Annotated in this window: 33 protein-coding genes, 2 tRNA genes and 2 pseudogenes; 8 read left to right on the top strand and 29 right to left on the bottom strand. The window is 74.0% G+C overall.

Features of this window, described 5'->3' with window-relative positions:
- Window positions 1-220: 220 nt before the first annotated feature.
- The 3 genes from ABT345_RS32925 to ABT345_RS32935 all read right to left on the bottom strand — a co-directional run bounded on the left by ABT345_RS32925 (window position 221) and on the right by ABT345_RS32935 (window position 3423).
- Window positions 221-850, bottom strand: a complete 630-nt coding sequence (locus tag ABT345_RS32925) for an MBL fold metallo-hydrolase (protein ID WP_345083972.1) — start codon at window positions 848-850, stop codon at window positions 221-223.
- Complete coding sequence (locus tag ABT345_RS32930; protein WP_345083974.1) at window positions 850-1935, bottom strand: S-(hydroxymethyl)mycothiol dehydrogenase; 1086 nt, start codon at window positions 1933-1935, stop codon at window positions 850-852. The genes ABT345_RS32925 and ABT345_RS32930 overlap by 1 nt, the downstream gene beginning before the upstream one ends.
- A gap of 159 nt (window positions 1936-2094) precedes the next feature.
- Window positions 2095-3423 (bottom strand): enolase C-terminal domain-like protein, encoded by a 1329-nt coding sequence (locus ABT345_RS32935; protein ID WP_345083976.1) that lies wholly within the window; start codon window positions 3421-3423, stop codon window positions 2095-2097.
- Between the two features lie 391 nt (window positions 3424-3814).
- Between ABT345_RS32935 and ABT345_RS32940 the strand changes: the two genes are divergently transcribed.
- Complete coding sequence (locus tag ABT345_RS32940; protein WP_345083978.1) at window positions 3815-4648, top strand: HAD family acid phosphatase; 834 nt, start codon at window positions 3815-3817, stop codon at window positions 4646-4648.
- Between the two features lie 25 nt (window positions 4649-4673).
- On the opposite strand, the gene ABT345_RS32945 is transcribed toward ABT345_RS32940, so the two are convergent.
- The 4 genes from ABT345_RS32945 to ABT345_RS32960 form a co-directional block, all read right to left on the bottom strand.
- On the bottom strand, window positions 4674-5831 hold the full coding sequence (locus ABT345_RS32945; protein WP_345083980.1) for an FHA domain-containing protein: 1158 nt from the start codon (window positions 5829-5831) through the stop codon (window positions 4674-4676).
- 4 nt (window positions 5832-5835) lie between these two features.
- Entirely contained in the window at window positions 5836-7698 is a 1863-nt protein-coding gene (locus ABT345_RS32950) for a serine/threonine-protein kinase (RefSeq protein WP_345083982.1), read from the bottom strand.
- A 120-nt stretch (window positions 7699-7818) separates the two neighbouring features.
- Window positions 7819-8724 carry a ribonuclease Z gene (locus tag ABT345_RS32955; RefSeq protein ID WP_345083984.1) on the bottom strand — a complete coding sequence of 302 codons (906 nt, stop codon included), beginning with the start codon at window positions 8722-8724 and terminating at the stop codon, window positions 7819-7821.
- A gap of 6 nt (window positions 8725-8730) precedes the next feature.
- The gene (locus ABT345_RS32960; RefSeq protein WP_345083986.1) at window positions 8731-9090 is read right to left on the bottom strand and encodes a histidine triad nucleotide-binding protein; all 360 of its coding nucleotides are present in this window, start codon (window positions 9088-9090) and stop codon (window positions 8731-8733) included.
- Between the two features lie 266 nt (window positions 9091-9356).
- Here ABT345_RS32960 and ABT345_RS32965 point away from each other — a divergent pair, with 266 nt between their 5' ends.
- Window positions 9357-9785 (top strand): OsmC family protein, encoded by a 429-nt coding sequence (locus tag ABT345_RS32965; protein ID WP_345083988.1) that lies wholly within the window; start codon window positions 9357-9359, stop codon window positions 9783-9785.
- Window positions 9786-9845: 60 nt separating this feature from the next.
- Here the strand turns inward: ABT345_RS32965 and ABT345_RS32970 are convergent, their stop codons facing one another.
- From ABT345_RS32970 to hrcA, 4 genes are all read right to left on the bottom strand, one after another.
- The gene (locus ABT345_RS32970) at window positions 9846-10589 is read right to left on the bottom strand and encodes a 16S rRNA (uracil(1498)-N(3))-methyltransferase (protein WP_345083990.1); all 744 of its coding nucleotides are present in this window, start codon (window positions 10587-10589) and stop codon (window positions 9846-9848) included.
- Entirely contained in the window at window positions 10586-11680 is a 1095-nt protein-coding gene (locus tag ABT345_RS32975) for a nitronate monooxygenase (RefSeq protein ID WP_345083992.1), read from the bottom strand. Before ABT345_RS32975 ends, ABT345_RS32970 begins: the two co-directional genes overlap by 4 nt.
- A 209-nt stretch (window positions 11681-11889) precedes the next feature.
- Complete coding sequence (gene dnaJ / locus ABT345_RS32980) at window positions 11890-13026, bottom strand: molecular chaperone DnaJ (RefSeq protein WP_345083994.1); 1137 nt, start codon at window positions 13024-13026, stop codon at window positions 11890-11892.
- Entirely contained in the window at window positions 13027-14043 is a 1017-nt protein-coding gene (gene hrcA, locus ABT345_RS32985; protein ID WP_030283805.1) for a heat-inducible transcriptional repressor HrcA, read from the bottom strand.
- A gap of 183 nt (window positions 14044-14226) precedes the next feature.
- Here hrcA and ABT345_RS32990 point away from each other — a divergent pair, with 183 nt between their 5' ends.
- Window positions 14227-14949 carry an MBL fold metallo-hydrolase gene (locus tag ABT345_RS32990; protein WP_345083997.1) on the top strand — a complete coding sequence of 241 codons (723 nt, stop codon included), beginning with the start codon at window positions 14227-14229 and terminating at the stop codon, window positions 14947-14949.
- A 51-nt stretch (window positions 14950-15000) separates the two neighbouring features.
- Window positions 15001-15834, top strand: coding sequence for a DUF3097 domain-containing protein (locus tag ABT345_RS32995; protein ID WP_345083999.1), 834 nt, complete (start codon window positions 15001-15003; stop codon window positions 15832-15834).
- On the opposite strand, the pseudogene ABT345_RS33000 reads toward ABT345_RS32995, so the two are convergent.
- From ABT345_RS33000 to lepA, 5 genes and pseudogenes are all read right to left on the bottom strand, one after another.
- Window positions 15812-16241: pseudogene (locus ABT345_RS33000) on the bottom strand (Uma2 family endonuclease). The gene ABT345_RS32995 and the pseudogene ABT345_RS33000 sit on opposite strands and share 23 nt — an antisense overlap.
- 127 nt (window positions 16242-16368) lie before the next feature.
- A complete protein-coding gene (gene hemW, locus ABT345_RS33005; RefSeq protein WP_345084001.1) occupies window positions 16369-17601 on the bottom strand; it encodes a radical SAM family heme chaperone HemW in 1233 nt (410 codons plus the stop codon).
- Between the two features lie 184 nt (window positions 17602-17785).
- Window positions 17786-19930, bottom strand: coding sequence for a SpoIIE family protein phosphatase (locus ABT345_RS33010; RefSeq protein ID WP_345084003.1), 2145 nt, complete (start codon window positions 19928-19930; stop codon window positions 17786-17788).
- 212 nt (window positions 19931-20142) lie between these two features.
- Window positions 20143-22032 (bottom strand): AMP-dependent synthetase/ligase, encoded by a 1890-nt coding sequence (locus ABT345_RS33015; RefSeq protein ID WP_345084005.1) that lies wholly within the window; start codon window positions 22030-22032, stop codon window positions 20143-20145.
- A 291-nt stretch (window positions 22033-22323) separates the two neighbouring features.
- A complete protein-coding gene (lepA, locus tag ABT345_RS33020) occupies window positions 22324-24192 on the bottom strand; it encodes a translation elongation factor 4 (RefSeq protein WP_345084007.1) in 1869 nt (622 codons plus the stop codon).
- 294 nt (window positions 24193-24486) lie between these two features.
- Between lepA and rpsT the strand changes: the two genes are divergently transcribed.
- Window positions 24487-24753, top strand: coding sequence for a 30S ribosomal protein S20 (gene rpsT / locus ABT345_RS33025; RefSeq protein WP_030283819.1), 267 nt, complete (start codon window positions 24487-24489; stop codon window positions 24751-24753).
- A 335-nt stretch (window positions 24754-25088) separates the two neighbouring features.
- The gene (locus ABT345_RS33030) at window positions 25089-25913 is read left to right on the top strand and encodes a hypothetical protein (protein WP_345084010.1); all 825 of its coding nucleotides are present in this window, start codon (window positions 25089-25091) and stop codon (window positions 25911-25913) included.
- 551 nt (window positions 25914-26464) lie between these two features.
- On the opposite strand, the gene holA is transcribed toward ABT345_RS33030, so the two are convergent.
- Window positions 26465-27448 carry a DNA polymerase III subunit delta gene (holA, locus tag ABT345_RS33035; protein ID WP_345085097.1) on the bottom strand — a complete coding sequence of 328 codons (984 nt, stop codon included), beginning with the start codon at window positions 27446-27448 and terminating at the stop codon, window positions 26465-26467.
- Window positions 27449-27537: 89 nt separating this feature from the next.
- On the opposite strand from holA, the gene ABT345_RS33040 reads away from it, so the two are divergent.
- Window positions 27538-27783, top strand: a complete 246-nt coding sequence (locus ABT345_RS33040) for a hypothetical protein (RefSeq protein ID WP_030283826.1) — start codon at window positions 27538-27540, stop codon at window positions 27781-27783.
- A 202-nt stretch (window positions 27784-27985) separates the two neighbouring features.
- On the opposite strand, the pseudogene ABT345_RS33045 reads toward ABT345_RS33040, so the two are convergent.
- The 7 genes and pseudogenes from ABT345_RS33045 to ABT345_RS33075 form a co-directional block, all read right to left on the bottom strand.
- A pseudogene (locus ABT345_RS33045) lies at window positions 27986-30697 on the bottom strand (ComEC/Rec2 family competence protein); the annotation flags it as partial.
- Complete coding sequence (locus ABT345_RS33050) at window positions 30694-31386, bottom strand: ComEA family DNA-binding protein (RefSeq protein WP_351324215.1); 693 nt, start codon at window positions 31384-31386, stop codon at window positions 30694-30696. The pseudogene ABT345_RS33045 and the gene ABT345_RS33050, both read right to left, overlap by 4 nt.
- 1157 nt (window positions 31387-32543) lie before the next feature.
- Window positions 32544-33389, bottom strand: coding sequence for a DegV family protein (locus ABT345_RS33055; RefSeq protein WP_345084014.1), 846 nt, complete (start codon window positions 33387-33389; stop codon window positions 32544-32546).
- Window positions 33390-33512: 123 nt separating this feature from the next.
- Window positions 33513-34268 (bottom strand): hypothetical protein, encoded by a 756-nt coding sequence (locus ABT345_RS33060; protein ID WP_345084016.1) that lies wholly within the window; start codon window positions 34266-34268, stop codon window positions 33513-33515.
- Window positions 34269-34420: 152 nt separating this feature from the next.
- Window positions 34421-37312 carry a leucine--tRNA ligase gene (gene leuS / locus ABT345_RS33065; RefSeq protein ID WP_345084018.1) on the bottom strand — a complete coding sequence of 964 codons (2892 nt, stop codon included), beginning with the start codon at window positions 37310-37312 and terminating at the stop codon, window positions 34421-34423.
- 286 nt (window positions 37313-37598) lie between these two features.
- Window positions 37599-39557 (bottom strand): S53 family peptidase, encoded by a 1959-nt coding sequence (locus ABT345_RS33070; RefSeq protein WP_345084021.1) that lies wholly within the window; start codon window positions 39555-39557, stop codon window positions 37599-37601.
- A gap of 595 nt (window positions 39558-40152) precedes the next feature.
- Window positions 40153-40225 (bottom strand) — tRNA-Ala (locus tag ABT345_RS33075).
- Between the two features lie 151 nt (window positions 40226-40376).
- On the opposite strand from ABT345_RS33075, the gene ABT345_RS33080 reads away from it, so the two are divergent.
- On the top strand, window positions 40377-41714 hold the full coding sequence (locus ABT345_RS33080) for a glycosyltransferase 87 family protein (RefSeq protein WP_345084023.1): 1338 nt from the start codon (window positions 40377-40379) through the stop codon (window positions 41712-41714).
- A 105-nt stretch (window positions 41715-41819) separates the two neighbouring features.
- Here ABT345_RS33080 and ABT345_RS33085 read toward each other — a convergent pair whose 3' ends face one another.
- The 5 genes from ABT345_RS33085 to rsfS form a co-directional block, all read right to left on the bottom strand.
- Window positions 41820-42053 (bottom strand): hypothetical protein, encoded by a 234-nt coding sequence (locus ABT345_RS33085; RefSeq protein ID WP_345084025.1) that lies wholly within the window; start codon window positions 42051-42053, stop codon window positions 41820-41822.
- Between the two features lie 3 nt (window positions 42054-42056).
- Window positions 42057-42266: a hypothetical protein gene (locus ABT345_RS33090; protein WP_345084027.1), complete on the bottom strand. Its 210-nt coding sequence runs from the start codon at window positions 42264-42266 to the stop codon at window positions 42057-42059.
- 234 nt (window positions 42267-42500) lie between these two features.
- Window positions 42501-42573, bottom strand: a tRNA-Ala gene (locus tag ABT345_RS33095).
- A gap of 114 nt (window positions 42574-42687) precedes the next feature.
- Complete coding sequence (locus ABT345_RS33100) at window positions 42688-43341, bottom strand: histidine phosphatase family protein (protein WP_345085102.1); 654 nt, start codon at window positions 43339-43341, stop codon at window positions 42688-42690.
- Window positions 43338-43772 (bottom strand): ribosome silencing factor, encoded by a 435-nt coding sequence (gene rsfS / locus ABT345_RS33105; RefSeq protein WP_345084029.1) that lies wholly within the window; start codon window positions 43770-43772, stop codon window positions 43338-43340. Before rsfS ends, ABT345_RS33100 begins: the two co-directional genes overlap by 4 nt.
- Window positions 43773-44049 lie beyond the last annotated feature (277 nt).

Genomic DNA, 44049 nt, shown 5'->3' on the forward strand with positions numbered 1-44049 from the left:
CGAAGACCGCGGGCAGGGCGGCGGCCAGCCACGGCAGCGCGTTCGGCGTCGGGGCCGTGGGCTCGGCGGGCAGGCGGAACTCGGTGCGTTTGTGTTACGGACTGCTCCGCTTTACGTCCGTAACACCACCCCCGACCCCACCACCTTCTCGCCGTGTATGGGCTTCGGGTGGTTGTGGCGGGCGTCGGGGCCGATCGGCCGGCGCCCGCCACTGCCGGGCTCAGTGGCCCCGCTTCACCCATTCGTCCAGGTGCGGGGACTCTTCGCCGATCGTGGTGGTGTTGCCGTGGCCGGTGTGGACCACGGTTGGCGCCGGGAGGGGGAGCAGTCGGTCGCGGATCGAGTTGATGATGGTCGGGAAGTCGGAGAACGAGCGGCCGGTGGCGCCCGGGCCGCCCTGGAAGAGGGTGTCGCCGGTGAAGACGGCGCCCAGGCCCGGTGCGTACAGGCTGACGGCGCCCGGTGCGTGGCCCGGTGTGTGCAGCACCGTCAGATCCGTACCGGCGATGGTCAGGACCTGGCCGTCGGACAGCTCGCGGTCGGGCGGGGTGCCGGGGTGGGTCTGCTGCCACAGCGGCAGGTCGGCGGGGTGGAGGTGGATCAGCGCGCCGGTGCGGGCCGCGAGGGCGGGGGCCGCGTCGATGTGGTCGTTGTGCGCGTGGGTGCAGACGATGGCGCGCAGGGTGCGGCCGCCGAGTGCGGTGAAGATCGCGTCGGCGTCGTGGGCGGCGTCGATGACGATCGCCTCCTCGTCGTCCCCGACGATCCAGACGTTGTTGTCGACGTCCCAGGTGCCGCCGTCGAGGGAGAAGGTGCCAGAGGTGACGAGATGGTCGATGCGGGCGGCCATCAGAGCGTCACCACCGAACGCAGCACATCGCCCGCGTGCATCCGCTCGAAGGCCTGCTCGACGCCGTCGATGCCGATGGTCTCGGTGACGAAGGCGCTCAGGTCGATGCGGCCCTGCTGGTGCAGGTCGATCAGCATCGGGAAGTCGCGGGACGGCAGGCAGTCGCCGTACCAGGACGACTTGAGGGAGCCGCCGCGGCCGAAGACGTCCAGGAGCGGCAGTTCCAGCTTCATCTCGGGGGTCGGGACGCCGACGAGGACGACCGTGCCGGCCAGATCGCGGGCGTAGAACGCCTGCCGGTAGGTCTCCGGGCGGCCGACCGCCTCGATGACGACGTCCGCGCCGAATCCGCCGGTCAGCTCGCGGATCGCCTCGATGGGGTCGGTGGTGCGGGAGTTGACGGCGTGGGTGGCGCCCATGGTGCGGGCGGTGTCCAGCTTCCGGTCGTCGACGTCCACCGCGATGATCTTCGCGGCGCCGGCCAGCCGGGCGCCGACCACCGCCGCGTCGCCGACGCCGCCGCAGCCGATGACCGCGACGGTGTCGCCGCGGCCGACGTTGCCGGTGTTGATGGCCGCGCCGATGCCGGCCATCACACCGCAGCCCAGCAGTCCGGCGACGGCGGGCGAGACGGCCGGGTCGACCTTGGTGCACTGGCCGGAGGCGACCAGCGTCTTGTCCGCGAAGGCGCCGATGCCCAGCGCGGGCGTCAGCTCCGTGCCGTCGGTCAGGGTCATCTTCTGCTTCGCGTTGTGGGTGTCGAAGCAGTACTGCGGACGGCCGCGCAGACAGGCCCGGCACTGGCCGCACACCGCGCGCCAGTTCAGGACGACGAAGTCGCCGGGGGCGACGTCGGTGACGCCCTCGCCGACGGACTCCACGATCCCGGCGGCCTCGTGGCCGAGCAGGAACGGGAAGTCGTCGTTGATGCCGCCCTGCTTGTAGTGCAGGTCGGTGTGGCACACCCCGCACGCCTGGATCTGCACCACGGCCTCGCCGGGTCCGGGATCCGGCACCAGGATGGTCTCCAGCCGGACCGGTTCGTTCTTCCCCGGCGCGATGACGCCGCGCACTTCCTGTGCCATGGGACAGCCCCTCTCAAAGATCACGTACGGGACCACTGTGGCGTACCGCCACCGAGCCGTGCCACACCGTACGCGGGGCGGGCGGCCGTCCGCAGGACCGGGGCACGATCGATGACCCGGCGTACGCGAACGGGCGCGGGCCTCCGGGGCCCGCGGCCGTCACCAGCGGGGCACGGCCGGGACGCGCCAGGTGGGGTCGGCGCGGCGCATGGCGGCGGCGTCGTCGCGGGAGCGCAGGGCGCCGTCGTCGCCCTGCCAGCGGCGGTGCAGCGCGGCGAGCCGGTCGCGGTCGAGGGTGACGCCGAGGCCCGGCGCGTCGCCGACCGTCAGCGCGCCGTCGCGGAAGACGAGCCGTTCGGTCAGGACGTCCTCGGTCTGCCAGGGGTAGTGGGTGTCGCAGGCATGATCGAGGCGGGGGACGACGGCGGCGGCGTGGGTCATCGCGGCGAGGGAGATGCCCAGGTGGGTGTTGGAGTGCATGGACAGGCCGACCCCGAACGTGGTGCAGAGCGCGGCGAGTTCGCAGGTGGCGCGCAGTCCGCCCCAGTAGTGGTGGTCGCAGAGGACGACCTGCACGGCTTCCCGGGTGAACGCCTCGGGGATCTCCTCGAAGGTCGTCACGCACATGTTGGTGGCGAGCGGCAGCGGCGCCGCGCTCCCGGCGCGCAGCGCGGCGGCGATCTCGGCCATCGGGCCGGTCCCGGACGCGGGGTCCTCCAGGTACTCCAGGGTGTCGCCGAGCGCGGCGGCGACGCGCAGCGAGGTGGCGACGGACCAGGCGCCGTTGGGGTCGAGCCGCAGCGGCTTGCCGGGGAAGGCGGCGGCGAGGGCGCGGACCGCGGCGATCTCCTCGTCCGGCGGGAAGACGCCGCCCTTGAGCTTGAAGGAGCCGAAGCCGTACGTGTCCGCGAGGCGGCGGGCCTGGGCGACGACGCCGTCCGGGCCGAGGGCCGCGCCCCAGTCGTCGGCCTCGCCGGCGCCCTGGGGGTGCGCGGCCCAGCGGTAGAAGAGGTAGGCGCTGTAGTCGACGCGGTCGCGGACCTTGCCGCCGAGCAGCGCGTGGACGGGCAGCCCCGCCGTCTTCCCCCAGGCGTCCAGGCAGGCCACCTCGACGGCGGAGACGACGGAGCGGCGCAGCTTGTCGGCGGTGCGGACGCCCCGGAGGCCGGCGGCGTCGACGGCGCCGGGCCCGGTGGCGTCCGGGGAGTCGCCGCAGACGCGGGCGGCGAGCAGGGGCAGCGCGTTCAGATCGGTGACCCGGTGGCCGGGCAGGGCGTCGGCGAGCGGCCGGGCCAGATCGAGATAGGCGGTGTCGCCGTAGGTCTCGCCGACGCCGGTGACGCCGCCGCCGGTGACCACCTCGACGATCAGCCGCGGCGTGTACGGCTGGTGGACTCCCTGGGTGTTCAGCAGCGGCGGATCGGCGACCAGGATCGGGGTGAGCCGGACCTCGGTGACGGTGAGGTCGTGAGCGGGGGTGGCGGCCAAGGGACGCACTCCTGTCTCCAGAGGGACGGCGCCAGGCGACGGCGCCGCGCATGTCCGTGGACATACCCGTGGACATACCCGTGGACATGTCCGTGTATGTGGATGGTGTCCACGGATGGGAAGGGAGGGTAGGAGGGCGGCTCGGGGGCGTCAACGGGGCCCAACGGGACCTTGGGGGCGCGGAGTCGGACGGTGCACGCCCCACGTCTGTCCCGGCACGCCCCGATGCCCGCCGCCCGGCCGGGCCGCAACTCGCCCCTCTTTGCCAATCGTTGAATCTCCGCGCGTAGATCCCACGGCGCGCCTCTGTTACATCTACCTGGGCCGGGCGTGACCTGCCCGGAGCCGCGCGGCCCCGCGCGGAACCCCCCACTCCCCGAAGGAGCCGCGCATGCCCCGCTCTTCCCTGTCCCGCCGCGTTCCGGCCGCCCTCCGCTCCCGCCGGGTCCGGGCCGGCGCCGCGACCGCCGCCGCGCTCGTCGCCGGCACCGCGGTCTTCGGCGCCGGCCAGGCCACCGCGGAGCACTCGGTGCCGCGCAGCGACAAGGAGATCCCCAACCTCACCCTCGTCCAGGACCGGATCAAGGCCTACTACGGCGACACCGTCACCGCCGACGGCGAGCACTACGCCTCCCCGAAGAGCAACTACGCCCGCCAGGTCCGCTCCATCGAGGCGAAGGCGCGCACCTACCTCACCCGTGCGCTCGCCCGGCAGGACGCCCCCGCCGACAAGGGCCGCGCCAAGCCCGCCATCGTCCTCGACATGGACGACACCACGCTGCTGACGTACAACTACGAGCTGCGCGAGGGCTTCCGCTTCACCGAGAAGAGCCAGGACGAGTACCTCGCCTCGACCGACATGGACCCGGTCTTCGGCATGGACCGGCTGGTCAACTGGGCGCACTCCAAGGGCGCCGAGGTCTTCTTCCTCACCGGGCGCAAGGAGGCCCAGCGGGAGTGGAGCGTGCGCAACCTCAAGAACGTCGGCTACGACGTCCCGCTCGACCGCGGCCACGTCTATCTGAAGGACAAGGAAAACCCTCCGGCGTACCTGCCGTGCGGCGCCGGCTGCACCACGGTCGAGTACAAGTCGGGCACCCGCAAGCACATCGAGTCGCTGGGCTACCGCATCGTCGCCAACTTCGGCGACCAGTACAGCGATCTGCGCGGCGGCTTCGGTGAGCGGACGTTCAAGCTGCCGAACCCGATGTACTACCTGCCGTGACGGACGCGGGAGTGACCGGCGCCGGTCACTCCCACCGCGTCTCGGCGCGGGCGGACGCCTCCGGCACCTTCCGGGCCGCCCGCTGCCAGGCCGCGGCGATCTCGGCCGGATAGCGGCGGGCGCTGCGGGTGAGCCGGACACCGGGGATCAGCTCGACCACGTCGTTGACCCGCAGCAGCGCCGGCGTCCCGCCGCTCAGCTCCGTCCACTCCCGGGCGCCGTACGGCAGCAGCAGGCTGCCGTGGGCGCTGAGGTTGCGCAGCCGCAGGGCGCCCGCCGCGTCGACGGTGACCTCGACGTGGCGGCGGCTGACGCGCTCCAGCAGCCGCCGCGGCAGCACGTCGTGGAGCGCGATGCCCGCGGCGCCCGGCGCCCGGCCCAGCACCGCCGTGGTGCCGGCGTCGAGGGTCACCCGGTGCACGCACGCGTCGTCGGCCATCACCTTCAGCTGGGCGACTCCGGTGCGCGGCCCGTCGTCGGTGAGCGGTGTGTGGTGCAGTTCGCAGACCGGCACCCCGCGCCGCATCACCGGGAGGCGTACGGCGTGGCCGCGGCGGCTGTCGTAGAGCGTGCAGCCGCGCTCCGGGCAGCGCCAGGAGCGCTTGACGACGGCGGTGAGCGGACGGCGGTGGCGGCCCGCCAGCAGGCCGTGCGCCTTGAGGTCGGACTCCTCGATCTTCCGGGAGATCTGCGCGGGGGTGCGGACGCCCATGTCGCGCGCGTACAGCTCGACGGAGCGGTCCGGCCCCGGCCGCATGCCGAGGAATTGGGTGGTGTTGCCCTGGATCCAGGGGTGGACGAGCCGGAAGTCCTTGAAGTCGTCGCCGGAGACGACCGGCAGGCCCGTCACATCGGCGAGGTCCAGCAGCGGTTCGTCGGCGTCCGGCACCTCCGTGACCAGGCCCTGGCCGATCCAGTCGGCGAGCAGCCGCGGTTCGGCCCGGTCGGCGTACTCGTGCGGGGCGTGGCGCAGGCTGCGGTCGGCGAGGGCGTGGACCCGCACCTCGCGGTCGCTGGTGCGGTGCGCCAGCGCCTCGACGACCAGCCGCAGCCGGTCCAGGGAGCGCGGCCGGCGGTCGCCGAAGCGGTCGTCGCGGACGACGTTGGAGAGATCGATCAGTGCGTCGGCGTCCCGGGCGGTGGGGGCGAGGTGGCGGACGAGGTCATCGAGGCGGCGGGACATCCGGCTATCCCTTCTTCCAGACCGTCAGCCGGGTCTCGACGTCCGGCAGATCGCCGTCGTGCGTCGGCGTGACGGCGGTGACCTTGAGCATCGCGAGATTGTGCTGGTCGGTGACGGTGCACAGCAGCGTGCCGACCGGGATGGTCTTCGCGAACTCCTGCTCGTCCACCGAAGAGGGAAGGGCGTTGGACTGCGCGCCCTCCAGGCACTTCTCGGGCGTCTCGCCGGCGCCCTTGCCCATCGTGGTCCGGAACTCCCAGCGGTCCTTGAGGACGTCGCCGATCTCGATCTCGTCCGCGTCGTAGTCGACCTCCCCGCCGGTCACCCGGGGTACGTCGAGGTCGACACCCGTGGAGTTCGAGTCGCGCGGCGCCCGCAGCGCGAACGGGCGGTCCTTGACCAGCACCTTGTACGCGGGCTCCGGGGAGTGGGTCGGATCGCCGGTCGGCGTCGGGGTCGGCGTCGCCGTCGTCGGGTCGTTGGTCGGCGTCGGCCCCGGGTCCGGCTGCCCGTCCGGCAGCATCGCCTTGACCGTCACGACGCCCAGCACCACCAGGACGACCGCGGCCACCGCCATGAGCGCGTGCTTCCACGGTCCGCCGAGCGCACCGCCGGACGCGGGCGGCGCCGCGGGCCCCTGCCCGTACGCGGGACCGGCGTCCGGGCCGTACCCGCCGCCGTACCCCTGGGTCCCGCCGCCCTGGCCGTAGGCGGGCCCGGCCCCCGGCGGATACCCGGAGCCCGCCCGCGAGGTGTGCCCCGGGCCGGGCGGGGGCGGCGGGACGGTGGTGCGATCCGCCGTCTCGGCGTCGAACGGCGGCCGGGTGGCTCCGGCGGACGTCGCGGCGCCCGGCGGCCGGGTCTCCCGGTCGGCCTCGGCGGTCGCGCCACCGGCCGGACCGGGCTCGGGCTCCGGCGGATGGGTGGCGGCCCGCTCCCGCCGCTCGATCGCGGCGGTCAGCGGGGCGGGCAGCCAGCCGTCGGTGTCCCGCAGCGGGCGCCCGGCGCCGCGCTCGCACAGGGCGATCAGCTCGTCGGCGGTGATCCGCTCCGCCGGGTCCACGGCCAGCGCGCGGCGCAGCAGCGGCTGGAGGGTGTCCGGGTAGCCGGAGAGGTCCGGCGGCCGGACCGCGCTGTTGGCGATCTTCGCGGCGACCGTCATCCAGCCGCCGTCGCCGTACGGGTGCCGCCCGGTCGCCGCGACCGCCGCGATCAGCCCCAGCGCGAAGAAGTCGCCCGCGGGCCCCACCTCCTCCCCGAGCGCGTGCTCCGGAGACATGAAGTGCGGGGTGCCGATCCGGCCACCGACGCTGGTCAGCTGGGTGGCGTCGGCGGCGCGGGCGATACCGAAGTCGATGACGTACGGGCCGGACGCGGCGAGCATGATGTTGCTGGGCTTGAGGTCGCGGTGGACGACCTCGGCGGCGTGGATCGCCGCCAGCGCCCGCGCGGTGCACCCCACCAGCTGGAAGACGGCGGGCAGCGGCAGCGGGCCGTACTCCGCGAGCGCGGCGTCCAGCGGCACACCGGGCACGAACTCCGAGGCGATCCAAGGGAGTTGGCCCGTGGTGTCGTGGTCCACGACCGGCACGAGGTGGTAGCCCTGCACCCGGCGGGCGGCGCGCACCTCCTGCTCGAAACGGAGCCGGAACCCTGCGTCGCGGCGGTACTGCGGCAGGATCAGCTTGAGCGCCACCGGCTGCCCGCCGCGGGTCCGCGAGAGATAGACGGTGCCCATACCGCCCTCGCCGACCCGGCCGAGCAGCCGGTATCCGGCGATCTCGCGCGGGTCCTCGGGCAGCAGCGGTCCGATGGCGGCAGCGGCGTGCGTATCGATGACGGCCTCCCCCTGTGCCGCGACGGCCACGGCACAGGCCCCCGGCCGTGCCCGCGCCCCCGCGGCGGCTTTCGCTCCACTCGTCCGCCGTCCATCTCAGCACATCGAACGGGGAGATCCCAGCCGCCCGGGCGCCCAACCCCTGTGCGCTCAGCGCCGCTTGGGCACCGGCACCCGCATCAGATCGCGGGCCACGGTCAGCTCGCCGGTGAATCCGGCGTCCCGCGCCTGCCGTTCGAAGGCCGCCGGGTCGGAGTAGCGCTGCGAGAAGTGCGTCAGCACGAGGTGGCGCACCCCCGCGTCCGCCGCCACCTTCGCCGCCTGGCCCGCCGTCAGATGCCCGTGCTCGGTGGCGAGCCGTACGTCCTCGTCGAGGAAGGTCGACTCGATGACCAGCAGGTCCGCGCCGTCGGCCAGCGCGTACACACCGTCGCACAGCCGGGTGTCCATGACGAACGCGAACCGCTGCCCGCGCCGCACCTCGCTCACCTCGTCCAGCCGCACCCCGCCCAGCTCCCCGGCGCGCTGGAGACGGCCGACGTCGGGCCCGGCGATGCCGTGCGCGGCGAGCCGGTCCGGCAGCATCCGCCGGGCGTCCGGCTCGACCAGCCGGTAGCCGAACGACTCGACCGGATGCGACAGCAGCCGCGCCTGGAGCGTGTACGCCGCCGTCGTCGCCAGCACCCCGTCCGCCGCGACCGGCTGCTCCGTCAGCCGGACCGTCTCGCGGTACGCCGTGGAGTAGCGCAGCCGGTCGAAGAAGCGCTGGCCGCTCGCCGGGTAGTGGGCGGTGACGGGGTGCGGCACCCGGTCGAGGTTGATCCGCTGGATCACCCCGGCGAGGCCCAGCGAGTGGTCGCCGTGGAAATGGGTGACACAGAGCCGGTTGAGGTCGTGCGCGGCGACCCCGGCGCGCAGCATCTGCCGCTGGGTGCCCTCACCCGGGTCGAACAGCAGGCCCTCGCCATCCCAGCGCAGCAGATAGCCGTTGTGGTTGCGGTGTCGGGTCGGCACCTGGCTGGCGGTGCCGAGGACGACCAGTTCGCGTACGGACACGGCTGCTTATCCGGGGGGCCACTGGAGGCCGCGGCCGCCGAGGACGTGCAGATGGGCGTGGAAGACGGTCTGGCCCGCGCCGGCACCGGTGTTGAAGACGACCCGGTAGCCCGTCTCCTCGATGTCGTCCCCGGCGGCGACCGTCCGGGCCTCGCGCAGTATGTCGGCGATGACCTGCGGCTCGGCGGCGGCGAGGGTCGCGGCGTCCGGGTAGTGGACCTTGGGGATCACCAGGACGTGGGTCGGCGCCTGGGGGTTGATGTCGCGGAACGCGACGATGGTCTCGGTCTCGTGGACGATGGTCGCCGGCACCTCCCCCGCCACGATCTTGCAGAACAGGCAGTCGGCCTGCGGTTCTCCCGCCACCGGTGGCTCCTCCCGGGTCATCGGCCGCCCCGCCCGCCGGAGCGCGAGGGCCGCGCCGTGGCCGCCCTCGTCCCGTCCCGGCGTACGCGGCGGACGCCGTACGCACCCTGCGTACGCCCTCGGATGCTACCGGCCCGGCACCCCGTACGGCCGGGTGGGCCGACCACGCCGGGTCCGGGCCGCGCGGACCGTCCGCGCGGCGGCCCGGCCTCTAAGCTGACCCCGCACAGCCCCCTTTTCGCCCACGAACCGGGAGTGAACGCACCATGGCCACCACCCGCACCGCCACCACCCACTGGGAGGGCAGCCTCCTCCAGGGCAAGGGCAAGGTCTCCCTGGACTCCTCCAAGGTCGGGACCTACGACATCAACTGGCCGGCCCGCGCCGAGCAGCCGAACGGCGTCACCAGCCCGGAGGAGCTGATCGCCGCCGCCCACTCCGCCTGCTACTCCATGGCCTTCTCGCACGGCCTGGCGGGACAGGGCTACACCGTCGAGGACGTCGACACCCGGGCCGATGTGACCTTCCAGCCGGGCGAGGGCATCACCGCCATCGCGCTGACCGTCAAGGCGCGCGTCCCGGGCCTGTCGCAGGAGGACTTCCAGGCGGCGGCGCAGGACGCCAAGGCCAACTGCCCGGTCAGCCAGGCGCTGAAGGGCGTCAAGAACATCACCCTCACCGCCGAACTGGTCTGACCCATGCGGACGGGCCGGACCCGCGGCACCACCGCCCGCGCCGCCCGGCCCGTCCGCCCGTCAGCTCCAGCGGCCGGTGCGCCCCAGCAGCAGCGCCGTCGCGGCGGTACCCGCCGTGGAGGTGCGCAGCACCGTCGGGCCCAGGCGGTACGGAGCGGCGCCCGCCGCCGCGAACGCGGCCAGCTCGTCCGGCGCGACCCCGCCCTCGGGGCCGACGACCAGCACCACCGAACCGGACGCGGGCAGCTCGGCGGTGGCCAGCGGGGTGGCGCCCTCCTCGTGCAGCACGGCCGCGAAATCAGCCGCCGCCAGCAGCTCGGCCACCTGCTTGGTGGTGTGCGCCTCGCCCACCTCGGGGAAGGTCAGCCGCCGCGACTGCTTCCCGGCCTCCCGGGCCGTCGCCCGCCACTTGGCCAGCGACTTCGCGGCCCGCTCACCGCGCCACTGGGTGACACACCGCGACGCCGCCCAGGGGATGACGGCATCGACGCCGGTCTCGGTCATCGTCTCCACGGCCAGCTCGCCGCGGTCGCCCTTGGGCAGCGCCTGGACGACGGTGATCCGCACCGGCGGCGCGGGCTCCGTCCGCACCTCGGCCACCGCGACGGTCAGCCGGTCCTTGCCCTCGGCCGCCGCGACCGTGCCGTACGCGCCGGTCCCGGCGCCGTCGGTCAGCACCACGTCCTCACCGGCCCGCAGCCGCCGCACCGACACCGCGTGCCGGCCCTCGGGACCGTCCAGCACCAGCGTGCCGCCGGGCCGCGCGCCCGCCAGCGAATCCACCACGAAAACCGGCGCCGTCATCTCTCGTCCCTCATCTTGCGACCGTTCAACTTCTCGTATGCCGCGTCCAGTTCGGACGCCAGCAGCGCCACCAGCTCACCAGCGGGCAGCTCCCGCGCCAACCGGTGCCCCTGCCCGGCCCACAGCGCCATGCCCTGGGTGTCACCCGCCCGCGCGGCCGCCTTCCGCAGCCCGGCGGTCAGATGGTGCACGGCCGGATAGGCGGCCGGGGCGTACGGGCCGTGCTCCCGCAGGAAGCGGTTGGCCAGGCCCCGGGCCGGGCGTCCGGTGAAGGCGCGGGTCAGCTCGGTGCGGGTGAACAGCGGGTCGGTCAGCGCCTGCTTGTGCAGCGGGTGCGCACCGGATTCGGGGGTCGCCAGGAAGGCGGTGCCCAGCTGGGCCGCCTCGGCACCGGCGGCGAGCACCGCGGCGATCTGCGCGCCGCGCATCAGCCCGCCGGCGGCGATGACCGGCAGCCGCACCGCCTCGCGGACCTGCGCGATCAGCGTCAGCAGACCGAGCGGGGCGCCGGTGCCGTCGGCGTGCGGATCGTCCCGGTGGGTGCCCTGGTGGCCGCCCGCCTCGGCGCCCTGCGCACACACCGCGTCGGCACCCGCCGCCTGCGCCGCCCGCGCCTCGTCCGGCGTGGTGACCGTGACGACGGTGTACGTACCGACCGCGGCGAGCGAGGCGAGCACCGCGGGCGAGGGGCAGCCGAAGTGGAACGACACCACCGGCACCGGGTCCTCGCGCAGCACCGCCAGCTTCGCCTCGTAGCCGTCGTCCGAGCCGCCGTACGGATCGACCTCGCCGAGCCCGGTCTCGTACCACGCGGCCTCGCCGGCCAGCTGATCGCGGTAGACCTCGACGGCGGCCGTGTTGGCGAGTTCGGGCTGCGGGAGGAAGAGGTTGACGCCGAAGGGACGGCCGGTCAGTCCGCGCAGCCGCTTGATCTCCTGGTACATGCCGTCGGCGGTCTTGAGCCCGCCGGCGAGGAAGCCGAGCCCGCCGGCCTCACCGACGGCGGCGACCAGCTCCGGACCGGAACCGCCGCCGGCCATCGGCGCCTGCACGATCGGATGACGGCAAAGAGCGGTCAGCGCGGTGGACATGGCCACATCGTGTCATGCCCCGCGCACCGCACCGAAACGGGCGGAGCCGCCCGCCGCGACGGACGAGCGGGACCGGCCACCGGCCGCCAAACGCGTGTGGGGCCCGGGGAAAATCCCCGGGCCCCACACGCGTAGATCTATGGATCGCCTACCGCCCGTCGGCCGTGCCGCCCCGGGGGACACCCCCCGGACCCCCGGCCGATACGCGCCTACCGCCCGTTGAAGGCATCCTTCAGGCGGGAGAAGAGCCCCTGCTGCCCCGGCTGAAACTGGCCCGTGGGGCGTTCTTCACCACGGAGCTTGGCCAGCCGCCGCAGCAGCTCTTCCTGCTCGGGATCGAGCTTGGAGGGGGTCTGGACCTCGACGTGGACGATCAGGTCGCCGCGGCCGTTGCCCCGCAGATGGGTCACGCCGCGCTGGTGCAGCGGGATCGACTGACCGGACTGGGTGCCGGGCCGGACGTCGATCTCCTCCATGCCGTCCAGCGTCTCCAGCGGACACTTCGTGCCCAGCGCCGCCGCGGTCATCGGGATGGTGACCGTGCAGTGGAGATCGTCGCCGCGCCGCTGGAAAACGGGGTGCGGCTGCTCGTGGATCTCGACGTAGAGGTCGCCGGCGGGACCGCCGCCGGGGCCGACCTCGCCCTCGCCCGCCAGCTGGATGCGGGTGCCGTTGTCGACGCCCGCCGGGATCTTGACGGTCAGCGTGCGGCGCGAGCGGATGCGGCCGTCGCCGGCGCACTCCGGGCACGGCGTCGGCACGACCGTACCGAAGCCCTGACACTGCGGACACGGCCGCGACGTCATGACCTGGCCGAGGAAGGACCGCGTGACCTGCGAGACCTCACCGCGGCCGCGGCACATGTCGCAGGTCTGCGCGGAGGTGCCGGGGGCCGCGCCCTCACCGGTGCAGGTGGTGCACACGATGGCGGTGTCGACCTGGATCTCCTTGGTCGTCCCGAAGGCCGCCTCGTCCAGCTCGACATCGAGACGGATCATCGCGTCCTGGCCGCGCCGCGTCCGCGAGCGCGGACCGCGCTGCGAGGAGGCGCCGAAGAACGCGTCCATGATGTCGGAGAAGTTGCCGAAGCCGGCGCCGAAGCCACCGGCCCCGCCACCGCCGCCGGCCTGCGAGAGCGGGTCGCCACCGAGGTCGTAGACCTGCTTCTTCTGCGGGTCCGACAGCACCTCGTAAGCGGCGTTGATCTCCTTGAACCGCTCCTGGGTCTTCGGATCCGGGTTCACATCCGGGTGCAGCTCACGCGCCAGCCGCCGGAAAGCCTTCTTGATCTGGTCCTGCGAGGCGTCGCGGCCGACACCGAGGACCGTGTAATAGTCCGTGGCCACTTACGACTCCGCCAGGATCTGTCCGACGTAACGTGCCACTGCGCGTACCGCTCCCATCGTTCCGGGGTAGTCCATGCGGGTCGGTCCGACCACGCCGAGTTTGGCGACTGCCTCGTCGCCCGAACCGTAGCCGACCGCAACCACCGACGTGGACGCAAGTCCTTCATGGGCATTCTCATGCCCGATTCGTACGGTCATGCCCGAGTCCTTGGCCTCCCCGAGCAGTTTGAGCAGCACCACATGCTCCTCAAGGGCCTCCAGCACCGGCCGGATCGTCAGCGGGAAGTCGTGCCCGAAGCGGGTGAGATTGGCGGTACCGCCGATCACCAACCGCTCCTCGGTCTCCTCCACCAACGTCTCCAGCAGCACCGACAGCACCGTCGAGACCGTGCCGCGGTCCTCCTGCTCGAAGGAGTCCGGAAGATCCTGCACCAATTGCGGCACATCCGCGAACCGGCGCCCCACGACCCGGCTGTTGAGCCGGGCCCGCAGATCCGCCAGCGACGCCTCGCCGAACGGCCCCTGACAGTCGATCAGCCGCTGTTCGACGCGCCCGGTGTCGGTGATCAGGACGAGCATCAGCCGCGCCGGGGCCAGCGCCAGCAGCTCGACATGGCGGACGGTGGACCGCGTCAGCGACGGGTACTGCACCACCGCGACCTGCCGGGTCAGCTGCGCCAGCAGCCGGACCGTGCGGCCCACGACGTCGTCCAGATCGACCGCGCCGTCCAGGAAGTTCTGGATCGCGCGGCGCTCCGGGCTGGAGAGCGGCTTGACGCCGGCGAGCTTGTCGACGAAGAGGCGGTAGCCCTTGTCGGTGGGGATCCGGCCCGCGCTGGTGTGCGGCTGGGCGATGAATCCTTCTTCCTCCAGGACCGCCATGTCGTTACGGACCGTGGCCGGGGAGACGCCGAGCCGATGGCGCTCGGTCAGCGCCTTCGAGCCGACCGGCTCCTCCGTGCCGACATAGTCCTGGACGATGGCACGCAGCACCTCCAGCCTGCGTTCACTGAGCACCGTGCACACCTCCAGTCCCGCCGTCCTCCGGCTTCCTCGCCTGGCACTCCACCGGTCCGAGTGCCAGTACCGCTCCAGTGTACGGCCGGGTCGCACCGGCGGGGCAAGGGTCTCGCGTGCGACACCGGCCACTCCCCCGTCATCCACCGGGCGACGCCACCGCGCTACCGATAGCGTCTCGGCATGCGTACGACGTGGGAAGAGGCGGGCTGGGAACGGCTCGGCGACGGCATCGCCCGCCGCCGGATGCCGGGCTGGGACGAGACGGTGGGCGCCGTCGCGGGGTCGGACGGGGTGCTGCTCGTCGACACCGGCGCCACCCTGCGCGACGGCGCCGAACTGCGGCTCGCCGTCCGCCGGGTGCTGGGCCGTGACGTGACGCACATCGCGCTGACCCATCCGCACTTCGACCACGTCCTGGGCACCGCCGCCTTCGCCGGGGTGCAGGTCTTCGCCGCCGCCGGGGCGGCCGAGCTGATGGCCCGCGGGCGGGAGGCGCTGCGGGAGGACGCGGTGCGCCACGGCGTCGACCCGAACGCCGCCACCGACGCCGCCGACATCCTGGTGCTGCCGCACCACGGCGTGCACGGCGAGCTGACCGTCGACCTCGGCGACCGGCAGGTGCTGCTCGCCAACGTCGGCCCCGGCCACACCGCGCACGACCTCGCGGTCCTCGTCCCGGGCCGGGGCGCGGGGCCCGAGATCGTCTTCTGCGGCGATCTGGTCGAGGAGTCCGGCGAACCGTCCGCCGGGCCCGACGCCCTCGGCCGGCAGTGGCCCGCCGCCCTGGACCGGCTGCTGGCGCTGGGCGGCGAGGAGGCGCGGTACGTCCCCGGGCACGGCGCCGTGGTCGGCGCCGCCTTCGTCCGCGCCCAGCGCGACGCGCTCGCCGCCCGCTTCGCCTGAGCCGCCCGTATCCGTCACCCGACCCGTCACAGAACAGGCACAACCGACACCATGCAGAGCAAGCGCTACAGCCCCGACCTCACCCCGCCGTGGAAGAAGCAGCGGCCCGCGCCCGAGGTGGCGGCGGAGAAGGACCTGGTGGTCGAGGAGGTGACCACGGGGTTCTGCGGGGCGGTGATCCGCTGCGAGAAGTCGGCGCAGGGGCCGACGGTCACCCTGGAGGACCGGTTCGGCAAGCACCGCGTCTTCCCGATGGAGCCGCGCGGCTTCCTGCTGGAGGGCGAGGTCGTCACGCTCGTCCGGCCCCGGGGGCCGGCGGCGGCGAGCGGTCCGGCGCGGACGGCGTCGGGCTCGCTGGCGGTGCCCGGTGCGCGGGCGCGGGTCGCGCGGGCGGGCCGGATCTATGTGGAGGGGCGGCACGACGCGGAGCTGGTCGAGCGGGTGTGGGGCGACGACCTGCGCATCGAGGGCGTCGTCGTGGAGTACCTGGAGGGCATCGACGATCTGCCGGAGATCGTCGATGCCTTCTCCCCCGGACCCGACGCGCGCCTCGGCGTCCTCGTCGACCATCTGGTGCCCGGTTCGAAGGAGTCCCGGATCGCGGCGGAGGTGAGCGATCCGCATGTGTGCGTGGTGGGCCATCCGTACATCGACGTGTGGGAGGCGGTGAAGCCGTCGTCGGTGGGGATCGCGGCGTGGCCGGCCGTCCCGCGCGGCCAGGACTGGAAGACGGGCGTGTGCCGGGCGCTGGGCTGGCCGGAGAACACCGGCGCCGCCTGGCAGCGGATCCTGTCGGGCGTGCGCAGCTACAAGGACGTGGAGCCGGCGCTGCTGGGGCGGGTGGAGGAGCTGATCGACTTCGTCACGGTCGGCGGTGCCGCCTGAGCGGCGGGAGCGTGCCGAAATCCTTGGTTTCCAGCTCGATGCCAAGTGCCTCCAGCGGCACCGGCTCGCCGAACTTGCTGATCCGCTGGACCGCGTAGGTCCACGCTGGTCCTGGAGACGACCTCCACGAGCATCGTGACCGCCTCGGCCGGCAGGAGCCGTCCGGCCCGCGGTCCGGCGCCGCGTTCCAGCACCACGAGATCGGGCACGGGTTGGCTGTGTTCGCCCGGAATGCCGACGTCCTGGGTCTGGACGCGATGCCACCGCCGGCGCGGAATGCGGTCCATGGTGTCCTCGACAATCCCGTTGTGGACCAGATCCAGCCCCGCCGTCAGCAGGATCTCCCCCCGAAGAAGCTCGGCCCGCACCCCTTCGGGAGCCTCGAAGTTCTCGAAGAACTCCGCCATCCGGCGGTCATCCACAGTGGCCCTCCCCGGAACCCGCGCCGGCTGTCGCCGCGGGCACGGCGACAGCCGGGACGCAGCGTAGGACTCCGGTCCGGGTGGGAATCGCACGATTCACCCCGGAGAGTGATCAGTCCACCAGATCCCGCACCACCGCGTCAGCCAGCAGGCGTCCGCGGAGTGTCAGCACGGCGCGGCCGGCCTCGTACGGGGCCTGTTCCAGGAGGCCGTCGGCGAGCGCGCGGGCGGCGGCGCGGGCGCCCGCGGGGGCGAGGAGGTCCAGGGGGCAGCCATCGGCGAGGCGGAGTTCCAGGAGGATGCGCTCGACGCGGCGGTCCTCGTCGGCGAGGAGTTCGCGGCCGGCGCCCGGGGAGCGGCCCTCGGTCAGGGCCTGGGCGTAGGCGCCGGGGTGCTTGACGTTCCACCAGCGGACGCCGCCGACGTGGCTGTGGGCGCCGGGGCCCGCGCCCCACCAGTCGGCGCCGGTCCAGTACAGCTCGTTGTGGCGGCAGCGGGCGGCGTCGGTGGTGGCCCAGTTGGAGACCTCGTACCAGCGGAAACCGGCGGCGGCGAGGCGTTCGTCGGCGATGAGGTAGCGGTCGGCGTGCACGTCGTCGTCGGTCATCGGGACCTCGCCGCGGCGGATCCGGCGGGCCAGCTGGGTGCCCTCCTCGACGATCAGGGCGTACGCGGAGACGTGGTCGGGCCCGGCGCCGAGCGCGGCGTCCAGGCTGGCGCGCCAGTCGTCGTCGCTCTCGCCCGGGGTGCCGTAGATCAGGTCGAGGTTGACGTGCTCGAACCCGGCGGCGCGCGCCTCGGCGACGCAGGCTTCGGGGCGGCCGGGGGTGTGGGTGCGGTCGAGGATCTTCAGGACGTGCGGGCGGGCGCTCTGCATGCCGAAGGAGACGCGGTTGAAGCCGCCCTCCCGCAGCCCGTCGAGGTAGCGCGGGTCGACGGTCTCCGGGTTGGCCTCGGTGGTGATCTCGGCGTCCGGGGCGAGGCCGAACTCGTCGCGGATCGCGGCGAGCATCCGGCCGAGGTCGGCGGCGGGCAGCAGGGTCGGGGTGCCGCCGCCGACGAAGACCGTCTCGACCCGGCGCGGGTCGTCGCCGAGCACCTTGCGGGCGAGCCGGACCTCCGCGACGAGGTGGTCGGCGTAGGTCTCCCGGGAGGCGAGGGCGCCGCCGGGGCCGCGCAGCTCGCTCGCGGTGTAGGTGTTGAAGTCGCAGTAGCCGCAGCGGGTCGCGCAGTACGGGACGTGCAGGTAGAAACCGAGCGGGCGGCCGGCGGCGCCGGTCAGCGCGGCGGCGGGCAGCGCCCCGTCCCCGGGCATCGGCTCCCCATCGGGCAGTGCGGAAGGCATGGGGCCCATTGTCCGTCATCCGGGGGCGGACGCGGGTCGCGGTCCGATGGGGCGGGCGCCGGGGCGGCGGGGAGCCGGGCGGGGGCCGGACGGAGCGCGGGCGCCGGGAGGGCGGGGCCGGGGCCGGAAGGGAGCGCCGCCCGCTCCGGCCGGAGGCCCGCGGTCGGCGCCCCCGGCCTCCGGCCTACCCCGTCTCCCCCTCCGTCCGGCCCTCCGGTACGGCCTGGAGGACGAGGAGGGCCAGGTCGTCGTCGGGCGGGGTCGGGGAGAAGCCGTGGACGGCGCGGCGGATGTGTTCGGCGATGTCGGTCGCGGGCAGTCCGGCGCAGGCGGCGAGGGTGCGCGCCAGGCCGTCGTCGTCATCGAACTGGTTGCGGCCCGAGCGGCGTTCGGTGACCCCGTCGGTGACGCAGAGCAGCGTCTCGCCCGGGGCGAGGTCGAACGCCTCGCTCTCGTACGTGGCGTCGCCGACGACGCCCAGCAGCATCTGCGGCGCGGCGACCACCCGAACCGCGCCGTCGGTGCCGAGGACCAGCGGCAGCGGGTGTCCGGCGCTGGCCAGGGTGCAGCGGATGCCGCCGGAGCCGTCCGGGTGCGGGACGATCTCGCCGTAGAGCAGCGACAGGAAGCGGGCCTGTTCGCCCTCGTCGCGCAGGCCGACGGAGGACTGCACCCCGGCCTCGGCGGCGACGGCGGCGGCCACCGCGGCGACGGAGTCCGCCGCCTCGCGGGCCATGGTCTCGTTGAGCCGGTCCAGCACCGCGCCGACGCCGAAGCCGTCGCGGGCCAGCAGCCGCAGCACCGGGCGGGCGAGGCCGGTGACCGCCGCCGCCTCCGGGCCGCTGCCGCAGACGTCGCCGAGGGCGAAGCACCAGCGGCCGTCGCCCGCGTCGAAGAGGTCCCAGAAGTCGCCGCCCGCCCAGGCGCCCGCGCGCGGTTCGTAGACCACCGCGGAGGCGACGCCCGGGACCTGCGCCCGGCCGTGCGGCAGCAGCCGCCGCTGGAGGACCCGGCTGATCCGCTCCTGCCTGCTGTACGCCCGGGCGGTGGCGACGGCGCGGGCGACGCGGCGGCACAGGTCCTCGGAGAGGCCGACCGCCGCGTCGGGGAAGCGCGGCAGCCCGGAGCGGCCGAGCAGCACCGTGCCCAGCCGCAGGCCGCCGCTGATCAACGGGCAGGCGAGGGCGGCGCCGAGGGGGCTGCCCGGCGCCTCGGGCCCGTCCGCCGGCTCCGCGCCGTCCGCGCCCTCCGGCCACGCCCAGGGGACCGCCGAGCCGTCGGTGGCGCGGGACTGCGAAGGCGCCCCCGGCGGCGGGGCCTTCTCCAGGGCCAGCCGGAGCGGGTCGATGAGGGCCTCGCGGGAGTGCCAGACGTGGGCGAGGCGCGGCGGTTCGTCGCCGCCCGCCGTGCCCGGCACCGGTCCGCCGGCCTCGCCGTCGTAGAGCCACACCGCGCACCAGTCGGCGAGCCGCGGCACCGCGAGCTGGGCGGCGAGGGAGGCGATGCGGTCGGCGTCGAGCGGGCCGGAGAGCAGATCGGAGGCCTCGGCGAGAAAGGTCGGCGCGCCGTGCGTGATCCACTCGGCGGCCGCGCCCGAGGGGCCGCCCACGGGTGCGGCGTACCCGTAGGAGGTGTCGCTGTAGCTGCCCGCCCCGTAGGCGGCGTCGGCGTATCCGGCGGCGGGCGGTTCGGCCGCCGGGTCCGGGTACGCGCCACCGGTGTCCGCGGGTCCGTGGCCGGGCGCCGGGCGGTACGCGTCGTCCGCTTCCCCGGGGCGGTGCGCCGCCGGGGTGTCGTCCGGGGCGGTGCGGGCGGCCGGTACGTGGCCGGGCGTGCGGTCCGTGCCGGGCTCCGGGGCGGCGGTCGCGAGGCGGAACCAGACGCATTTGGCGGCGCGGTCGTAGGTGATGCCCCAGGAGGCGGCGACCGCGCCGACCAGTTGGAGGCCGTGGCCGGCGCCGCCGGGCAGTTCGCCGTGGTGCGGCCCGCACACCGGCCGGGTGGGGTGGCGGTCGGCCACCTCGACGACCAGTCCGCCGGGCCCGTCCGCGTCGAGGCGGCAGCGGACGTCGACGTCGGTGCCGGCGTGCACCACGGCGTTGGTCACCAACTCGCTGACCAGCAGCACCGCTTCGTCCGTCAGCCGGGCGTCCAGCCGCTCCGCGCCCGGTGGCCGCCGGGCCGCCCAGTCGGTGAGCGTGGCGCGGACGAAGCGGCGGGCGTCGGCCGCCGCCCGCGCCGTGCCCGGCAGCGCGATGGAGCGGGCCGCCCGGTCCGCGCCCGCCGGGCCCGCGGCTCCGGCCTCCGCCGGTAACGCAGTCGTCGTCATCCCCGCACCTCCCGCGCGGCACGGCCGTCCGCCGCGTGCCGCACGGACAGGGTGACAGACCGGGCGCGTGGCACGACACCGCGTCATCGCGGAACGGCGCGCGGACGGCGGGGAAGCGGCCGGGAAGCGCAGGCAGCGGGCCTGCGGGCGGTTCCGTCACCGGACGGGTGAGGGGGCGCGCGAGTCCCCGCCACCCGCCCGGACGGGCGCCCTCACGCCTCTCGCGCGCCTGCGTACATCTCGTCGATGAGGTCCTTGAAGGCCCGCTCGACGACCGGCCGCTTCACCTTGAGGCTGGGGGTGACCTCGCCGTGCTCAATGTCCAGGTCGCGCGGGAGCAGCCGGAACTTGCGGACCTGCTGCCAGCGCTGGAGGCCCTCGTTGACCCGCTCGACATAGCCGTCGATCAGATCGCGGGTCCGGCCGTCCGCGACGATCTCGGCGTACGGGCGGCCGGCCATGCCGTGTTCGGCGGCCCAGGTCAGCAGCGTCGGCTCGTCGAGCGCGATGAGGGCGGTGCAGAAGTTCCGGTTGGCGCCGTGCACCAGGACGTTGGAGATGAACGGGCAGATCGCCTTGAAGCGGCCCTCGACCTCCGCCGGGGCGATGTACTTGCCGCCCGACGTCTTGATCAGGTCCTTCTTGCGGTCGGTGAGCCGCAGATAGCCGTCGGCCGACAGCTCGCCGATGTCGCCGGTGTGGAACCAGCCGTCGGATTCCAGGACCTCGGCGGTCTGCGCCTCCAGCCCGTGGTAGCCCTGCATGATGCCGGGGCCGCGCAGCAGGATCTCGCCGTCCTCGGCGATCCGCACCTCGGTGCCGGGCAGCGGCTTGCCGACGGTGCCGGTGCGGTACGCCTCGCCGGGGTTGACGAAGCTGGCGGCGCTGGACTCCGTCAGGCCGTAGCCCTCCAGGATGTGGATGCCGGCGCCGGCGAAGAAGTAGCCGATCTCCGGGGCGAGGGCGGCGGAGCCGGAGACCGCGGCGCGCAGCCGGCCGCCGAACGCCGCGCGCAGCTTGGCGAAGACCAGCGCGTCGGCGGCCTTGTGCTTGGCGGCGAGCGCGAAGGGGACGGAGGCGTTGCCGGTGCGGCGGAAGGTGTCCTGGGAGACCTTGGCGTACTCGCGGGCGACACCCGCCGCCCACTGGAAGATCTTGTACTTGGCGGCGCCGCCCTCGCGCGCCTTGGCGGCGACGCCGTTGTAGACCTTCTCGAAGATGCGCGGGACGGCGGCCATGTAGGTCGGCCGGACCACCGGCAGATTCTCGATGATCTTGTCGACCCGGCCGTCGACGGCGATGACGTGGCCGACCGAGATCTGCCCGGCGGTGAGCACCTTGCCGAAGACGTGGGCGAGCGGCAGCCAGAGGTACTGCACGTCCTGGGCGGTGACCATGCCGGTGGCCTGGATGGCGCGCGCCATGTAGGACCAGCAGTCGTGCGCCAGCCGTACGCCCTTGGGGCGGCCGGTGGTGCCGGAGGTGTAGATGAGCGTGGCGAGCTGGTCGGCGCGGAGGGCGGCGACGCGTTCGGTGACGCACTCCGGGTGCTTCTCCAGATAGGCGGCGCCGCGCTTCTCCAGATCGGCGAGGGAGAGCACCCAGCCCTCCGGGTCGTCCTCGGCGGGCCGGGCGTCGGCCCCCTCGATGACGACGACATGCGCGAGGTCGGGCAGGTCGGCGCGGCGCTCGCGGACCTTGTCGAGCTGGGCCGCGTCCTCCGCGATCAGCACCCGGCTGCCGGAGTCGGACAGGATGTACGCGGTCTCCTCGGCGTTGGTGCTGGGGTAGACCGTGGTGGTGGCGGCGCCGGAACAGAGCACGCCGAGGTCGGCGAGGATCCACTCGACGCGGGTCGCGGCGGCGAGCGCCACCCGCTCCTCGGGGCGCACCCCGAGCGCGATCAGCCCGGCGGCCGTGGCGTACACCCGCTGCGCGGCGTCGTTCCAGGTCAGCGACTTCCAGTCGGCGGGGCCCGCGCCCGCGGCGGGCGGCACGGGGTAACGGAACGCCTCCGCGTCGGGCGTCGCGGCGACCCGGTCCAGAAAGAGGCTCGCCACCGAAGGCGGGCGGTTGTCGATCAGCGTGTGGGTGTCCGTCACGGCATCCTCCGGGGCCCGCTACGTTGCTGGTGACTCGCGAGTAACCTTTGAGCAGAGATCAGAGTAGGCCGCGTTCCGCCGCCATGTAAGGGTCTGCGGCCGACTGGTTCACGAAGTGATCCGTACGCTGTACGCGCAGATGCTCCCTCACCGCATCTCCGGCATATCCCCCGGAAGCCTGCCGTCCGGGACGTCTCACCGCGCGCGGACGCCGAAGGGCGCCGGCCTCATGCGAGGCCGGCGCCCTTCGGTGTACGCCCCGCTCTCCGTGCGGGAGGCGGGCGGCGGGTGCTACTTCTTCTTGTCGCCGTCGGAGTCCGAGGAGAGCACCGCGATGAAGGCCTCCTGCGGCACCTCCACGCTGCCGACCATCTTCATCCGCTTCTTGCCTTCCTTCTGCTTCTCCAGCAGCTTCCGCTTACGGGAGATGTCACCGCCGTAGCACTTGGCGAGGACGTCCTTGCGGATGGCGCGGACCGTCTCGCGGGCGATGACGCGGCTGCCGATCGCCGCCTGGATCGGCACCTCGAAGCCCTGCCGCGGGATCAGCTCGCGCAGCTTGCCGACGAGCCGGACGCCGTACGCGTACGCCTTGTCCTTGTGGCAGATCGCGGAGAACGCGTCGACCTTGTCGCCGTGCAGCAGGATGTCGACCTTGACGAGGTCGGCGACCTGCTCGCCGGTGGGCTCGTAGTCCAGCGAGGCATAGCCGCGGGTCTTGGACTTGAGCTGGTCGAAGAAGTCGAAGACGACCTCGGCGAGCGGGAGGGTGTAGCGGATCTCGACGCGGTCCTCGGAGAGGTAGTCCATGCCGAGCAGCGTGCCGCGGCGGGTCTGGCACAGCTCCATGATCGCGCCGATGAACTCGCTGGGCGCCAGGATCGTGGCCCGCACGACCGGCTCATGGACCTTGTCGATCTTGCCGGTGGGGAACTCGCTCGGGTTGGTGACCTCGTGGTGCGCGCCGTCCTCCATGTCGACCTGGTAGACGACGTTGGGGGCGGTCGCGATCAGCGCCAGGTTGAACTCGCGCTCCAGACGCTCCCGGATGACCTCCAGGTGCAGCAGGCCCAGGAAGCCGACGCGGAAGCCGAAGCCGAGCGCCGCGGAGGTCTCCGGCTCGTAGACCAGCGCCGCGTCGTTGAGCTGGAGCTTGTCCAGCGCCTCGCGCAGCTCGGGGTAGTCCGAGCCGTCCAGCGGGTACAGGCCCGAGAACACCATCGGCTTGGGGTCCTTGTAGCCGCCCAGCGCCTCGGTCGCACCGTTGTTGAGCTGGGTGATCGTGTCGCCGACCTTGGACTGGCGGACGTCCTTCACACCGGTGATCAGATAGCCCACCTCGCCCACGGAGAGGCCGTCGGCGGCCGTCATCTCGGGCGAGTTGGTGCCGATCTCCAGCAGCTCGTGGGCGGCGCCGGTGGACATCATCCGGATGCGCTCGCGCTTGGTGAGCGTGCCGTCGACGACCTTCACGTACGTCACGACGCCGCGGTAGGCGTCGTAGACCGAGTCGAAGATCATCGCGCGGGCGGGGGCGTCCTTGACGCCGACCGGCGCCGGGACGTCGCGGACCACCCGGTCCAGCAGCTCGGGCACGCCGACGCCGGTCTTGGCGGAGACCCGCAGCACGTCCTCCGGCTCGCAGCCGACGAGGTTCGCCAGCTCCGCGGCGAACTTCTCGGGCTGCGCGGCGGGCAGGTCGATCTTGTTGAGGACGGGGATGATCGTGAGGTCGTTCTCCATCGCCAGGTAGAGGTTGGCGAGGGTCTGCGCCTCGATCCCCTGCGCGGCGTCGACGAGGAGGATGCAGCCCTCGCACGCGGCGAGCGAGCGGGAGACCTCGTAGGTGAAGTCGACGTGACCGGGGGTGTCGATCATGTTGAGGATGTGGTGGGTGCCACTCCCCTCCTCACCCTCGGACGGCGACCACGGGAGCCGCACCGCCTGGGACTTGATCGTGATGCCGCGCTCGCGCTCGATGTCCATGCGGTCGAGGTACTGCGCGCGCATCTGCCGCTGGTCGACGACACCGGTGATCTGGAGCATCCGGTCGGCGAGCGTCGACTTGCCGTGGTCGATGTGCGCGATGATGCAGAAGTTACGGAGGAGGGCCGGATCGGTACGGCTCGGCTCCGGCACGTTCGTAGAGGTCGCGGGCACGCAGGGTCCATTCAAGGCGGGTAGGCGGAACAGGGTGCGTCCGGCGGACCCGCCATGATCCGCAAGACCACCCTCGGGTGTGACGTCCTCCCCATGGTCCCATGAGCGGCGCCCCCGGCCCGTTCCGGGCGCTCCCCGGCGGCTGCGGGTGCCTCCCGACGGCGGGCCCCTACGGGCGGAAACGGCCCGGATTGGGTGGCTGCGGAGGCGGCTGGTAACCTGGTCCACTGCGCTTCGTGCCCTCTCTGTACGGGGCGCAACTCGAAACTCCAACGAACCTGAAAAGGCTCTTTCGTGGCGAACATCAAGTCCCAGATGAAGCGGATCAAGACCAACGAGAAGGCTCGTCAGCGCAACAAGGCTGTCAAGTCCACTCTGAAGACCGCGATCCGTCGCACCCGTGAGGCCGTGGAGGCCGGTGACCTGCAGAAGGCCACCACCGCCCAGGCCGAGGCGGCCAAGAAGCTCGACAAGGCCGTCAGCAAGGGTGTCATCCACAAGAACGCCGCCGCCAACAAGAAGTCGGCGCTGGCGAAGAAGGTCGCCGGCCTCAAGGGCTGAACGACCTCCGCCGGACGGTCCGCCGTCCGACCTGCACCACCCCGCCGTCGGGGACCCAGCGGCCCCTCTCTCCGCTCCTCGCACGGTGCACCACCGCGCCGCACACGGCCTGCGTTCGCCACGCGGGTGCGGCGCACCCCGGCCACCCGGCCTTCCGCCGGGCACGCCGACACATGACACATACGGAAAGCCCCGCCTCACCCTTCCCCAGGGTGGCGGGGTTTTCTGTTGGGGGCGTCCGGGCCCTGTGGGGCCTCATGGGGTTGCCGTGGAGACCGTTTCGTGGGGTCCGCCGGGCCGGGGGCGTTGTCGGTGGGGTCCGTTACTCTGCGGGCATGTCGACCTCGGGGGATTCCGGCCGTCCCTACGGCCCGCCGCAGCCGAACCCTTACGGCGGTTCGGTCCCAGCACCGTCCAATCCGTACGCCCAGCCCTCGCCGCAGGCCGGCGGCTTCGGGCCGCCCGCGCCGACGCAGCCGCCGGCTCCGGGTTCCGGGGGCCGTGGCGCGTCCGGCTGGATATGGGCGATCGGCGGCGCCGTCGCGGCCGGCGCCCTCTGGGGATCGCTGCTCTTCGCCACCGGCGGGTTCAGCGGTGAGCCCTCCCCCGACCTCGCGGGCTACGCGTACACCTCCGACCTGTGCGCGAAGACCTCCCTGAAGCCCTTCGAGGACGCCCGGTACCGGACGTCGAAGAACCCCTCCACGTCCGGCTCCAACCCGGAGCACAGCGGCGCCCAGCAGCTCGCCCTCGACTCCATGTGGTGCAACATCACCCTCCAGCAGGACGGCGGAAGCGGCTCCGACTACTCCTCGGCGAGCGTCTACACCACCGCCACCCTGCACAAGAAGAGCGACCCCGCCCCGGAGTTCGCCGACACCTACCGGGCCTACGAGAAGCAGAGTTCCCCCACGAACCGCTACAAGGTCACGCCGGTGGAGGACCTCGGCGACGAGGCGTATCTGGTGACCCGCGAGGACCAGGGCAGCGACACCGGTCGGTACGCGATCCTCGCCGTCCGGCACGGCTGGACCACGTACCAGACGACATGGTCCAGCTACGCCTCCGGCCGGAAGGCCAACGACCAGCCGACGCCGGACGACGTGGGCGACATGCTCAAGACCAGCGCCCGGGAGACGCTGTCGAAGCTGCGGGAGTGAGAGGTCGCCCACCGGTCGGCGGGGGGCAGGGGGCAGGTGCTGGGGCGTGGGTTGGGGGGTTGGGGGGTTGCCGGGTGCCGGTGCCCGGGTGCCCGGTCGCGCCTGATTATGCCTGGTTGTGCCTGGTTGTGCCTGGTCAGGGGCTCGGGGCGGGCGGGGGCCGGGCCGGGTCGGTGTGGCTGTGTGGCGGCGTGGCGGTGTGGCGGTGTGGCGGTGTGGCGAAGTGTTCATTGGGCGTCGGCCCGCGCGGTGAGGTGGCGTCCGGTGGAGGGCTCCGCCGGTGAAGGCTCGGGGGGGGCCGGACCCCTGTGGCGGCATGCCGAGGCGTCGATGCGGCCGTCGGCCCCAGTGACGGCCCGCGGCTTCGCCGGATGAGGGCTTGGACCAGGGGCGGTGTGGCGGCCTGCCGAGGCGTTGGTGCCGGCCATCGGCCCGATTGGTGAGGTGGCGGCCCAACGGAGGGCTCCGCCGGGGGAGGGCACAGGGCCGGGCCGGTGTGGGTTGCCGGAGGGGGCGATACGGGCCGGGTCGTATCGGCCGGGCGGAAGCGGTCAGCGGGAGCGGGCTGCGCGGGCGACGGCCACCACGGCCTTCTCCAGGGCGTATTCGGGGTCGTCACCGCCGCCCTTGACGCCGGCGTCGGCGGCGGCCACCGCGCGCAGCGCCGTCGCCACGCCATCCGCCGACCAGCCGCGCATCTGCTGCCGTACGCGGTCGATCTTCCACGGCGGCATGCCCAGCTCGCGGGCGAGATCGCCGGGGCGGGCGCCGCGCGGGGCGGAGGCCAGCTTGCCGATGGCGCGGACGCCCTGGGCCAGCGCACTGGTGATCATGACGGGGGCGACGCCGGTCGCGATCGACCAGCGCAGCGCCTCCAGCGCCTCGGCCGCCCGGCCCTCCACCGCGCGGTCGGCGACGGTGAAGCTCGACGCCTCGGCCCGACCGGTGTAGTAGCGCGCGACGACCGCCTCGTCGATCGTGCCCTCGACGTCGGCGGCCAGCTGCGAACAGGCCGATGCCAGCTCCCGCAGATCGCTGCCGATCGCATCGACCAGCGCCTGGCACGCCTCGGGGGTGGCGGAGCGCCCCGCCGCCCGGAACTCGCCCCGCACGAACGACAGCCGATCGGCGGGCTTCGTCATCTTCGCGCACGCCACCTCGCGCGCGCCCGCCTTCCGGGCGGCGTCCAGCAGCCCCTTGCCCTTGGCCCCGCCCGCGTGCAGCAGTACGAGCGTGATCTCCTCGGCGGGCGAGGAGAGATACCCCTTCACGTCCTTGACCGAATCCGCCGACAGATCCTGGGAGTTGCGCACCACCACGACCTTGCGCTCCGCGAAGAGCGACGGGCTGGTCAGCTCGGCGAGCGTGCCGGGCTGGAGCTGATCGGAGGTGAGGTCCCGCACATCGGTGTCCGCGTCGGCGGCGCGGGCAGCCGCCACCACCTGCTGGACCGCGCGGTCCAGCAGCAGGTCCTCCTGGCCCACCGCGAGCGTCACGGGGGCGAGCGGATCGTCGTTTGCACTCTTCCTGGCCATCGCGTTCCAGCATCCCACGCCGCACCGACAACGCCGCCCCGCGCACCCGGCCCGCCCGGCGCACCGGCCCGCTGACCGACAATGGCCGGGTGAGCGATGCACGACACGTACTGGTACTGCCCGACCGCGACGCCGCCGAGGAGGTGGCCGAGGCCCTGACCGAACGCTTCGGCGTCCCCGAGGAACCCCAGCTCGTACGGGACGCCCTGGCCGGGGAGGACGACGCCGAGGACGCACAGTGGCTGGTGGTCGTCGAGGACCCGGACGGCCGCTACGACGCACACCGGCTGGACGCCCTCGCCGCCGAGCACGAGGGCTGGCGCGAGAGGGAGTAGCGGCGCGAGAGGGAGTAGCGGTCGGGCCGTGGGGCGGTGCGCCTGGTCGGGCCGCGCCGGACCCGCCCGGGGCAGGCGCTCGGGGCGAGACCGGGGCCGTACGGGGACGTCTGCGGCGACGGGATCCGCAGCCGGTGTCGTGCGGGCGGCGGCTGCGGTGGGCAGGGGGACGGCGGCGTTCCTGTGTCCTGCCGGGGCGGCGGTCTTCCGTGGTCACCGACAGATGGTGGTGGGTGCCGAGCACGGCCGACGCGCCCCCGGTGTCGGTGCGCAGCACCATGGCGCCCCCGCGCCGTAACGCCTCGACCGTGCGGGGTGCCGGATGGCCGTACGGGTTGTCCGCGCCCACCGAGATGAGCGCGAGCCGCGGTGCCAGGCGTCGGAGCAGTGCCGGGTCCTGATGGGCGGAGCCGTGATGGGCGACCTTGAGGACGTCCACGGCGGTCAGCTCCGGGTGTGCGGTCAACAGGGCCTGCTGGGCGGCGGGTTCGAGATCGCCGAGGAGCATCAGGGTCAGGTCGCCGCTGCGGACGAGCAGCGTCACGCTGGCGTCGTTCGGCCCTGCCGTCGCGCCCGCGCCGTCCGCCGGCGGCCACAGGACCTCCCAGCTCAGCTGCCCCAGGCGACGCCGCTCCCCCGGTACCGCCGGGACCACCGGAACGCCCGCCTCCGCCGCCGTACGGCGTACGAACTCCGCCTGTCCGGGCGGTTCCCGGAGCGTGGTCGTCTCGATCAGGCCGACCGACCGGCCGCGCAGCACCCCCGGCAGTCCGTCGACATGATCGGCGTGGAAGTGGCTCAGCACCACCACCGGCACCCGGCGTACTCCCAGGTCCGTCAGGCAGCGGTCCATCGCGCGCGGCTCCGGGCCCGCGTCCACCACCAGCGCCGTGCCGTCGCCCGCCGCCAGGACCAGGCCGTCGCCCTGTCCCACATCGCAGGCCACCGCCCGCCACCCGGGTGGCGGCCAGCCCGTCATCACCCGGGTCAGCGGTACCGGTCGCCACACCACCAGGGCCAGCGCCAGCGCGCACACGGCGCACAGCCACCGGCGGCGCAGCACCCGTCGTCCGAGCGGCACCAGGACGACCGTGACGGCGGCGAGCGCGAGGCCGCCCGCCCAGCCGCCGGGCCAGCCGAACTCCGCCCCCGGCAGCGCCGCTCCCGTACGCGCCACCCAGGCGATCCAGCTGACGGGCCAGCCCGCACACCACGCCAACGCCTGGGCGAGGGCCGGTGACACGGGCGCCACGGCGAGCGCCGCGTACCCGAGGACCGTGGCCGGGGCGACGGCCAGCTCCGCCAGGAGGTTGCAGGGCACCGCCAGCAGCCCGACCCGGGCGGCGAGGACCGCGATGACCGGAGCGCAGACCGCCTGGGCGGCGGCAGCGGCGGCGATCACCTCGGCGAGCCGTGGCGGCACCCGGCGCCGGCGGAGGGCCGCGCTCCAGCGGGGTGCGAGCACCAGGAGCGCACCGGTGGCCAGGACCGACAGCAGGAATCCGTAACTGCGGGCCAGCCACGGGTCGTAGAGCACCAGCAGCAGCGCCGCCGCGCCCAGGGCGGGCAGCAGGGAGCGGCGGCGCCCCGTACCGATCGCCACCAGGGTGATCAGGCCGCAGGCCGCGGCCCGCAGCACGCTGGGGTCCGGCCGGCACACGACGACGAAGGCGAGCGCGAGACCGCCGCCGACGAGGGCGGTGGCCCGGAGCGAGAGGCCCAGGCGCGGGGCCAGGCCGCGGCGTTCGGCGCGGGAGGCGAGATGTGGCGGGCCGATCAGCAGTGCCAGCACGATGGTGAGATTGCTGCCGGATACGGCGAGCAGATGTGTGAGGTCGGTCGTCCGGAACGCGTCGTCGAGGTCGGGCGGCACCCGCGAGGTGTCCCCGGCCACCAGGCCGGGCAGCAGTCCGCGGGCGTCGGGCGGCAGTCCGTCGGAGGCGTCGCGGAGCCCGGCCCGCAGAGCGCCGGCCAGCCGCTGGAGCCCGGAGGATGCGCCGGTGATCTGCGGCGGGCCGTCGGCGGAGACCCGGAGGACGGCGGCGATCCGGTCGTCGGGCGGCATCGGCGGAGCGGCACGCACCGGCACCCGGATGCGGGTGGTCGGCAGCAACGTCCGCCAGCGTTCCAGGACCTCACCGCCCGCTGCCCCGGCCCGATTCGGGGAGTCCGGGTGCGCGTCCCGGGGGCTCGCGGCTCCCTGGCCCGGGGGCGTGGCCTGGCCCGGGGCTGTGTGCTGCTCCGGGGCCGTGGCCTGGTCCGGGGCCGCGACCTGGCCCGTGGCCGTGGCCTGGGGGTTCGCGTCGGCCTTGGAACGGTCCGGATCGCCGTCGCGGCTCGCCACGAAGACGAGGGCGGGCGTGCGGAGCGCGGTGACCGCGCCGTCCGGGGTGGTCAGGCGCACCACGTCGGCGGTGAACACCAGGGACGGCGGCAGCCGGTGCGATCCGCGGACCTTCGGGCGGACCGTGCGCGGGTCGCCGGTCACCTCCATCTCGGCGGTGAGGTGGGCATGGCGCGCGGCCCAGGTGGGCAACGGTCCGCGTCGGGTGTCCGCCGCGTGCAGCGCCGCGCTCGCCGCTCCCGCCGCCCCGCAGAGCAGCACCGCCGCCAGGGCCACCAGCGCTCCCGCGGACCGCAGGTACGGGGTGCCCCGCCCGGTGCACGGACCGTCCGCCGTCCCCGTCCGGCGCCGTCGCACCGCCGCCCACAGGGCCGGTACGGCGAGGACGACCGCGAGGGCGCAGCCCGTCGCCACCACGCCCGCCGGGGCTCCCAGGGCGAGCGCGGCCGCACCCCACGCCGCCGTCGCCGGGGCCACCAGGCGCAGGTCGGCAGGGCCTTCCTGGTGTGGCTCCGCGGATCCGTGCGGGGCGGCCGCCGCCGTCTGCGCCGCCTGGCTTCCGGCGCTCATGGCTGCACCAGGGGCCGCAGGTCGGCGAACTTGCGGTCGCCGATGCCGGTCACCTCGCGCAGCTGGTTCACCGAGCTGAACCCGCCGTGCCGGGTGCGGAATTCGACGATGTGCTGGGCCAGTACGGGCCCGACGCCGGGCAGGGTGTCGAGCTGTTCCACGGTCGCGGAGTTGAGGCTGACCGGCTGGCCGGGCACGGCGGCGCCCGGCCCGCCGAGCCCTCCCGAGGCACCGGACGAGGCGGCACCGGGCGGCCCGTTCGCCCCACTGCCCGGGCCCGCTGCGCCTCCGGCCCCGCCGACGACGATCTGCTCACCGTCGACCAGCGGCCGGGCGCGGTTCAGCCCTTGGGTGTTCGCCCCGCGCAGCACCCCACCGGCCGCGGCGAGCGCATCCATCACCCGCGCCCCCGCCGGTAACCGGCGCACCCCGGGGTGCCTGACCTTCCCCGCCACGTCGACCACCAGCTGACGGCCCGCGGTCGCCCCGGGCGCAGGAGCGGCGCCCGGCGGCTCCGGCCGCGGCGATCCACCGGGCGCCGGCACCACCCGCTCCGCCGCCGGCGCCCGCACCGGCTCCGGCCCACCCGACCAGAAGTGCTGCACCGCGAGGACCAGCGCCACCACCAGCACCAACCCCAGCGCGGCCAACGTCTTCGGCTCGGTACCGCACCGCATCTGCACCCACACCGGCAGCCGCTCCCCCACCGCAAGCCGCGCCCGCGCCCAACGGGTGAGAACGGGGGAACTGGGTGAACCGGGCGAGCCGGGGTCGCCGTGCGGAGTGGGGATGCGGCGAGGGGTGGGCCCCTGGGGGCGGCGGCCGGCGGCCGAAGCGGGAGCAGCGCTGGAATCCGGAGGCATCTCGTGGGGCGGGGCCGCCTCGTGATCAGGGGCAGAGGCGGGGGAGGCCGAAGGGCGGTCGGGACCAGGCCCAGGACCAGGACCGGGGCCAGGACCGGGGCCTGGGCCGGCCCGGTGGCGCAGCCCGCGGGCCGGTCCCAGACCCGAGGGCGCTTCGCGCATCGGCTCCGCCGCCCCCTCAAGAGCGGGCCCCGGGCTCGCCCTGCGCTGCAATCCGGGACCCGGGCCGGCGCCGGGCGGCATCCTGCGCGACGCGCCCGTCCCACCACCGGAGGCGGGCTCGGAGCCCGCCGCCCGGATCACCCCAGAGCCCGCCTCCACAGGCACCTCGCGCGACGGCTCCACCTCACCGCCGTGCACGGGCGCGGGGATCTCCGTACGGCGCAGCCCGACGGCAGGCCCGGTCTCCCCCACCCGTCCCGATCCGGAGGCGGCCCCCGGCACCGGCGCCGGAACCGCGCCGCGTCCCCGCTCCCGCACCGCCGCCCCTTCCGTCACGCCGAAGAGAGCAGCCGCCCGCGCCCGTACCGCAGCCGCTGCCATGGCCCGGCGCCGGGCCCGCCGACCGGCACGGCCCCCGCTCCGCACCGCGTACGAGCCGCTGCCCGCCCCCGGGGCCTCCCGGGCATCGACGCCCTCGTCCCGGACCGCGCCTTCTCCAGCGGGCACCGGAGTGGAAGAAGCCCTCAGCACCCCCGGCGCCGCCCCGGCCCCGAGCCCGGAAACGATCCCCGGCGGACGCCCCGGCTCCGCATCCCCGGCGAGGACACCGACCGCCGTGCCGGAACGGGCCCGGGCACCCTCACTCGCCGCGCCACGGCGTGACACCTCACCAACCGAATGTGACTCTCTGCTCATGCCGACCGACGGTAGGTTGCCGACGCCGACCGCTCCGAGCGGCGTCAAATCCGGTGGATAACCGGCGACTTGTGGAAAACCGCGCCACTCGGAGGAGTGACGCCCCGCCGAGGAGGGCGGCAGCGCTACCGCGGCGCGACCACGACCCCCAGCAGTCCCGGCCCGGTGTGTGCGCCGATCACCGCGCCGACCTCGCTGACATGGAGTTCGTGCAGGCCCGGCACGCGGTCGCGCAGGCGGGCGGCGAGGGCGTCCGCGCGCTCCGCGGCGGCGAGGTGGTGGACGGCGATGTCGGCCTCGCCCTCCCCCGCCCGCTCCGCGGCGATCTCCTCCAGCCGGGCGATGGCCTTGGACGCCGTACGGACCTTTTCGAGGAGTTCGATGCGGCCGTCGGCCAGCTGGAGCAGGGGTTTGACGGCGAGCGCGGAGCCGAGCAGGGCCTGTGCGGCGCCGATGCGGCCGCCGCGGCGCAGGTAGTCGAGGGTGTCGACGTAGAAGTAGGCGGAGGTCGCGGCGGCGCGGCGCTCGGCTGCGGCGACCGCGGCGTCGGCGTCGCCCCCCGCCTCGGCGGTCTCGGCCGCCGCCAGCGCGCAGAAGCCGAGGGCCATCGCGACCATGCCGGTGTCCACGACCCTCACCGGCACCGGCGAGTGCCGGGCGGCCAGCACCGCGGCGTCGTAGGTGCCGGAGAACTCGGAGGAGAGGTGCAGCGAGACGATGTCGGTGGCGCCGGAGGCGGCGACCTTGCGGTAGGTGTCCGCGAAGGTGGTCGGGGCGGGGCGCGAGGTGGTCACCGGACGCCGCTTCTGCAGTGCCTGGGCGACGGATCTCGCGGAGATCTCGGTGCCCTCCTCCAGGGCCCGGTCCCCCAGGACGACGGTCAGCGGGACGGCCGTGATGCGGTGGCGCTGCAGTGCCACCGGCGGCAGGTAGGCCGTGGAATCGGTGACGATGGCGACATGGCGGGACATGAAGGGGAGGTTATCGGGGGAGGACCGGCAGCCGACAGTGCGGGGCCTTCCCGCACATGGTCACACGCCCACCGGTGAGAACCGCCCGCGCCGCACCGGCCCCGCCCCGTCGGCCGCCGCCGCTCAGCCGGCCCGCTCCGGCCCCGGTGACTTCTGCCAGGAGGGCGACTTCTGCCAGGAGTACGTGGTGCGGCCGCGCGGGTCCGGGGCCGGTATCGCCTGCGGCTGCTCCGCCCCCGGCTCCGGGGCCGAGGACGGCCGGGCGCCGGAGCCGGCCGGGCGGCCCGGGGCCTCGGGGGAACCGCTCCCCGCCGCGCCGTCCGGGTCGTCCGAGGCGCGGGTCCAGTGCCGCAGCGCGCCCGATTCGACGTCGATCTGATCGCTGAGCGCCGCCAGATCGTCCTCGGCGAACTTCCGCTGCCGATCGCGCGCCGCCCAGCGCAGCGACTCCGCGGAGCGGGTGATGCGCTCCAGGCGTTCGCGCAGCTCGGGCAGTCGGGCGGCCGTGGTGGCGAGGTCCGGATCGCGCTCCAGACGCCTGAGTTCGTCGTCCAGCGCGTGGCCGTGGGTGCTGAGGCGGTCGAAGAGGCCGAGCGCCTCGCTCAGCGACGCGTCCTCGGCCGCTCCCCCGCGCAGCGCCTCCTGGGTCGCCCGCATCGACGTGCGCAGGGACAGCCGCAGCTGCGCCAGCTCACCCGGCACACCGGGCTTGGCCAGCTGCCGCGCCCGCAGGCCGGTGTCCTCGACCGTCCGCCGGGCCTGGGCCACCGTGCGGTCCACGCCGCGCTTGGCGAGCCGGACCGCCTTGACGGTCACGAAGACCCCGGCGACGACGAACAGCAGGAAGAGCAGCCCCACGACGGCGATGGCGGCTTCCATGGGCTCTCCCGGAAATGTCTCGGCGCCGGCCGGTCACCCGCGCCCGTCCCTCCACCGTAAACGGATCGGGCAGGTTGCGGGCCCTCGCGGAACCCCCAACCTGCCCGTAGGGGAAACCCCCTAGAACCACGGCCGGAACCGGCCGCGCCGCATCAGGCCGGCACGATGTTGACCAGCTTCGGCGCGCGGACGATCACCTTGCGGATCCCGGCGCCGCCCAGCGCCGCGACCACCGCGGGCTCGGCCAGCGCCGCCGCCTCCAGGTCCGCGTCGGAGATCGTCGGAGCGACCTCCAGACGGGCCTTGACCTTGCCCTTCAGCTGAACGACGCAGGTCACCGTCTCATCGACGACATACGCCGGGTCGGCCACCGGGAAGTCGGCGTGCACCACCGAGTCGGTGTGGCCCAGCTTGCGCCACAGCTCCTCGGCGATGTGCGGCGCCAGCGGCGCGATCAGCAGCACCAGGCGCTCCGCGACGCTGCGCGCCACGGGGCCCGCCGCCTTGGTCAGGTGGTTGTTCAGCTCCGTGACCTTGGCGATCGCGGTGTTGAACCGCAGGTTCGCCATGTCCTGGGTGACGCCGTCGATCGCCTTGTGCAGGGCCCGCAGCGTCGCCTCGTCCGGCTCCGCGTCGACGACGGTGACCTCGCCGGTCGACTCGTCGACAACATTGCGCCACAGCCGCTGCAGCAGGCGGTACTGGCCGACGACGGCGCGGGTGTCCCAGGGGCGGGACACGTCCAGCGGGCCCATCGCCATCTCGTACAGGCGCAGCGTGTCGGCGCCGTACTCGGCGCAGATCTCGTCCGGCGTGACGGCGTTCTTCAGGGACTTGCCCATCTTGCCCAGGACGCGGCTGACCTTCTCGCCCTGGTAGAAGTAGCCGCCGTCGCGCTCCTCGACCTCGGCCGCCGGGACGGCGATGCCGCGGCTGTCGCGGTAGACGAAGGCCTGGATCATGCCCTGGTTGTACAGCTTGTGGAACGGCTCGGAGGCCGAGACGTGCCCCAGGTCGAAGAGGACCTTCGACCAGAAGCGGGCGTACAGCAGGTGCAGGACGGCGTGCTCGGCGCCGCCCACGTACAGGTCGACGCCCCCGTGGGGCTGCCCCTCGCGCGGGCCCATCCAGTACTGCTCGATGCCCGCGTCGACCAGCGCGCTGTCGTTGTGCGGGTCCAGGTAGCGCATCTCGTACCAGCACGAACCGGCCCAGTTGGGCATGGTGTTGGTCTCGCGGCGGTAGCGCTGCACGCCGCGGCCGTCGCCCAGGTCCAGCTCGACGTTGACCCAGTCCTCGTTGCGGGACAGCGGGGTCTCGGGGGAGGTGTCGGCGTCGTCCGGGTCGAAGGTGCGCGGGGAGTAGTCCTCGACCTCCGGCAGCTCCAGGGGCAGCATCGACTCGGGCAGCGCATGCGCCACGCCGTCCTCGTCGTAGACGATCGGGAACGGCTCGCCCCAGTAGCGCTGGCGGCTGAACAGCCAGTCGCGCAGCCGGAAGTTGACGGTGCCCTCGCCGATGCCCTCGGCGGCCAGCCACTCGGTGATCTTCGCCTTGGCCTCGGTGACGCCCAGGCCGTCCAGGCTGATCGTGTCGTTGGAGGAGTTGACCAGCTTCGCCTCGTACGAGGAGAAGGCGTCGTCCCAGGTGGTGGTGTCGGTGCCGCGGTCGTCGGAGGGCTGGACGACGCAGCGCATCGGCAGCTCGAAGGCGCGCGCGAAGGCGAAGTCGCGGCTGTCGTGCGCCGGGACCGCCATGATCGCGCCGGTGCCGTAGCCCATCAGCACGTAGTCGGCGATGAAGACCGGGATCCGCTCGCCGCTGACCGGGTTGGTGGCGTGGATGCCGGTGAAGACGCCGGTCTTGTCCTTGGCCTCGGCCTGCCGCTCGACGTCCGACTTGCTCGCGGCCTGCTTGCGGTAGGCCGCGACGGCCTCGGACGGGGTGGCGTGACCGCCGGTCCAGACCTCGTGGGTGCCCTCGGGCCAGGCGTCCGGCACCAGGGAACCGTCGGCGATCAGCTCGTGCTCCGGGGCCAGCACCATGTACGTCGCGCCGAACAGGGTGTCCTGGCGGGTGGTGAAGACCGTGATCGTGCGCCCCGCGGCGGGGAAGTCGACCCGGGCGCCCTCGGAGCGGCCGATCCAGTTGCGCTGCTGCAGCTTGATCGCCTCGGGCCAGTCCAGGCCGTCCAGGTCGTTCAGCAGGCGGTCACCGTAGGCGGTGATGCGCATGTTCCACTGGCGCAGCTTGGACTTGAAGACCGGGAAGTTGCCGCGCTCGGAGCGGCCCTCGGCGGTGACCTCCTCGTTGGCCAGGACGGTGCCCAGGCCGGGGCACCAGTTGACCGGCGCGTCCGAGGCGTACGCCAGGCGGTACTCGCCCAGGACGTTCGCGCGCTCGGCGGCGGACAGCTCGCCCCAGGGGCGGCCGTCCGGGGTGGGCCGGGTGCCGGCCTCGAACTGCGCGACCAGGGTGTCGATGGGGCGCGCCTTGCCGGCCTCCGGGTCGTACCAGGAGTTGAAGATCTGCAGGAAGATCCACTGGGTCCACCGGTAGTACGCCGGGTCGATCGTCTCGATCGAGCGGCGCTGGTCGTGGCCCAGGCCCAGACGGCGCAGCTGGCGCCGCATGTTGACGATGTTGGCCTCGGTGGAGACCCGCGGGTGGGTACCGGTCTGCACGGCGTACTGCTCGGCGGGCAGGCCGAAGGCGTCGAAGCCCAGGGTGTGCAGGACGTTGTGGCCCGTCATGCGCTGGTGGCGGGCGTAGACGTCGGTGGCGATGAAGCCCAGCGGGTGGCCGACGTGCAGGCCCGCGCCCGAGGGGTACGGGAACATGTCCATGATGAACTTCTTGGGGCGGGCGACGACGGCGGCGTCGCCCGCCAGGTCACCGCTCGGGTTGGGCGCCTCGTAGGTGCCCGCCGCCTCCCAGAAGTCCTGCCAGCGTGCCTCGATGTCCGCGGCCAGCGCGGCGGTGTAGCGGTGCGGGGCCGCCTCGGGTGCGCCCTCACCGGCGGGGGAGGTGGTCGTCTCGCTCATCTCTTCAAGCTCCATCGATCGTCTCTGCCTGCGGCTGCCGCGGACACGGTTTGCTGCGGAAACAAAAAGGCCCCTCGCACAGGAGGGGACGCCGCGCCGATGCCGACCGGACGGCCACCGCGGGTGGCCCGGTCGGTACTGATCAGCGCGGCCCGCTAAGCAGAAGGCGTACGGCACGCATGGCGCCAGGGTACCGCAGGGGGCTCGGGGCCCGCGTCGAGGATTCCCACCCGGCGCGGGCCCCGGCCGGCGCGCCCCCGATTTCAGGGACGCGCCGGCCTGGGGATCAGCGGCGGTACGAGGCGATGTAGCCGTCCGCCGGGGAGCCGACGCCGGTGACGTCGTCGTAGCCGGGGCGGGCGCTCAGCGAGCTGTCCTGGCCCAGGCTGCGCAGCGAGGTCGTGGTGCCCTCGGAGGCGTCGACCCCGTTGACGTAGTCGGTCCGGACGACCGCCAGGCCGCGGCCGGCGCCGAGCGGGTGGTCGGTGACGTCGTGGTAGGCCGGGGTGCCGTACCGCTGGTAGATGGCGGGGTTGGCGAAGCCGATCGGGATGCCGTGCCGGGCCTGCTGGGCGAGCGCCTGGACACCGGCGATCACGGGTGCGGCGAGCGAGGTGCCGCCGATGCGGTACTCGTCGTAGCCCTGCTTGCCACCGGGCAGGGTCTGGGTCTGGCCCACCAGGAAGCCGGTGTTGGGGTCGGCGACCGCGGCGATGTCCGGGACGGTGCGCATGGCCTTGCCGCCGCCCGCCCGCGCGAGGCCGTCGGGGACGACGCCGCGCTGGTAGAAGGGCTGCGCAACGGACTTGCTGGTGCCGCCGCCGGCGCCGCCGCTGAACGCGCCGGGGAAGCCGTCCCAGCTCGCGCCGTCCTTGGAGAGCAGTGCCTTACGGGTTCCCCAGCCGGTCTCCCACTGGTACGTGTCGCCCTTGCCGACGGCGAGCGCGGTGCCGCCGACGGCGGTGACCCATGCGGAGTTCGCCGGGGTGTCGACCTGCTTGGTGCCGGTGTTGTCGACCTCGTCGCCGTTGTCACCGGAGGAGAAGTAGAAGCCGATGCCCTCGACCGCGCCCTGCTGGAAGAGCTGGTCGTAGGCGGCGGCGACGTCCGGGGTCTCGTTGGCCTCGATGTCGCCCCAGGAGTTGGAGACGATGTCGGCGAGCCGGCCGTCGACGACCTTGCCGAGGGTGTCGAGGAGGTCGTCGTCCATGCAGGAGGCGGCGCCGGCGTAGACGATGTCGGCGGCGGGCGCGACGGCGTGTGCCGCCTCGACGTCGAGGGTCTCCTCGCCGTACCAGCCGGCGGCGCCGCACTCCTCGATGTGGTGGTAGTCCGCGGGCAGCACCTGCGAGAGCTGGCCCGGACGGTAGGCGGCGTCGCCGTTGCGGGCCGCGTAGTGGGCGGCGTCGGCGGCGATGGTCGGCGAGGCGTAGGCGTCGGTGATCGCGATGGTGACGCCCTTGCCGGTCCACTTCCCCGCCCCGTAGGCGGCGCGCAGCTGCTTGCCGGTGTAGCCCTTGACCGCGTACGGCGCCCTGGTCCCGTAGGCGCTCGGCAGGTCCTTGGCGGTCCGGGAGCCGTGGTACGTGGAGAACGGGCCGGCGTTGCGGAAGACGGCGGGCGGCGGGGGCAGCTCGGTGGAGTGGTGCCGGGCCATCTTGGGCGCGTTGTCCAGGCCGGTGACGGTCAGCACGGCGCCGCCCAGCGCGGCGGGGGCGGAGGCGGTGGCCGAGGGGGCGTGGTAAGTGTGGCCGTCCTTGCGGTAGTTGTGCAGGTCGGTGGCGAAGGCGCGCTCCGCGGCCGAGGCCGGGCCGTGGACGGTGAGGTAGCGGCCGCCCGCCCCGGTGACCTTGAGCCCGGCGCCGCGGAGCCAGTCGCGCACGGCGTTCACCTGCTGCCGGGTGGCGCCGTAGCGCGCCTTCACCTGGCCGGGGGTCAGGTACTTCCCGTAGTGGCCGGAGTGCGGGTCGGAGACCGCCTCGGCGTACGCGGCGAGCCCGTCGGCGTCCCGGCCCGCGAGGTAGACCCGGGCGGTGATGCCGGTGTCCGCGGCGGTGTCACCGCGGTCGGACTGCTGGGTGGCCCAGGCCGGCTTGGTGCCGCGGAGCTCATGCCGTCCGCCGTCGTGGCCTGCGGCGTCGGCGGCGGGCGCGCCGAGCGCGAGCGCCCCGGCGATCAGCGGCAGGGCGGCCGCCCACACCGTTGCGGTACGCGCCCGCCCGGCTCTGCTGCGGCTCGATCTCATGGAACCCCCTGTGGTGACGATGCGGTAGGTGCGGACGGTGGCACCGCGCCCGGTTCCGCGGCTCGCCGTGCGCGCCGCCGTACACCGGCGTCCGGTGCCTCGCGTGCGGCGTGGGACGAGGGAGGTGACATGCACGCGATGCGTCACTCTTTCGGTGAAATGTTCACGTCAGGGGCATGAGCACGCCAAGAAGACCCCAAGGAACAGCAAGGAGCGGCAAGGGACGGGCGGAAGGAAGAAGGGCGCGAAGGGGCGACGGAAGGAGCCGCGACGGCACCGGAACGGCCCCGACGGGAGGACGGTGGGCGAAAGGTGAAGGGGTGTCAGAGTACGGCGGGGTGAACCGGTCACCCGGGAGGTCGCCTCGCGCGGCGCGGAACACCGCCTCACCGGCGCCCCGCTCCACCGCACCCACGCCGTCGGGCCCGCCACACTCCCGCGCGGCCGCCCACGCGATGCCGTACGTCACACCCGCCCCGGAACGCCCGTCCCGTGACGCGCACCACACACGGCGGTCGCACCGGAAAGGCACACGGGGAAATGGCCGTACAACAAGAGCGGGCCGCCCTTTTCGGACGGCCCGCTCTGATTCCTGTGGAGCTAAGGAGAATTGAACTCCTGACCTCCTGCATGCCATGCAGGCGCTCTACCAACTGAGCTATAGCCCCAGGTCTTCTCCGCTGCGGTCTCCCGCGGCGACATCGACTACATTACACGGCTCCCCCGGGCTTCTGCCAAATCGCTCCTGCTCGGGCCCCTGGAACGCCCCGGGGTACTGTCGGCGGACCGTGCCCGATTCGTCCTGGGGAGCCGTACGCCGTGACCGCGCCGGAGCTGGAACAGTCCACCGAGTCCGGCGGCCGCGCCCCGCTGACGGGGGCGCCGGGACGCCGTGCGGTCCGCTGGGCCGCGCTCGGCTGCCTCGTCTCGTTCGCCGCCTTCTGGACCGCCCAGCGGCTGGCGCACGTGACGATGATCGACCTCATGGTCTACCGCGCGGAGGGCTGGACCGCACGCACCGGCGCGGACCTCTACGACATGGTCGCCACCTCCGCGCACCTGCCCAACACCTACCCGCCGTTCGCCGCGCTGCTGTTCACCCCGCTGACGCTGGTCGGCGTGGGCGCCATGCGCACCCTGGCCACGGCCGGCAACCTCCTGCTGCTGGTGGCCGTCGTCCATCTCTCGCTGCGGCTGGCCGGACGGCCGCACCGGCTGCCGCGCCCCGCCGCGACGCTCGCGCTCTCCGCGCTGCTGGTGTGGTGCGAGCCGGTGTGGACGACGCTGCGCTACGGGCAGATCAATCTGCTGCTCGCGGTGCTCGTGCTGTGGGACCTGACCCGCCGGGACGGCAACCGCTGGGCCGGGATCGGCATCGGCATCGCGGCCGGGATCAAGCTCACGCCCGCGCTGTTCGCCGTCTTCCTGGCGCTCGCCGGGGCGGTACGCGCCGTTCAGCTGCTGCGCGGCGGCGCCCCGCTGCGTACCGCGCTGCGGGTGCCCTGGCTGCGGCAGGCGGCGGTGGCCACCGTGACCTTCCTCGCCACCGCGGGCCTGTCCGCGCTCGTGCTGCCGCGCGATGCGCACCGCTTCTGGACGGAGATCGTCTTCGCCGCGGACCGCGTCGGCGACACCGAGATCACCGCGAACCAGTCGCTGCGCGGCGCCCTCGCCCGGCTGCTGCACACCCAGGACCCGGGCGCCGTCTGGCCGGTGGCCGCCGCCCTGACGGCCGTTACGGGGCTGGCCCTCGCGGCCGGTGCGCTGCTGCGCGGCGACCGCGCCTGGGCCGCCGTCAGCTGCGCCGTGACGGCCCTGCTGATCAGCCCGATCTCCTGGTCACACCACTGGGTGTGGTGCGTACCGGCACTGATCCTCGTCGGCTCCGAGGCGCTCGCCCGCACCGGCGGCGCGGCGCGGCGGTGGTGGGCGGCGACGGGCGCGTTGGCCTTCCTGTTCGCCAGCTTCGCGCTGTGGTGGGTGCCGCACGCCTGGCACCGCCACGAGGAACTGCACCAGGGCCCGCTCCAGCTGCTGCTCTCCGACGTCTATCCGCTCGCCGGGACCGTCCTGCTGGCGCTGTGCGCGCTGCGGCTGCGGCGGACGGGGAGCGGCGCGCAGCCCGGACCCGTACGGTCCGCCGCCGGCCTCGGGTGACGCGGCGTCGGAGCGAGGCCGGACGCCGGCTCACACGGCGTCAGGCCGGGCCGCGCGTAAGGCCGTCGGGGCCCCGGCGGGACATGCCCGGGGCCACGGCCGCGTTCAGGCCGTGGCGAAGGAGTAGAAACGCTTCAGCGTGCAGTGTTCGTCGAGCAGGCGGCCGTAGATCGGCTCGCCGTCCAGCTCGCGGTAGGTCTCGATCGGGTCGCCCTTGATGACCAGCGCGCGGGCGCACTCCTCGCACCAGTACTGGAACGCGGAGTTGAGCGGTTCCATGTCGCGGACGATCGGGGTGCCGCTGCTGCACCAGTCGCATTTCCTGCTGTGGGCTCCCATCGGTCAGCTCCAACTGTGGCCGCAGGACGTACAGACGAAAGAGACGCCGCCGTTGTCGCCGAGCATCTGCGCCACCCGGGCGGAGCCGCAGGCGGGGCACTGCAACGACGGGACGACGCCGTGCGGGGAGGCGGGGGACGGCAGCCGGCCCGGGCACGAGGGCCCGGCGGCGTCGGGCAGGTCGGCGACCTTCCCGGGGATGCTCCTGGGCATCGCGTCCTCTCCTCCCCTGCCGGCGGTCCGATTCTGCCACGGACCGCCCGGCGGGACGGCCTGGTCACGGCGCGGGCCCGGACGCGACGGCCCGCGCACCGAATCTGCCCGCGCCACCGGCGCCGAACCGTCCGGAGCGGGGCCCGCCGCGACGGCGCCGCGGACACAGCAATGATCCCGCCTCGCGCGATCCAGTGCGGGACTGGAATCCGTGAGACGGGATCATCCGGGTTGTGGAGCTAAGGAGAATTGAACTCCTGACCTCCTGCATGCCATGCAGGCGCTCTACCAACTGAGCTATAGCCCCGGGTCTTGTTCCGCCCCTCCGGGTTTCCCCCGGCGGCGCCGCGAACAAGAAGAACTTTAGCCTGCGACCTGCCCAGATGTGAAATCCGGGTCCGCGGGATGCTCCGCGGGCGGCTCAGGTGTCGTCGCCGAGCACCGGCTCCGGGAGGGTGCCGGCGTTGTGCTCCAGCAGCCGCCAGCCGCGCGCGCCCTCGCCCAGCACCGACCAGCAGCAGTTCGACAGCCCGCCGAGCCCCTCCCAGTGGTGCGCCTCCAGACCGAGCAGCCGGCCGATGGTGGTGCGGATGGTGCCGCCGTGGCTGACGACGACGAGGGTGCCGTCGTCGGGCAGCTTCCCGGCGTGCTCCAGGACCACCGGGGCGGCCCGGTCGGCGACCTCGGTCTCCAGCTCCCCGCCGCCGCGCCGCACCGGCTCACCGCGCTTCCAGGCGGCGTACTGCTCGCCGTAGCGCTCGATGATCTCCTCGTGCGTCAGCCCCTGCCAGGCGCCGGCGTACGTCTCCCGCAGCGCGGCGTCGTGCGCCACCCCGAGGCCGGTCAGGGCGGCCAGCTCACCGGCGGTCGCCGCGGCCCGGCGCAGGTCGGAGGCGACGATGGCGTCCGGGCCGAGGGCCGCGAGCAGCCGGGCGGCGCGCCGGGCCTGCTCCCGGCCGGTCGCCGTCAGCTCGATGTCCGTGGAGCCCTGGAAGCGGCGCTCCAGATTCCAGGCGGTCTGGCCGTGGCGCCACAGGACGATGCGGCGGCCGCGGCCCGCGGGAGTGCCGTTCAGTTGCTCGCTCCCTCTGCCTCGCCCGCCGTGGCCTCGGCGTGCGCGGCGGCCTTGCCGCGGGTCGCCTTGGCGTCCTCGGGAAGCTCGATCTCGGGGCAGTCCTTCCACAGGCGCTCCAGCGCGTAGAAGACGCGCTCCTCGCTGTGCTGGACGTGGACGACGATGTCGACGTAGTCGAGGAGGACCCAGCGGGCCTCGCGGTCGCCCTCGCGGCGGACCGGCTTGGCGCCGAGCTCCTTGTTGAGGCGCTCCTCGATCTCGTCGACGATCGACTTGACCTGGCGGTCGTTGGGCGCCGACGCGAGCAGGAAGGCGTCGGTGATCGAGAGGACGTCGCTGACGTCGTACGCGATGATGTCGTGCGCGAGCTTGTCGGCGGCCGCCTGGGCGGCGGCGTTGATGAGCTCGATGGAACGGTCCGTGGCGGTCACAAGCGGCTTTCGGGTCGGGGACGGGCCGCCGGGCCCCGGGCACACGGCCCGCGGCACCACCGCCCGGGCGGACGGTTCGAGCGGCTTCGGATTCTTCTCAAGGGTCTCACGGACCACCGACACACCGGCCGGGGATTTTCGTCACCCTAGGACGCCCCGAGCGGAAGCGGGCCGGGGGCCCCCCCCTGTGGGGCAGGGGGGGGCCCCCCCCCCCGCGGGGGGGGCGGCCCCCGCGAGCGAGCCCCCGGCGCCCCGGAAGGGGGCGGGGGGCGGCCCC

Source organism: Streptomyces sp. NPDC000404, from assembly GCF_040300365.1.
In the GTDB taxonomy this organism is placed as follows: domain Bacteria; phylum Actinomycetota; class Actinomycetes; order Streptomycetales; family Streptomycetaceae; genus Streptomyces; species Streptomyces ramulosus.

Coding starts and splice junctions, on each gene's coding strand:
- ABT345_RS32925 (WP_345083972.1), bottom strand. CDS start 850: ATGGCCGCCCGCATCGACCATCTCGTCACCTCTGGCACCTTCTCCCTC.
- ABT345_RS32930 (WP_345083974.1), bottom strand. CDS start 1,935: ATGGCACAGGAAGTGCGCGGCGTCATCGCGCCGGGGAAGAACGAACCG.
- ABT345_RS32940 (WP_345083978.1), top strand. CDS start 3,815: ATGCCCCGCTCTTCCCTGTCCCGCCGCGTTCCGGCCGCCCTCCGCTCC.
- ABT345_RS32945 (WP_345083980.1), bottom strand. CDS start 5,831: ATGTCCCGCCGCCTCGATGACCTCGTCCGCCACCTCGCCCCCACCGCC.
- ABT345_RS32965 (WP_345083988.1), top strand. CDS start 9,357: ATGGCCACCACCCGCACCGCCACCACCCACTGGGAGGGCAGCCTCCTC.
- ABT345_RS32970 (WP_345083990.1), bottom strand. CDS start 10,589: ATGACGGCGCCGGTTTTCGTGGTGGATTCGCTGGCGGGCGCGCGGCCC.
- ABT345_RS32975 (WP_345083992.1), bottom strand. CDS start 11,680: ATGTCCACCGCGCTGACCGCTCTTTGCCGTCATCCGATCGTGCAGGCG.
- ABT345_RS32990 (WP_345083997.1), top strand. CDS start 14,227: ATGCGTACGACGTGGGAAGAGGCGGGCTGGGAACGGCTCGGCGACGGC.
- ABT345_RS32995 (WP_345083999.1), top strand. CDS start 15,001: ATGCAGAGCAAGCGCTACAGCCCCGACCTCACCCCGCCGTGGAAGAAG.
- hemW (WP_345084001.1), bottom strand. CDS start 17,601: ATGCCTTCCGCACTGCCCGATGGGGAGCCGATGCCCGGGGACGGGGCG.
- ABT345_RS33010 (WP_345084003.1), bottom strand. CDS start 19,930: ATGACGACGACTGCGTTACCGGCGGAGGCCGGAGCCGCGGGCCCGGCG.
- ABT345_RS33030 (WP_345084010.1), top strand. CDS start 25,089: ATGTCGACCTCGGGGGATTCCGGCCGTCCCTACGGCCCGCCGCAGCCG.
- holA (WP_345085097.1), bottom strand. CDS start 27,448: ATGGCCAGGAAGAGTGCAAACGACGATCCGCTCGCCCCCGTGACGCTC.
- ABT345_RS33055 (WP_345084014.1), bottom strand. CDS start 33,389: ATGTCCCGCCATGTCGCCATCGTCACCGATTCCACGGCCTACCTGCCG.
- ABT345_RS33060 (WP_345084016.1), bottom strand. CDS start 34,268: ATGGAAGCCGCCATCGCCGTCGTGGGGCTGCTCTTCCTGCTGTTCGTC.
- leuS (WP_345084018.1), bottom strand. CDS start 37,312: ATGAGCGAGACGACCACCTCCCCCGCCGGTGAGGGCGCACCCGAGGCG.
- ABT345_RS33070 (WP_345084021.1), bottom strand. CDS start 39,557: ATGAGATCGAGCCGCAGCAGAGCCGGGCGGGCGCGTACCGCAACGGTG.
- ABT345_RS33085 (WP_345084025.1), bottom strand. CDS start 42,053: ATGGGAGCCCACAGCAGGAAATGCGACTGGTGCAGCAGCGGCACCCCG.
- ABT345_RS33090 (WP_345084027.1), bottom strand. CDS start 42,266: ATGCCCAGGAGCATCCCCGGGAAGGTCGCCGACCTGCCCGACGCCGCC.